This is a genomic window from Oceanobacillus sp. Castelsardo, assembly GCF_001659985.1.
Classification (GTDB): Bacteria; Bacillota; Bacilli; order Bacillales; family Amphibacillaceae; genus Oceanobacillus.
The window spans coordinates 288357-346027 of sequence record NZ_LYCS01000001.1; the positions used below are offsets into that span (position 1 = coordinate 288357).

At 36.0% G+C, this 57671-nt stretch carries 54 protein-coding genes and 1 pseudogene (2 of these 55 cut by a window edge); 9 read left to right on the forward strand and 46 right to left on the reverse strand.

What is annotated here, in order from left to right:
- The 11 genes from A9178_RS01465 to A9178_RS01520 form a co-directional block, all read right to left on the reverse strand.
- Window positions 1–2490: the 5' portion of a P-loop NTPase gene (locus tag A9178_RS01465; RefSeq protein ID WP_068672141.1), read on the reverse strand. 1467 nt of this gene lie to the left of the window's left edge; only the first 2490 of its 3957 coding nucleotides appear in the window; it begins with the start codon at window positions 2488–2490; the stop codon falls past the left edge of the window.
- A gap of 664 nt (window positions 2491–3154) precedes the next feature.
- On the reverse strand, window positions 3155–4648 hold the full coding sequence (gene rlmD, locus A9178_RS01475) for a 23S rRNA (uracil(1939)-C(5))-methyltransferase RlmD (RefSeq protein ID WP_068672143.1): 1494 nt from the start codon (window positions 4646–4648) through the stop codon (window positions 3155–3157).
- A 680-nt stretch (window positions 4649–5328) separates the two neighbouring features.
- Window positions 5329–7590, reverse strand: a complete 2262-nt coding sequence (locus A9178_RS01480; RefSeq protein ID WP_068672144.1) for an ATP-dependent DNA helicase — start codon at window positions 7588–7590, stop codon at window positions 5329–5331.
- Between the two features lie 684 nt (window positions 7591–8274).
- Complete coding sequence (locus A9178_RS01485; RefSeq protein ID WP_068672145.1) at window positions 8275–9057, reverse strand: ABC transporter permease subunit; 783 nt, start codon at window positions 9055–9057, stop codon at window positions 8275–8277.
- Window positions 9054–9947, reverse strand: coding sequence for an ABC transporter ATP-binding protein (locus A9178_RS01490; RefSeq protein WP_068672146.1), 894 nt, complete (start codon window positions 9945–9947; stop codon window positions 9054–9056). Before A9178_RS01490 ends, A9178_RS01485 begins: the two co-directional genes overlap by 4 nt.
- 12 nt (window positions 9948–9959) lie before the next feature.
- Entirely contained in the window at window positions 9960–10160 is a 201-nt protein-coding gene (locus A9178_RS01495; RefSeq protein WP_068672147.1) for a PLD nuclease N-terminal domain-containing protein, read from the reverse strand.
- A 2-nt stretch (window positions 10161–10162) separates the two neighbouring features.
- Window positions 10163–10378 carry a transcriptional regulator gene (locus A9178_RS01500; RefSeq protein ID WP_068672148.1) on the reverse strand — a complete coding sequence of 72 codons (216 nt, stop codon included), beginning with the start codon at window positions 10376–10378 and terminating at the stop codon, window positions 10163–10165.
- Window positions 10375–10698: a YxlC family protein gene (locus tag A9178_RS01505; RefSeq protein WP_068672149.1), complete on the reverse strand. Its 324-nt coding sequence runs from the start codon at window positions 10696–10698 to the stop codon at window positions 10375–10377. The genes A9178_RS01500 and A9178_RS01505 overlap by 4 nt, the downstream gene beginning before the upstream one ends.
- Window positions 10698–11228 (reverse strand): RNA polymerase sigma factor SigY, encoded by a 531-nt coding sequence (gene sigY / locus A9178_RS01510; protein ID WP_068672150.1) that lies wholly within the window; start codon window positions 11226–11228, stop codon window positions 10698–10700. The genes A9178_RS01505 and sigY overlap by 1 nt, the downstream gene beginning before the upstream one ends.
- Window positions 11229–11763: 535 nt before the next feature.
- A complete protein-coding gene (locus A9178_RS01515) occupies window positions 11764–13020 on the reverse strand; it encodes a CynX/NimT family MFS transporter (protein WP_068672151.1) in 1257 nt (418 codons plus the stop codon).
- 35 nt (window positions 13021–13055) lie between these two features.
- Entirely contained in the window at window positions 13056–13727 is a 672-nt protein-coding gene (locus A9178_RS01520) for a FadR/GntR family transcriptional regulator (protein ID WP_068672152.1), read from the reverse strand.
- Between the two features lie 250 nt (window positions 13728–13977).
- On the opposite strand from A9178_RS01520, the gene A9178_RS01525 reads away from it, so the two are divergent.
- Window positions 13978–14172 carry a hypothetical protein gene (locus A9178_RS01525; RefSeq protein ID WP_068672153.1) on the forward strand — a complete coding sequence of 65 codons (195 nt, stop codon included), beginning with the start codon at window positions 13978–13980 and terminating at the stop codon, window positions 14170–14172.
- A gap of 221 nt (window positions 14173–14393) precedes the next feature.
- On the forward strand, window positions 14394–15095 hold the full coding sequence (locus tag A9178_RS01530) for a DUF2161 domain-containing phosphodiesterase (protein ID WP_231889787.1): 702 nt from the start codon (window positions 14394–14396) through the stop codon (window positions 15093–15095).
- A 131-nt stretch (window positions 15096–15226) separates the two neighbouring features.
- Here A9178_RS01530 and A9178_RS19095 read toward each other — a convergent pair whose 3' ends face one another.
- The 9 genes from A9178_RS19095 to A9178_RS01570 all read right to left on the reverse strand — a co-directional run bounded on the left by A9178_RS19095 (window position 15227) and on the right by A9178_RS01570 (window position 25210).
- Window positions 15227–15367: a hypothetical protein gene (locus A9178_RS19095; protein WP_197482134.1), complete on the reverse strand. Its 141-nt coding sequence runs from the start codon at window positions 15365–15367 to the stop codon at window positions 15227–15229.
- A 375-nt stretch (window positions 15368–15742) separates the two neighbouring features.
- The gene (locus A9178_RS01535; RefSeq protein ID WP_068672155.1) at window positions 15743–16099 is read right to left on the reverse strand and encodes a hypothetical protein; all 357 of its coding nucleotides are present in this window, start codon (window positions 16097–16099) and stop codon (window positions 15743–15745) included.
- A gap of 333 nt (window positions 16100–16432) precedes the next feature.
- Window positions 16433–17914, reverse strand: coding sequence for a tripartite tricarboxylate transporter permease (locus tag A9178_RS01540; protein ID WP_082918050.1), 1482 nt, complete (start codon window positions 17912–17914; stop codon window positions 16433–16435).
- Window positions 17915–17946: 32 nt separating this feature from the next.
- A complete protein-coding gene (locus A9178_RS01545; RefSeq protein WP_068672156.1) occupies window positions 17947–18438 on the reverse strand; it encodes a tripartite tricarboxylate transporter TctB family protein in 492 nt (163 codons plus the stop codon).
- Window positions 18439–18524: 86 nt separating this feature from the next.
- A complete protein-coding gene (locus A9178_RS01550) occupies window positions 18525–19535 on the reverse strand; it encodes a tripartite tricarboxylate transporter substrate binding protein (RefSeq protein ID WP_068672157.1) in 1011 nt (336 codons plus the stop codon).
- Between the two features lie 100 nt (window positions 19536–19635).
- Entirely contained in the window at window positions 19636–21276 is a 1641-nt protein-coding gene (locus A9178_RS01555) for an alkyl sulfatase dimerization domain-containing protein (protein ID WP_068672158.1), read from the reverse strand.
- 162 nt (window positions 21277–21438) lie between these two features.
- Window positions 21439–23016 carry a class I adenylate-forming enzyme family protein gene (locus tag A9178_RS01560; RefSeq protein ID WP_068672159.1) on the reverse strand — a complete coding sequence of 526 codons (1578 nt, stop codon included), beginning with the start codon at window positions 23014–23016 and terminating at the stop codon, window positions 21439–21441.
- 70 nt (window positions 23017–23086) lie between these two features.
- Window positions 23087–24247, reverse strand: coding sequence for an acyl-CoA dehydrogenase family protein (locus A9178_RS01565; protein ID WP_197482135.1), 1161 nt, complete (start codon window positions 24245–24247; stop codon window positions 23087–23089).
- 198 nt (window positions 24248–24445) lie between these two features.
- Window positions 24446–25210 carry a GntR family transcriptional regulator gene (locus A9178_RS01570; RefSeq protein ID WP_197482136.1) on the reverse strand — a complete coding sequence of 255 codons (765 nt, stop codon included), beginning with the start codon at window positions 25208–25210 and terminating at the stop codon, window positions 24446–24448.
- 330 nt (window positions 25211–25540) lie between these two features.
- Here A9178_RS01570 and A9178_RS01575 point away from each other — a divergent pair, with 330 nt between their 5' ends.
- Together A9178_RS01575 and A9178_RS01580 are read left to right on the forward strand one after the other, a co-directional pair.
- Window positions 25541–25780 carry a hypothetical protein gene (locus A9178_RS01575; protein WP_197482137.1) on the forward strand — a complete coding sequence of 80 codons (240 nt, stop codon included), beginning with the start codon at window positions 25541–25543 and terminating at the stop codon, window positions 25778–25780.
- Between the two features lie 39 nt (window positions 25781–25819).
- Window positions 25820–26554 (forward strand): alpha/beta fold hydrolase, encoded by a 735-nt coding sequence (locus A9178_RS01580; RefSeq protein WP_068672162.1) that lies wholly within the window; start codon window positions 25820–25822, stop codon window positions 26552–26554.
- Window positions 26555–26750: 196 nt separating this feature from the next.
- Here A9178_RS01580 and A9178_RS01585 read toward each other — a convergent pair whose 3' ends face one another.
- The 4 genes from A9178_RS01585 to A9178_RS01600 form a co-directional block, all read right to left on the reverse strand.
- Window positions 26751–27125, reverse strand: a complete 375-nt coding sequence (locus tag A9178_RS01585) for a nucleotide excision repair endonuclease (protein ID WP_068672163.1) — start codon at window positions 27123–27125, stop codon at window positions 26751–26753.
- Window positions 27126–27199: 74 nt separating this feature from the next.
- Complete coding sequence (locus A9178_RS01590; protein ID WP_068672164.1) at window positions 27200–27805, reverse strand: branched-chain amino acid aminotransferase; 606 nt, start codon at window positions 27803–27805, stop codon at window positions 27200–27202.
- A 92-nt stretch (window positions 27806–27897) separates the two neighbouring features.
- The gene (locus A9178_RS01595; protein ID WP_068672165.1) at window positions 27898–29199 is read right to left on the reverse strand and encodes a DEAD/DEAH box helicase; all 1302 of its coding nucleotides are present in this window, start codon (window positions 29197–29199) and stop codon (window positions 27898–27900) included.
- Between the two features lie 321 nt (window positions 29200–29520).
- Window positions 29521–29706 (reverse strand): excisionase family DNA-binding protein, encoded by a 186-nt coding sequence (locus A9178_RS01600; protein ID WP_068672166.1) that lies wholly within the window; start codon window positions 29704–29706, stop codon window positions 29521–29523.
- Between the two features lie 318 nt (window positions 29707–30024).
- Here A9178_RS01600 and A9178_RS19255 point away from each other — a divergent pair, with 318 nt between their 5' ends.
- Complete coding sequence (locus tag A9178_RS19255) at window positions 30025–30132, forward strand: putative holin-like toxin (protein WP_231889776.1); 108 nt, start codon at window positions 30025–30027, stop codon at window positions 30130–30132.
- A 480-nt stretch (window positions 30133–30612) separates the two neighbouring features.
- Here A9178_RS19255 and A9178_RS01605 read toward each other — a convergent pair whose 3' ends face one another.
- The 7 genes from A9178_RS01605 to A9178_RS01635 all read right to left on the reverse strand — a co-directional run bounded on the left by A9178_RS01605 (window position 30613) and on the right by A9178_RS01635 (window position 36152).
- Window positions 30613–31953, reverse strand: a complete 1341-nt coding sequence (locus tag A9178_RS01605) for a cyclic 2,3-diphosphoglycerate synthase (RefSeq protein ID WP_068672167.1) — start codon at window positions 31951–31953, stop codon at window positions 30613–30615.
- Window positions 31954–32244: 291 nt separating this feature from the next.
- Complete coding sequence (locus tag A9178_RS01610) at window positions 32245–33153, reverse strand: RluA family pseudouridine synthase (protein ID WP_068672168.1); 909 nt, start codon at window positions 33151–33153, stop codon at window positions 32245–32247.
- A gap of 426 nt (window positions 33154–33579) precedes the next feature.
- Window positions 33580–34887 (reverse strand): replicative DNA helicase, encoded by a 1308-nt coding sequence (gene dnaB / locus A9178_RS01615; RefSeq protein ID WP_068672169.1) that lies wholly within the window; start codon window positions 34885–34887, stop codon window positions 33580–33582.
- The gene (locus A9178_RS01620) at window positions 34868–35209 is read right to left on the reverse strand and encodes a hypothetical protein (RefSeq protein ID WP_068672170.1); all 342 of its coding nucleotides are present in this window, start codon (window positions 35207–35209) and stop codon (window positions 34868–34870) included. The genes dnaB and A9178_RS01620 overlap by 20 nt, the downstream gene beginning before the upstream one ends.
- Window positions 35206–35625, reverse strand: coding sequence for a DnaD domain-containing protein (locus A9178_RS18500; protein ID WP_231889777.1), 420 nt, complete (start codon window positions 35623–35625; stop codon window positions 35206–35208). Before A9178_RS18500 ends, A9178_RS01620 begins: the two co-directional genes overlap by 4 nt.
- A gap of 7 nt (window positions 35626–35632) precedes the next feature.
- Window positions 35633–35920 carry a hypothetical protein gene (locus A9178_RS19100; protein WP_068672172.1) on the reverse strand — a complete coding sequence of 96 codons (288 nt, stop codon included), beginning with the start codon at window positions 35918–35920 and terminating at the stop codon, window positions 35633–35635.
- Window positions 35921–35981: 61 nt separating this feature from the next.
- Complete coding sequence (locus tag A9178_RS01635) at window positions 35982–36152, reverse strand: helix-turn-helix domain-containing protein (protein ID WP_068672173.1); 171 nt, start codon at window positions 36150–36152, stop codon at window positions 35982–35984.
- Between the two features lie 176 nt (window positions 36153–36328).
- Between A9178_RS01635 and A9178_RS01640 the strand changes: the two genes are divergently transcribed.
- Window positions 36329–36928: a restriction endonuclease gene (locus A9178_RS01640; protein WP_068672174.1), complete on the forward strand. Its 600-nt coding sequence runs from the start codon at window positions 36329–36331 to the stop codon at window positions 36926–36928.
- A 234-nt stretch (window positions 36929–37162) separates the two neighbouring features.
- Here A9178_RS01640 and A9178_RS01645 read toward each other — a convergent pair whose 3' ends face one another.
- Window positions 37163–39004 carry a DUF262 domain-containing protein gene (locus A9178_RS01645; RefSeq protein ID WP_068672175.1) on the reverse strand — a complete coding sequence of 614 codons (1842 nt, stop codon included), beginning with the start codon at window positions 39002–39004 and terminating at the stop codon, window positions 37163–37165.
- Between the two features lie 544 nt (window positions 39005–39548).
- Window positions 39549–40931: a Sau3AI family type II restriction endonuclease gene (locus A9178_RS01650; RefSeq protein WP_068672176.1), complete on the reverse strand. Its 1383-nt coding sequence runs from the start codon at window positions 40929–40931 to the stop codon at window positions 39549–39551.
- Window positions 40932–41179: 248 nt separating this feature from the next.
- Between A9178_RS01650 and dcm the strand changes: the two genes are divergently transcribed.
- Window positions 41180–42439 (forward strand): DNA (cytosine-5-)-methyltransferase, encoded by a 1260-nt coding sequence (gene dcm / locus A9178_RS01655; RefSeq protein ID WP_068672177.1) that lies wholly within the window; start codon window positions 41180–41182, stop codon window positions 42437–42439.
- Window positions 42440–42601: 162 nt separating this feature from the next.
- On the opposite strand, the gene A9178_RS19260 is transcribed toward dcm, so the two are convergent.
- From A9178_RS19260 to A9178_RS01670, 3 genes are read right to left on the reverse strand one after another with little or no spacing between them, the layout of a single operon-like run.
- A complete protein-coding gene (locus tag A9178_RS19260; protein ID WP_231889778.1) occupies window positions 42602–43381 on the reverse strand; it encodes a DUF6339 family protein in 780 nt (259 codons plus the stop codon).
- 6 nt (window positions 43382–43387) lie between these two features.
- Window positions 43388–44233, reverse strand: a complete 846-nt coding sequence (locus A9178_RS01665; RefSeq protein ID WP_068672178.1) for a hypothetical protein — start codon at window positions 44231–44233, stop codon at window positions 43388–43390.
- Complete coding sequence (locus A9178_RS01670; RefSeq protein WP_068672179.1) at window positions 44223–46169, reverse strand: hypothetical protein; 1947 nt, start codon at window positions 46167–46169, stop codon at window positions 44223–44225. Before A9178_RS01670 ends, A9178_RS01665 begins: the two co-directional genes overlap by 11 nt.
- Before the next feature lie 235 nt (window positions 46170–46404).
- On the opposite strand from A9178_RS01670, the gene A9178_RS19105 reads away from it, so the two are divergent.
- A complete protein-coding gene (locus A9178_RS19105; RefSeq protein WP_068672180.1) occupies window positions 46405–46626 on the forward strand; it encodes a hypothetical protein in 222 nt (73 codons plus the stop codon).
- Between the two features lie 670 nt (window positions 46627–47296).
- On the opposite strand, the pseudogene A9178_RS19765 reads toward A9178_RS19105, so the two are convergent.
- From A9178_RS19765 to A9178_RS01710, 8 genes and pseudogenes are all read right to left on the reverse strand, one after another.
- A pseudogene (locus tag A9178_RS19765) lies at window positions 47297–47407 on the reverse strand (DUF6339 family protein); the annotation flags it as partial.
- A gap of 157 nt (window positions 47408–47564) precedes the next feature.
- Window positions 47565–47885, reverse strand: coding sequence for a hypothetical protein (locus A9178_RS01680; protein WP_068672181.1), 321 nt, complete (start codon window positions 47883–47885; stop codon window positions 47565–47567).
- Window positions 47886–48001: 116 nt separating this feature from the next.
- Window positions 48002–48412: a hypothetical protein gene (locus A9178_RS01685; RefSeq protein WP_068672182.1), complete on the reverse strand. Its 411-nt coding sequence runs from the start codon at window positions 48410–48412 to the stop codon at window positions 48002–48004.
- A gap of 88 nt (window positions 48413–48500) precedes the next feature.
- Entirely contained in the window at window positions 48501–48797 is a 297-nt protein-coding gene (locus A9178_RS01690) for a hypothetical protein (protein WP_068672183.1), read from the reverse strand.
- A gap of 121 nt (window positions 48798–48918) precedes the next feature.
- Window positions 48919–49734, reverse strand: a complete 816-nt coding sequence (locus tag A9178_RS01695; protein WP_068672184.1) for a DUF1835 domain-containing protein — start codon at window positions 49732–49734, stop codon at window positions 48919–48921.
- Between the two features lie 253 nt (window positions 49735–49987).
- Window positions 49988–51274, reverse strand: coding sequence for an McrC family protein (locus A9178_RS01700; protein ID WP_068672185.1), 1287 nt, complete (start codon window positions 51272–51274; stop codon window positions 49988–49990).
- Window positions 51274–53535: an McrB family protein gene (locus A9178_RS01705; protein WP_068672186.1), complete on the reverse strand. Its 2262-nt coding sequence runs from the start codon at window positions 53533–53535 to the stop codon at window positions 51274–51276. The genes A9178_RS01700 and A9178_RS01705 overlap by 1 nt, the downstream gene beginning before the upstream one ends.
- Before the next feature lie 852 nt (window positions 53536–54387).
- Window positions 54388–54801 carry a MarR family winged helix-turn-helix transcriptional regulator gene (locus A9178_RS01710; protein ID WP_068672187.1) on the reverse strand — a complete coding sequence of 138 codons (414 nt, stop codon included), beginning with the start codon at window positions 54799–54801 and terminating at the stop codon, window positions 54388–54390.
- Window positions 54802–54898: 97 nt separating this feature from the next.
- On the opposite strand from A9178_RS01710, the gene A9178_RS01715 reads away from it, so the two are divergent.
- Window positions 54899–55945, forward strand: a complete 1047-nt coding sequence (locus A9178_RS01715) for an NADH:flavin oxidoreductase/NADH oxidase (protein WP_068672188.1) — start codon at window positions 54899–54901, stop codon at window positions 55943–55945.
- Window positions 55946–56025: 80 nt separating this feature from the next.
- Here the strand turns inward: A9178_RS01715 and A9178_RS01720 are convergent, their stop codons facing one another.
- Both A9178_RS01720 and A9178_RS01725 read right to left on the reverse strand, forming a co-directional pair.
- Entirely contained in the window at window positions 56026–57243 is a 1218-nt protein-coding gene (locus tag A9178_RS01720) for an MFS transporter (RefSeq protein WP_068672189.1), read from the reverse strand.
- Window positions 57244–57617: 374 nt separating this feature from the next.
- Window positions 57618–57671 carry the end of a tetratricopeptide repeat protein gene (locus A9178_RS01725; protein WP_068672190.1) on the reverse strand. The gene runs 2043 nt beyond the window's last position, so the window shows 54 of its 2097 coding nt (coding positions 2044–2097); its start codon lies off the right edge, out of view — the gene reads right to left on this strand; its stop codon occupies window positions 57618–57620.

Below are 57671 nucleotides of genomic sequence, written 5' to 3' on the forward strand. Positions count from 1 at the left end.
TTTTACACTTTCTATATTTCCGTTATCATAATCAGTTGGCATTAAAATATATTCGACATACAAGCTATTTTTATCATCACTTTCTTTTACCTTAATTGAATTAGTTTTAACAGTTAAAAAGTCCAGTAAATCACTCTTCTTATCTTTTATAAACTCTAAATAACTTTCTTTATGTGATAAATAGTAAGCCAACATTAAATCGGAAAAACTACTTATTGACCATTCATTTCTGTCTCTCCAGGCTTCTTTTATAAAATCTTTATTAACCAATCCAAATGAATCATCTGTAGTAACTAGCCAATAATTTAAAGTTGCAAAATAATCTTGATTGATTTTTTGTTCCTTTTTCAAATTAATAGATAAATAATGAGCATAATAATAATAATCAGATTCCTTAATATTAAATTTAGGTATTTCCTCAGCCAATTTCTTTAGACGTTTAATATGAGTGTCGTTAGGGTGTATTTTAGCTAAGTCAGTTAAAGCTTCTAGTTTCTCATTGAACCCTTTGAAATTTGAATAGGGGTTTATTTCAATTAAAAAAGGAAAAATACCACCCAACGTATTGACCTCATCAAAGTAATATTTATTTGAAGTATAGTAGCGCAATATGGAACCAGAGAATAACCCTATAATAGCGTTTAAATGAAATTCATAACTTCGACCTACTGTTTCAATAACTAGATTTTCATAAAAATGTTCTTTTTCTTCGTAGATATGGGAAGGTATATTAGAATAAAGGGACGCTATATACAGATTATCTACAAGCGATAATAAATCAAAAATAATATTCTGTTTTGATAAATTTGAAATACACTCTAAAATATGTTGGGATCTAATTGGATGAATCCCTGTAAAATACCTATCATTCTCAGCTCTTTTAATGAAGTATTCCTTTTCCATTTCATTAAGGACTTGAGTAATATTAAATTTCCCTCTTAACTGATAGAAACTTATCAGTTTTTCAACTGTAACTGAAACTCCCATTGTATCTGCTAAACATATTTTGGATAAAACATCATATTTAACCCCGCTTTGGTCTTCTGAAGCTATCCTAGCCATTTGGGAGTTAATTCTTTCTGACAACATCTCACCTTGAGTTAATAAATAAACATATTCGATTAATAATCCCGAATCTTTTACTTGTTCCCATGAACTTTCCCAATTTGAAATACTAGAATGTAGCCTTTCGTTTCTTCTTAATGACTGATAAATCTCTTTAGCCTCTTCCTGATTCAAATAAACTTCGATTACCTCTAATTTCCTAATAGCACTTTGATCCCCTGCGTAATGAAACCAATCTTCTTCTCTAGAAGTAATTAATATTTTGTAGTTTGTACCAATTTCCTGCTGTAGAAGCTGTGCTAAATAATTCCATTGACTTAATTCAACGTTCAAGTTATCTAACAATAATAAGGGAATCTCCCCGACCTTAATTCTTGATTTTATAAATTGGATAATATTATTTAACTCTTTTGTGTCATTACACCATGTGAGATGTAATATTGAATAGCAATTTCTTAATTCATACAGAGTTTTCCAAGCTAATGTTGTTTTTCCCTGTCCACTTGCTGCTTTTATTACAGTAATATCATTTTGTGCTATTGATGCTTTGATATTACTCTCCATAACTTCTCTATCAACTGGATAACCACTAATAATATCTGAGGGCGTTGCCTTCTTCCCTTCAAAATATGTATCATCATTTGCTTTTAATACATTTTCAAATTTGACTTCTCTTAACCACTTATAAGCTGGATTTTTATTACCTTTATTAATTGCCTCAGAAACACTTAGGATATATTTATCTAGCTCTTGTTTATTCATTGTTTCTCTTTCCTTCATTTTACTAAAACACAAATAGAAAAGAGAGTGTCCGTATAAAACTTCATTTCCAGAATAAATATCATATCTTTTAATAAGAAGACTTCGAATAAAACTTATTAAATTTTCACTTTTAACCCTCTTAAATCTTAATTGTCTAAAAAAATTATTTATATTAAAATTCTTCCAGTCCCATCTTGGATTATCTACCCTAATTTTATCAATTACTTTCATCCAATACTGTTCAGCATTTTGATCCAAATCCATCTCTGGCTCTTTCTCAATTAAATTTTTAAATTGACCATCCGCTATCTCAAAATCATAAACCAATGTATAGTAACGGGTCGTATCTGATTGATTAACCAAATATATCTCTAAATAATTCTTTAAGATATCTTTCATATAACTTGCATTTTGTCGATCCTGTGAAAACTTAACTTGTATATGGTTTTTGGTTTGAATACCTTTTAAATTGTACATATCAATATCTTCAACGCCTTCAAATCGAATTGTTTCCGCTTCTGAAGTAACTTTATAAAGAAGTATATATGCTGAGTATAAGCATTGATAACTAAACCCTGTTAGTGCTATAGCTCCACCTAGTCTGTTATCTTCTATCTTTTCAATTCTTACTTTTTTATATTCTTCCTGATTATCGATATACACACTAAATCTCCTTTCTTAAAGTCATTACATATTTTTACTTATATCTATAAGTTAGATTTATCACAAATTTAAATATACAATAATTTTGCATATAAACATATTCTTTTCCATGTACATTTTTCCTATAATAAAGGAGTTAATGATCATTTAGTAAGAGTATAACAGTAACTCCCTTATCTCACACTTTTCCATTAAATTTATTTATATCGCTCAAAGACTAGATAAATGGTTAGTGAGACTTAGAATTTAAAACCATTTAGGGTACTATCTCCTAAGCTTTATTTATTAGATAGTTCTGAGATATTTTCAACTACTCCTTTTATATGCAATTACAACTCACCACACTTACAAATGAAAAAATCTTCCACTCTTTTGATATATTGTATCATTTAGATAAAAGATATTGTAAGATTATGAAACTATATAAGTTTAATCAACTTATTAAATCGATCTTTCAAATTTACTACAAAATTAAAACGCCTACCGCAATTATTTTCAATTTGCTTTTGGCGTTCTAATTTCTTATCTCTTATTTTTTGTTTTCCCACACCCAGATTAATTACCACTGAAACGGTAATGTGGTTTTTCAGTACCTTATTTCTAGTTTTTTCACCTTCTCCTATAAACATGAAATGCTTGTAAAAGTGTTTAAAACTAAGGATTTCTATATAGTTTTTCTTTGTAGCAACGCCACACACTCCACATGCACCGTCTGTGGAAACATATCCACTGGCTGAATACCTTTAACCTCATACCCGTACTGGACTAAATATTTCAAATCTCGCACCTGGGTCACCGGATTACAAGACACATAAACGATACGCTTTGGCTTAAGTTTCACCACACTAGACAAGAATGCTTCATCACTTCCGCTTCGTGGTGGATCCATAATGACTACGTCAGCTTTTTCGCCTCGTGTTGCCATCTCAACCATGAATTTCCCAGCATCTCCTTGATAGAAACGAGCATTTTTTACGCCGTTTCGCTTTGAATTGCGGATTGCGTCTTGAACAGCATCCTTATTCAGCTCTACCCCAATGACCTTGCCTGCTTTTTTACTTGCAATCAGACCAATCGTACCGATCCCGCAGTACGCATCAATTACTGTTTCCCTTCCGGTCAACTGAGCCATTTCAATGGCTTTTGCATATAACTTTTCCGTCTGGACTGGGTTGATTTGATAGAAGGATTTCGCGGAAATGTCAAACTTCAGTCCGCATAAAGTGTCTGTTATCGTCCCTTTACCGAACAGCACTTTTTCTTGATCACCTAAAACCATGCTTGTATCCCGATTATTCACGTTCATGAGGATGGTCGTAATCTCTGGGTGAGCTTTCCTTAGAGCTTTTACAAAATTATTCTTACCCTTAAATATAGGGGAAGCTACAACCAGCACCACCATGATTTCACCACTGACCTTGCCGACCTTTATCAGTACATGACGTAGGAAGCCTCGTCCAGTATCTTCATTATATGGCTGCATTTTAAAAGACTTCATCAAATCCTTAATGGTTTGCCAGATCTCATCCGCTTTAGGATCGTGAATAAGACACCGATCCATTGAAATAAGCTGATGACTATTCTGAGCGTAAAGCCCACCAATAATCTGCCGTTCCTTATTCAAACCAAATGTCGTATGACTTTTGTTCCGGTAATCATATGGATGCTCCATCGTTAAAATGGGTTCCGGTTTACCGAATGGTTTCATTAATTTATCTATCGTTACCTGCTTGAAACGTTCTTGTGCCTGCTCGTTCATATGCTGCAGTTGACATCCACCGCAATCATAATAATACGAGCATCTTGGCTTCACTCGGTCTTTAGACGGGGTGATTAATCGCTTCAGTTTCGCATCAACATCTCCTCCATTAATGGAAATGGTTATCTCAGCCGTTTCGCCTGGCATTAAATGTTCTATCTCTAGCTTTTTCCCTTCCCATTGAATAATGCCTCTCCCTTCATTGGTCAGCCCTGTGCAGGTCACCACTACGGTTAGGCTTTTCTTGTTACGTCGATGCTTATTGGTTGAAGCGTGCTTACCTTGGGATTTGTCTCCCTTTCGAGTAGCCATTCCCAAATGCTTTTTTCCGTGTGATTTATTCGATTGATTGCGTTTTTGTTTCGATTTTATATATCCACTGTTCTTTTGTTTATTCATAGGCACTTCCCATCTTTTCTTCTTTGACACCTCATTATATATTACTCAATTAAAATCGTAAAACACATGAATGAAAAAAGCGCCACAACATACTGAATTGGGCTGATTCTTCAAATACTTTAAGTTAGTAGGAATTGACACCAGATTAATAATTAATTATTTTACAAGAAATAATATCAAACAGGAACATTTGTACTATAATCTATTTGTAATAGTTTGGTAACTCAAGGGTGATTGGCTCACTCCCAGGAAAGGGGGTGACTTCTTTGACAGTATTTGAAACATTAATGTTTGCAGTAGCATTCGCAGCATTGATTGTATCAATACTTTCAATAAATCATAAAAAATAACCCATCCTTGAGTTAGCCGCTCAGATGGGTCACATACCACTGTAGCCAGCCCCTTGAAGGGACCGACTATTATACTTGACTACTTGATGTTAGAGCATCGGGTAGTCTTTTTTAATATACGTTTCTACTACCTTAACTATACATAATTTTTGTGAATTTAACAAGTATGGCTTATGTGTCAATTGTTGTTGTTAAGCTGTTAAAACATGTATTATTATGGAGGTTTATAAACCCCTTATTTTAAGCATATTATCAAACTAATTATTTAATCCATTTAGTTTAGCAGTTGCAGCTAATAGTTGTTAAATAACAAAAGATCCACCCCAAGCTTCACATGCCAACCCTATAATGCAACCACTCAGAAGGCAACAGCTCCTGATACTTCCTCTGCAAAAACCGGTCATCAACCAATGCGATCACGCCAGTATCAGAATCCGAACGAATGAGTCGTCCGCCAGCTTGCAGAACTTTATTCATTCCAGGGTAAACATAAGCATAATCAAAGCCATTCTTTCCAACTGATTGGAAATAGTCTTTCATCATATTTCTTTCAAAACCAATCTGCGGCATTCCGACCCCAACAACGATAACACCTTGTAATCGGTCAGCTTTTAAGTCCACACCTTCAGAAAAAATTCCACCAAGTACAGCAAAGCCTATCAACCTTTCAGCACGTTCCGAGTTAAACTCTGCCAGAAACTCTTCCCTTTCTACCTCCGACATTCCCACATCTTGAATAATCGTAGAGAACTTTGGATATTTATCAGTAAATTGCTCATACGCATTTCTCATATATTGATAGGACGGGAAGAAGATTAAGAAATTTCCTTCCTGCTTATCTAACAACTCTTTGAAAAAGTGTATCATCGGTTCCATTGTCTTTTCTCTATCCCGATATCTCGTTGATAACGGTTGAATGATAACCTCTGTGTTTTCTCTCGCAAAAGGAGATGGAATGGAGATAACATAATCATCAGATTGACCACCAAGTAGATCTTTATAGTAATCGGCAGGTTTTAACGTTGCGGAAAAGAACACCCTTGCTTTAAATCCTTTTCCCATTTTTAAAATTTGCTCTGAAGGGTCCAGGCAAAATAACTTCAGCTTCACTTCGCTCTTTTGAACGTCAACATAAGTAACAAATTGGTTATTGTAAATTTCCGCTATTTTCACAAAGGTTTGAGAGGCAAAGTACGTATCTAGCAACAATTCATGATCCATCTTTACTAACTCTACTTCCGCCTCCATGATGAATGTTTCTAGTAATTCTACTAACTCCTTATCTAAGTCTTTCCGTAAATACTCCTCAGACTTCTTCACCTGTAATAAGTGGTCATTGATAGCTTTAGCGGCCGTGCCAAGGGAGGTCTTTTTAAATTCTCTTTTCAGCTGCAAAAAGTTGGATTTATGAATTTCAGCGGAATACATTTCCCTCGCACGATCAACTAAGTTATGCGCCTCATCTACTAGTATGGCAGTTTTCTTTTTCTGTTCTTCCATTAACCGCTTCAACGATACCCTCGGGTCAAAAATATAATTATAATCACAAATGACAGCATCAACTGCATAAGCCAATTCAATCGAAAATTCAAAAGGACAAACCCGATGCTTTCTAGCGTATAGCTCAATTACCCCACGGTTCATCATCTTTTCATTTTCCAAAATATCAATAACCGCACCATTTATTCGGTCATAAAACCCATTTGCAAAAGGACAATCTATACTCGTACACATGGTTTCTTCTTGAAAACAAATTTTATCTTTGGCGGTAATGGTCAGAACCTTCATATCTAAACCATGATCAATCAATAGTCGAAATGCTTCTTCTGCCTCTGTTCTTGTGATCGTTTTTGCAGTCAAATAAAACATCTTCTCTAATTTTCCTTCCCCAATTGCTTTGATAGCAGGAAAAATAGTAGAAATTGTTTTACCAATCCCAGTAGAAGCACTTGCAAATAATGTCTTTTTATCTACAATGGTTTTATATACTGCCCCAGCAAGTTTTCGTTGACCTTCACGATAGGTTTCAAACGGAAATTCCAGTGCTTTACTTGTTTTATTTCTCTCTATTTTGTGTTTTATCTTCACTTTTAAAAAGGTAGCATATTTCCGGGTAACTTCATAGACGAAGGATTCCATTTCTTTATACGTCATAACACGCCGAAATTGCTTTTGTTCAAGCGATTTTGCTTGTACATAGGTAAGCTGAATCGTTACCTTAGATAAATCATGGTCTCCGGCATAAATATACCCATAAAAAATAGCTTGGGCCCAGTGTACTGGATGCGTATTTTCCTGAATCTCATCCAAGTTATTTACAGTGGACTTTATTTCATCAATTGTTATAAAGTCTCCATCTTTAAGCAATCCATCACATCGTCCATCCACCCGAATAACGAACTCTTCAACAGGAATTTCTGCTTCTACAAAAACTTCCTTCTCATCTTGTTCGCGATATCCTCTTTGGATCAATTGATGGATTCTAGTTCCTTCTGTCATCGTTGTTGCAGTACGGAAACCAGACTCAATACTCCCGCTTCGATACACGTATTCAACTAAATTTCTTACTGAGATTCTTACTACGTTTGTCATCATATCACCTAATATTATTCATTAGCATTAGTTTATCAGAGATTGGATTGGTTTGGACAAATGAAAAGGTTCATAAAATAAATTTACTGATGATTCTTCGCCGTAACAGATATCGGTACTTCACCTTGCTATAGGATTAAGAGAAAGAATGAACAGAAGGACCCTCTTCACTTTCCTATTCATGCCTCCTCTACCATAAAATGAATCAAACTCTACAGCTCATAGGGAATTAATCGTTGGTTATGATAGAATTAAATCTAGTATTTCAAACTGAATGTGGGGGATCCTATTTTTAATTCCTTTCTTATTAGAAGGGATATGTTAGCTCAATTATGTAATGTTTTTTGGAAAATTAATAAACCAATAGATAAAATTTATAAAGACTCTTTCTTTCACGATTGTACACAGGGCAAGAAATCAAAAGTATACGAATCTGGTTTAGCGGGTGTAGTTTGGTTGATTTTATTATTTTAATGAAAAAGGGTCCGTCCCATTTTACGAATATTCGTGAAGTGGGATGGACCCTAAAATGTAATATATCTATAATTAGGGAGAAGATGATGATTGAATGAAATTAGAAATACTTCAATTTCCTTTTAAGACTAGCAATCTGGAGTTAGTCCCTTACTTTGAAAACACCCCGGGGTACCTACTCGACATAGGACGCATCTCACCGGCTCCGTCTTAGTTTCCAAAACGAACAAGTTTTTTAAATAAATAAACTGCTAATCCCAAAAAAAGAATAGATAATGTCAACGTACTAACAGACACAAGTAAAGTAGAACTACCCCATTCTCCTTCTATTAAAATTTTCGAGGTCTCTGTGCTCAAGTTACTTGGGCTCCACTCCATATATTTCGGAAACAAGGTAGTTAACAAACTAAGCATCGCTAAAAACAAAATACTCATTCCAGCGATTCCGCCACTATTCCGTAACACTGTTCCAAATAATAGTGTAACCGCAGTAAGTAGAACAATCCAAAGACTATAAACTCCTAAGCTTCCAAGCATCAAGATCCATGGAACATAGTTAAATAGGAAATTTGTATAATACCAAGTGAAGAGATAACCAGCCGCAAATGCTACTAGTAAAATAAATAGCTGTGCTACGTATTTGCTAACTATATACTGGAATACCCTTACAGGTCGCACCACTACAAAAACGATTGCCCCAGTTTGACGCTCCTGAGAAATAACATTCATCAATGCCAACACAAATAACAAGGTACCAATCGTTCCAAATTGAGATAAAGTAGCAATCAATACTTCCTCACCCGATGGTGTCGGTATATCGATGACAGCTCCTTCTGGAAGATTACCAGCCATTTCTAGTATTTGTGGCATATAGTAGCTTGTGATTGGTTGCATCATACCGATTACCATCATGACAATTGGTAACCAGATCCATTTTCCATTTCGCAAACTTTCCTTCATTTCTTTATTAAATAGAATGATAAAATTCCTCATCGCTCCATCACCTTCATAAATGCGTCTTCCAGTGAATCCTGTAGTAATTCAAAATGAGCAAGTGTTCGTTTGTTTTCTATAAGTGTCTGAACTAGTTGATTAGAATTCGCTAAACTTTTCAACCGAACCTTAACTGTAAAGGAATCTACATATTCTATTTCTTCCATGAAATCTAGCTGATCTAGTGCCCCATTTATAGGTTCTTTCGTTTGAAGCTTAATCGCAAGTGAGTTATATTCCTTTTTTAACCCTTCTAATGTTCCACTCCATTTTAATCTTCCGTCTTTCAACATAAGGATGTCCTCACATACTTGTTCTGCATCATGTAAAATATGTGTGGAAAACAGAATAGTCATGTTGCTTTTCAATTGGTCAAGCAATTGAAGGACATCTCTTCTACCAGTAGGATCAAGAGCAGAAACCGGTTCATCTAATATAAGCAATTCTGGTTCATGCAATAAGGCTTGAGCAAGGCCGAGTCTCTGCTTCATTCCTCCAGAAAACCCACCAATCTTCTTATTTCTAACATCTTCTAGTCGAACAAAAGCCAATGTTTCTTTTAGTCGAATTGCCAACTGTTTTTTCGGAACATGTGACAATTCCCCTGCAAATTGAAGGAACTCCTGGGCTGTCATCCAATTGAAAAAAGTTGGATGTTGCGGTAAAAAGCCAATTTGTGAACGATTATCTATTTGTTTATTTCCTACAAATTCAATCGTACCAGATGTCGGCTTGAGTAAACCTGCAAGCATTTGTAATGTCGTTGTTTTTCCCGCACCATTCGGACCAAGTAAGGCAATACAGCGCCCCTTTCCAATCGAAAAAGAAATCGGATGGACAGCTGTATGTTTTTTAAATTGTTTGGATACATATTGAACGGTAACTAGCAATTTCTTCCCTCCTTATACATTTTTGCGACCGAATATGAAGTAAGCCACTGGACCGATCATACTGACAAATACGATGATCGGTATCCACATCCATTTCGGTCCGTTTGTTTCGTCTTGTTTCGCCCAATTTACAAGCGCAAATATCATTAAAATAAGTTGCAACCCAATCAATGGTGCGATAAGAGCCCAATTTAATTCAGTAAAAGTTTGCATGTTTATCTCCTTTCTTCCTTACGTTTTTGTTTTCGCTTATGAGGTACAATGACAAATAATAGATAAAATACAGTTGGCGTTGGAAACTGGATCAATCCCAAAATCCCCCAAAACCAAGCAAAGCTATTTCTCTTTTTCGCATCAATAAAAAGGAACGTACTTTGAACGAGTAAGATCACAACAATCAGTACAATCACGTACCATTCTAATTCATTCATAGGTGAGCTTCCCTCTCTTTTTTCTTCCTGTTTATTAGGACAAAGTAAACAATTGGTCCAATAACTATCGCACTTATTTCAATTACAAGAAAAAGAATCGGAGCTTGAACTAAGCTGATGATAATAAAACTTATAATGAATACAGCTGTTACGAAAAATAGGATCAATTCTTTTAAAAATGCTTTTTTCCGTTTTTCTTGATAGATCTTCAATTGTTCTTTCATTTCTAACCTAGTTAACACGTGATTCTCCGCTAATTCATCTAATTGTTTCCAATCAAGTTTTAGCTTTTCCAATTGAGACTGCTCTTCTTTCTTCATCAACTCTCTCCTTTCTTAAGTCTAGCTATTCCATGATGAACCCTTGATTTAACCGTTCCTGTTGCAATTCCCATGATTTGACCCACTTCTTCATAGGAATAGCCATAATAATAATGTAAAAGAATCGGGACTCTCCACTTATCTTCTAATTGGTTAAAATCCGTAAAAGCATCGCTCCATTCCATCCCTTTTGTTTCTGCCTGCCAAGTTAGCTTGCGGGACAGTGTCCGCTTCATTTCCTTGAGCCAATTCTTTTCCCGTTTTAACTTCCGTAAGTAATCTAAATAAGCTTTCGTTGATATGGAGATCATCCAAGTCGAAAATTTTCCTTTTCCTTTAAAAGAAGCTAAATGGGTATAGCACTTTAACATCGTATCTTGTGCCAGGTCTGCACTAACTTCTTCATCCAGTGTAAGTTTCAATAAATATTTATATAAAAACGAATAGTGGCGCTCAAAAAGTTGAGTGAACGCCCCATCATCTCCTGCTCGTGCTCTTTCAATTAAGCGCCCATCTTCCTCCTGCTCCATACGATGCTCCTTTCTAACTGAATCAATTATTAGACGTTTGAAACTACGAAATCGTTCATTTTATTTTCTATTTTTCCCTTTTCTTGAATTATCCTCAAAAAATCGATATGTATCATTTTTAACATTATCTTATAATTTGACTAAATCAAATGAACCGTATTAATTAAAACTACATTTCTAGCTTCTTTCAATGCCTGTTCTACTAATCGTCTATGCTGGTTCGTTTTAAAAAACTTTCATCAACTCATAAAAAATACCCCATCCTTGAGTTAGCCACTCAGATGGGTTACATACCGCTGATGTTTAATTTTTTAATTTATATTCATATTATGTACTAAAAACTTTTATCCAAGCCCCGTATTGTAAGCATATTATCAAACTAATTATTTAATCCATTTAGTTTAGCAGTTACGGCTAGTTGTTAAATCCTATCAACCTTTCAGCACGTTAAAAACAGGGTCAGCCCTCACTCCGCTAAAGTGTTAGCGAAATGAGGAACTGACCCTGCAATCAATCCAGTTCCTTTTATATAATCTTAGCCTACATGTGCCGAGGAAGCTTTTGATGATTGTGTATCTGCAATCACTCTATTTTCCCCAGCTTGGATTCCAGCAATTAAAATGATTACCGAAACAACAAGGAGCGTAATCAGTGGAACCTGCCAACCGCTCGTTATATCGTGGAACGCACCGAACATGGTGGGCCCGATTGCTGCTAATAGATAGCCGAACGATTGTGCCATACCAGACATTTCCGCTGCCTGTTTTCCATCACTTGTACGAAGACTGAAAAACATCATCGACAAACTAAAAGCACTTCCGCCAGCAATGCCGATCAGAATAACAGATATGGCTAGAATAAAATGGTTACTAGTCAGTAATAATCCAGCAATTCCTACGATAAATAAAATAGCTGCAAGTGCTGATAGGACCTTCTGATTACTCATTTTTTCTGCAATAACAGGGATGATAAAGGTTATTGGAATAAGGGCAAACTGCATCAGAAATAGCATCCAGCCAGCACCACCTGTACTATATCCGTTGGCTTGCAATATTTCCGGTAACCATGTAATTAGTGTATAGAAAATTAATGATTGTAACCCCATAAACAGTGTAATACTCCATGCCAAAGGTGACTTCCAAATTGAATTCGCCTTTTTCGATGGGGTTTCCGTTGCTAGTAATGATTCACGCTGTTTTTGTTTTCCTAGTTGTGGAATCCAGACCAACAGTGCAATGAAAGAGAATATCCCCCAAAAAGCAAGCGACCCTTTCCATCCGATCCTTCCAATCGATGAAATAGGTACACTTAAACCGGAAGCCAAAGCACCAAACAAGTTCATAAAAACGGCATAGACTCCAGTCATGATCCCAATTTTTAAAGGGAAATTCATTTTAATAAATCCAGGTAATAAGACATTACCAAAAGCAATCGCTATTCCAATAATCATTGTTCCGACAAATAGAGAGACGGAACCAAATGAAGACCGTACGACCATCCCACAGAATAAAAGAATTAAAGAAATGAAAATAGTCCACTCCATTCCAATCCGATTTGCTATTTTCGGAGCGAATGGGGAAAGAAGTGCAAATGCCAGTAAGGGTAAGGTTGTAATTGTTCCAGCTAACCCATTGCTAATGCCTAAATCATCACGAATAAAGGAAATTAATGAACCGACTGATGTTAATGGTGCCCGTAAATTTGCACCGATTAAGATAATCCCAATGAGCAATAGCCAAGTTTTTTTCCGCCCTTGTGTATTTTCTAAGGATGTTGATATGTTTTTACTCAAAGCTTTTCCTCCGTATCTTTTTAAAAAATTAATGCCTACAATCGTTGTTTGAACGCATGAATATATTCATTCACGTACTTTTTAGCCCCTTCGACGTCCTGTTCTCGAATCGCTCGGACTAATTCATGGTGAATTTCTTTGTCATAATCGAATGGGATGTCCATGATCATGATGTCATGAATGGAGGAATATAAAGGGTCTGTCATATACTCATATAAGTCCTGTAGTAGTTGATTATTGGTCGCTTTTACAATCGCTTGGTGGAATGTAATATCCGCTTTGACGAATTCTTCTATGTCATCTTTTTTAGCTGCATCCTGGCATTGTGCCATACACTCCTCTATTTCCTTTACATCCTCATCTGTTCTATGTTTAGCGGCCATCTCGGCTGCCTCACGCTCTAAAGCCAATCGTACTTCGAGCGTCTCGATTAAATTGGATTTTTCGATATGGCGATTAAAGGCGGCTTCCAACGCGCTTGATGAACGAACAACCGTCCCGCTTCCTTGTTTGGTTTCCAACAAACCCGCATGCACTAAAGCGTGAATCGCCTCTCTTAATGTATTACGGCTAACACCAAACTCCTCCATTAGCTCCATTTCTGGTGGTAGTTTTTCACCAATGGGCCACTGCCCGCCTTCAATTAAATGTTCGATTTGGGAAACAACTTGATCCACTAAGGATACTCGATTTGTTTTTTTCAGCATTTCACACACTCCAAATTTGTAGGATGATTGGGATATTGGATATGTTATCATAGCTGAAATTTATTGTAAATAGATTGGTTGGTTTCAGTAGGAAGTACGAAAAATTGGTGGAGTCTATCCTGTTCTGAAATAGTTTCAAACCATGGGCACGATGATAAAGTAACTATACACTATAAGGATAGAACGGATGAAATACGTGTAAAAGACCTATATGATATGGAATGATTTAAATGGGGATGGGTGACTTTTTATGAAAAAACATAATAAAACAGGTAGATTGTTATATTACACCGGAACATATATTAGCGCATTTGGCATTGCATTTGAGTTAGTTGAAGATACACCAGATCCCCTTTCCATAATAGCAATGCCTTTAATTATAATTGGGGTAGTTTTATTAATTGTTTCAAATTTTTTTAGGAAAGATAATAAAGATAGAGATTAAACCTTGAACGAAGGTATTTTCACGTAATAACATTCAGGGAACGTTCTTCCAAAAACAGGTGCCATTCTTGTACAAGGGAACAATGGCTGATTTTTTCAGCTAAAATTAGATATAAAAATAAGCACACCTTTTCAAGACACATTAGACATAACCGTAAATCGTTGAATATGATAGAATTGAATCTAGTATTTCAAAACTGGACGGTGCTATTTTTGGGAAAAGTGAAAATGCAAGAGATTGATTTGTATGAACCAATTAACAAGTATTTTAAGCGTAAAGGATACGAAGTGTACGGAGAGGTTAAGGACTGTGATATGGCAGTCATTAAAGACGACCTACTCATTCTTGTGGAATTAAAACTAAACTTAAGCGTAGACCTACTCATTCAAGCAACGAAACGACAACGGGTGTCTGAGAATGTATATGTGGCCATACCGAAACCAAAAAAGTACAACCCTCGTTCCAAAAAATGGCGAGACACGTGCCACCTCATACAGAGATTAGAGTTAGGGTTAATTCTCGTTTCATTTACAGAAAAGCAAAAACGAGTGGAAATTATGATAGAGCCAACCCCTTTTCACCGTCCGATTAGCATGGGGAAAGCCAAATACCTCAGACAAGCAATCATGAAAGAAATAAATGGTCGAAGTGCGGACTATAATATTGGTGGTTCTAGCAGAAAACAGATTATGACTGCTTACCGGGAAAACTGCATCCAAATCGCTAGTTACCTAGAAGAACACGGGGAACTATCCCCTAAGCAGTTATCGCAAATGGGAACAGGCAAGAAAACACAATCGATATTAAGTAAAAACTATTATGGTTGGTTTATTCGGGTGAAACGAGGAATTTATGTACTAAGTGAAAAGGGAAAAAAGGAATTAAAGCAATACCCTAAGCTGGTGGAGTATTACCGTAAATAAAAGCGCTCCATCCCCATGCTTCCCTTACTCCACCTAAAAACCCCCACTTGTATTCATACATTACAAGTAGGGGTTTATTTGACTTCGACTTCTGATTCTACTGGAAGTTCCGTTTTCAACACGTCCTTTTCTTAATTTGCCAACTTACTATACGCTTTGATTTGTTCTTCTGTTAATTGCCCTATAAACTGATAAAAGCTAACTGACTTCATGCCATATCTTTCACAAATTGACAAGTAACCACGGTATGCTACAACACACATATTTTCCATTATTTTCCCCTCCTATTTGTTATATAACAGAAATAACTTTATGGTGATAATATATAACAGTTTTGCAATTTTGTCAATAACCAGTTTAGAAAAAAGGAAAATAATTACTACAGAAAAAGAAGCCTAAACTGTTTAAATAAATTTTTCGTTTAATCATATTCGTTTATCAGAAAATGATAGACAAGACTCTGTTATAAAACACAAGGACGGTTCTAATACTTCCAACAGAAATGGAAGCATTAGAACCGTTCCCCCTTGCTCCAAACAGCACGGCTGACCATCTATTTATGCTCAGAACGACACCCTTCTACTTATTAGGCTATGGCCTCTAGTTCCTTGAAGAAAGAATTTTTACCTAAATACAATAAAACAACATCAACTTGAGTGAATGAAAAATGGCATGTAGAGTAAAATTCCTAGTAGAATCATCGTAATAAGCAGCACAATACTTTTCCAGCGTTTTCGCCTCCAGAACAAAAGGGAAACGATGATGCTTTGTACAAATATCATTGTTGCCCCAATGATGACCATCCAAAGAGAGCTGATAAAGCTTCCTAACATATTGATGAGGATCCCAACAGGCATTAAAGCGATCACAATGATAGCAACCGGACTTCCTTTAATTCGTTCCAAAATCTTTGTGCGTTCAGATTCAGAAAATAGGTCGTATTCAATAAGCGCAAACCACCCAGTAAGAATAACGATTGTACCTAGTATCGAGATTGAACCCATATGAAAACCTCCTTTATGGTCATTTTAACCAATTCCCTATGTGATTGAAACATCATGGAGAACTAGGGGCTATTATAAAATGAATCAGATCAACTATTCTCATTCCTGATTTGGTTAACCGTCTATTATAATCTGGGTAAAAGCCCCCCCTTATCTTGATAAAGTGTTAGTAAAACGGTATCTTTGATAGAAATGATGGGCATTCCCAATTAAGAAGAGTTAGTGGGGGTTTGAAGACATATAGATATTTATACAATAATGAAAATGGCCTGTCCCCTACCATGCTAAAGTGTAGTATGGCTTAGGACAGACCCCATAACACGAATCCTTATGTTAGCGCTTTAATTTCAACTTTCTCAGAATTGGCATTAATAAAATCATAATTGATATGATGATGAAAAATAGTGATATTGGTCTAGTGAAAAATACCGATAAATCACCTGTAGACGTTAATAGTGCTTCACGTAGATTTTGCTCAAGCATAGATCCTAAAATAAAAGCAAAAAAGAACGGGGCCAATGGAAAGTTCGCTTTTCTCATAAAATAACCTAAAATACCAAACACAATCATAATTCCAATATCAAAAAGACGGTGGTTTATCATGTATACACCAATGAAACAAAAGGCCGCAATGATTGGAACTAAAAATGGTTCAGCTTTTTGAATAAGTATGGCAAAAGCAGGAACAAAAGCTGTATTCAGAATTAACAACAAAATATTAGCAATGAAAAAACCGGCAAATGATGCCCATACTACATCGGATGAGTTTTCGAACAATAATGGTCCGGGCTGCAATCCTACCATCATCAGCCCACCCAACAAGACAGCTGTTGCTGCTGATCCGGGAATCCCTAGTGCAAAAGTCGGAATCAGCGCACCACCTACGGATGCATTGTTTGCAGCTTCTGGTCCACTTAATCCTTGAGGGACACCTGTACCAAATTTTTCAGGGGTTTTGGATAACTTCTTTTCTGTACTATAAGACATGAACGTTGCTAAAAGTGCACCAGTCCCGGGTAATACACCTATAACAAACCCAATAATAGACCCCCTAATCATCGCCCCGAAGTTACTAAGAACCTCACTTACTTTAGGGAATAACGAAGAAAATGTTAGCTTTTCACCCTTTTTGTTTGAAATCTTTTCTTCCAGTCTAATAAGTGTTTCAGAAATTCCAAAAAGCCCGATACCAACGACCGCTATATTAATACCGTCCCATAGTTCTACTATTCCAAACGTTAAACGTTGCGTACCAGTTATAGGATCTGTAGCAATTGCAGAAATTAACAAACCTAATAAAGTAGCAATGATTGGCTTTAATGGCCTTTTTTGAGTTAAGCCGCAAGCTGCAATTAATGTAAATAAAATTAGTGAGAAGTATTCTGTAGGACCAAATATTAGTGCAAGTTCGGCTAATATGCTCGTCAAAAAGACCATACCTAAAAATCCCACAAGTCCACCAATAAATGAACTAATCGCACTTAAAGTAAGTGCGTAACCTGCTTTACCTTTTCTTGCTAATGGATGTCCATCAAAGGTAGTAACAATGGCACCACCATCACCTGGAACATTAATTAAAATGGAACTAATTCGTCCCCCATACATCGTTCCCAAATAGATACTCATTAATAAAATTAAAGCACTTAATTGATCCATTTGAAAGGTTAACGGAAGAAGAAGTGCAATCCCAGTAATAGGGCCGAGTCCCGGTAAAGCTCCAATCAGTGTACCCATGGTTACTCCGGCTACGCACCATATCATCGCATTTGGACTTGACATAACTGTCATAAAACCATCTAGTAGTTCCGATAACAATACCCTCACCTCCTATACGTCGCGACTAAAGTTTATTCGAACATTCCTTTAGGCAATATAAGACCTAACCATAACTCAAAAATAGCATACATTATAAATAAAATTGTAACAGTGAAAATAAGCGATTTAACCCATGGGAATCTTTGTACAACTGTTAGCATCACAAACATAAAAACACCAATAATCGGCAGCATACCGATCACATCTGTTAGTGCAATACATGCAATTAGCGAAATGATTAGTATACATTGCTTGATTACGATATCTTTACGAAAGACTTCTTGACCTCCACTCATTTGATTTACTATGCTTTTCGGGACTCCTTCTTCTTGTTTTTCGGATTTCTTTCTTATCAATGCTATGAAATAATAGCAAACCAAAATTAATAAGATCGCTGAAATAATACGAGGGAAAAAACCTGCTCCTATTAACCCGCTTGTTGTATATAACGGCAATTTGAAAGAAATAAAAAGTAAAAAGCCGGAAACCAAAAGTAAAAAAGAAACAAAATAACGTTCCAGCAACGTAATATACCTCCCTCCAAGGAGTCGCTTTTAGAGGGAGTGCTTGACACACAAAGTACCTACCACTCCCTTTTTTCAATTAAAATTTATTTTTGAAGGCTTTTAAGATATGCTTCATATTTTGAACCCTCTTCTATGATTAACTCTGTATATTCATTTGTGCCTTTAAAGTAGGGGGCTAATCCACGCTTCTTCAGAAATTCCATCCATGCATCTGTTTCCGTCATCTTCTTCAACTTATCTTCCCAATAGCTAACTACAGCATCAGAGACATTTGCACCGGTCCAAATTCCAACGAATCTAGTGTATTCGTAGTCTGTTCCTGATTCTTTCAACGTAGGAACATCGGGTAAAACTTCAGACCTCTCATCTGAGAGTACTGCTAACGCTCTAATTTCCCCAGTCTTAATATAATCTTTTATTACGGCGGGTACCGCAAACGTTGCGTCGACTTGCCCACCTAATACAGCCGTTAGTCCCTCAGCAGCTCCGCCTTTTGGAACATAATTTAGTTTTTCAATTCCAACTTCTTTTCTAAGCTCCTCCCATCGGAATACCTCACCACCTTCAATTGGACCAAGCGTAGCAACCGTCATATCATGATCTGTTTTAAACGCTTCAAACAGATCATCAATGGTTTTATATGGTGAATCTGCTTTTACGATAATAAATATTTCACTAGTTCCTAATGAAGCAATTGGTTTAAATTCAGTAAACTTAATACCAGATTCTGGTATCCAACCAGCACCATACTCAGGCATGACCTGTAGTAAATAGGGGTCATCTTTCTTCTTTGCAGCTTCTTTTGCGGCAACAACACCACCAGCACCTGGTTTATTTTCAACAACAAATGGCTGTTCCATTAACCCTTCACTATTCAAAATTTCGCCTGTTGTTCTCATAATTAAATCCTGTCCCCCACCCGGTGCAAAGCCGACAAGGGCGTCAATTGGCTTATTTGGATAATCCTTTGGAAGTTCCTCATTTCCATCTTTAGATTTTCCTGCATTCGATGCTGTACTTGATGAATTACACGCTCCTAAAAATAAAGCCAGCACCATTACTAGTAGGCCTACATAAAATGATTTTAACCTCATTTTTTCACCTCATTATTTAATTACACCTTGTTATTTTATAGCCCTTCATTTTCAGTTAAAACAATCTTGACCACCGATATCTATCAACAAAAATCTATGATTATTGGAAGAGATTTACAAATCTATTAAATAGATTATAATCCCCTTGCAATTGGATATTCCCTTCATTTAAAGCCTGTTGAACATCACTTATTCCTATAATCATTTCTTTCCACACTTTTTCCGTTGTTCCAATCTCAAGTTCAGACGATTGCGGTTCCCCCTCCCGCACTTCGGCTACACCTCTACGGACATGAACCTGGTATGTGACGTTTGAATCAATCATCTTTACACATACATGAATAGTTTCATTTTTGCTTTTAATCGGATCAAGTAAAATCGCCATTTGCGAGAAGAATTGTTCTATTGGCATGGAATTAGCATAGGCAAATTGAACCTCTTTTGAACGAGGATGATAGTTAATATCCCCTTTAATCTCTAGTGACTGTGACAAATAATAGGAGCGGTTATTTGAGTTTTGGGAGGCTAATCCAAGTTGGAATAATGCTTCGGATTTTACAGATAAGATGTCACTGTCCCCTGGTGAAACTGCCAGTAACAGATCAGAAAGTTCAGCCGCCCACTGATATTCCTCCTCATCTAATGCATTTCTAGCTTCCAGCAACATTCTTTCATAGCCACCTGCTAACCCTATTATTTTCTTAGCTCTAACTTTGTAATTAAGTGGGACTAAATTTGTGGCATTTCCATCAAACCAGCCTAGGTATCCGTCATAGATGGCTCTGTTTGACTGTGACACGTCCCCATATAGTTCACGTAATTCCTTATAAGCCGCGAGATGAGATGGTAGGGTGATTTCTTCGACCATTTCATCTGGTGTCTTACCCTGGTTCATTCCCCGAACAACGGAATCATGAATATATTGAATGGCATCACGGTACATCGTAAGTAGCTCATTAATTCGCTCGGAACCATAAACAGGCTCAGTATGGCTTGGGACTAAATATTCCGCTTGAAGATCCCTCATCTTATCCAATGATTCAATCCATTGATATACAGGGCGTGGTGTTGTTCCACGAATAGTGTATAAATTAGGGAAACATGGATAATAATTATCAGCACTAAGCAGAACCTTTTTTTCAGGTAACCATACAAAAATTTGGTCATCTGTTTCTCCTGGTGCTGAAACCAACATTAACTTCAGGTCTCCAATAGTCAATTCCAAGGAATCGTTAAATTCCTCGGTAGGCAATATTATCTGAGGTTTACTTCGGTCCACCTGAAGATATGGCCCTAACCCGCTGGAAGGAATATATTTACGTGGAACCCTAACACCAAACTGTCTCGCTCCCCTTCTTGTCAGAATTGGGTCCAGCTGGTTAAATTGCTGATTAAAAAACTCTTTTGTCTTTGCATGCGCGTATACCTTCGTCCCTTTGTCCATAAAAACAGAAGCTCCACGTATATGGTCTGTATGTCCGTGTGTGTAAATTATTGCGGCTGTCGGTTGAGGTGAAATTCTATTGAACTCGGTCCTTATCTCTTTCGCTGCTTCTATACTTTCTGTCGTATCAACGATAATATTTCCCTCATTTGTAACTAATAGAATAGAATTTGCCAGGCCATAGCCGATAGCTGAGTATATCCCATCGTGGACTTTTTCTACGCGTTTTGTAAAACGCTCCGCATGTTCTGCTAAATAGCCCGATTTATTGTTCGTTTTCATTTTGTTCATTTTCATCACACCGTCCCTCCCAATCGGATTTAAAATCTAAAAATCTAGTAACCCTGTATCTTTATTCAGTAGTACGGTTTATATATGTTAAACAACCCCAAGTGTAAGCGTCTGCATTCTAATTAGTTTTCCCATAAGAAAATTCATTGGGACCTCCGCCATTTAAATTTAGTGTACTTCCCTTTCCGCTCCCTCCCAAAATGGCTTTTTCAACTTTTTCTTATCAATCTTACCGACTGTTGTAAGCGGTAAGGATGTTTCAAAGTAGATTTCTTTCGGAATCATGTAAGCGGATGTCCGTTCTTTACAGAATTGAATAAGTTCTTCTTTGGAACAAGTATCCCCCTCACGAAGAACAACAAATACACAAACTGCTTCTCCCCAATCAGAATGAGGGATACCAATACATGCACTCATGGATACAGCAGGGTGCTGGTTAATCACTCTTTCTACCTCAACGGAATATACATTTTGCCCCCCTGAAATAATCATATCTTTCTTTCTTTCAACAATATGAAGAAATCCATATTCATCTAGTTCACCAACATCACCGGTATAAAACCATCCATTACGAAAAGCTTCTTTTGTGAGGTCTTCCCTCTTATAGTATCCATTGGAAACGTAGGGTGCTTTAACAACAATCTCCCCGCGTCTAACGGATTTATTACTGTTACCATCATTATCAACAAGACGAATTTGAGTCATTAAACAGGGTTTACCACAACTTCTTAACACATCAGGTTTGTGGTTAAAGGCCCATAAATGATCGCTTTTAGTTAGCCGAGTAATTAGGATGCTACATTCTGTCATCCCATACTGCTGTCGTAAAATTGGACCAAATATTTCAAAAGCCTCTTTCAAACGTTCGGTAGATATAGGAGATGAGCCGTAATTTATATTACGTAAGGAGCTTACATCGTAGTTTGTTTTTTTAGCTTCATCAATTAATCGGTAAATAATGGTTGGGACCACAAAAGTACTTGTAATACCAAAGTCTTGAACCGTTTGTAAAAACTTTGCTGGATTAAAAGACCTAGACAGATAGACATGACAACCCGCTAATAGGGAACGATTCAGAAGCACACCAGCAGAATGTACAACAGGTGTACAGAATAACACTTTATCCCGATCATCATATGGGTATTCCATACAAGCTGCCTCCATCTCAGCCACTCCACTTTTCTGGGTATGCATAACCCCCTTAGGTGTACCTGTTGTTCCCCCGGTATATGCTATTCTTGACAAATCATCCGGTCTGGCGGTAGGGAATTCAATCGGAGCATCCGGTGTATGATTCCAATCAAATATACGAAATTCAGCTGGATAATCCGTAGTAATGAGCCCTGGAAGTCCGATAACTATTTTCCCTTCGTTTTCATTGAGATAATGAAGCACAGGCTCTATATGTTTCTCAGTGGCCATAACAACTATTTCTGGTTCTGCATTGTTTAGAATAAAATCCACTTCACGAACACCTAGCTTATTATTTAATGGAATTAAAGTGGCACCACATCGACCCACTGCACGCCCGAATAAAACGCTTTCAATACTATTCGGGATTAAAACAGCAATATTGGTACCAACGTTTGCACCAGCCTCATACAGATAACCAGCTATTCGATCCACCTTGTTTCGTAATTCCTTATAGGTAATAGTTTCATTTGTTTCAAGACAAGTAATCGCAGGCTGATGATCAAATCTGTTAATCCCATTGAACATTAATTGTTGGCTTGTTAAACTGTCCATTAAGAAATTCCCTCCTAAAAGCATTAATATTACAGATTAGCTTTTTTTAATTGTTCTCGCTTCAAATGGTTTATCCCTTTAGTAATTCCTTAGCAATCGTATTTCTTTGAATCTCCGATGTTCCAGTTAAAATTCTGAACATCCTTACGCTTCTATACAATCTTTCTACTGGGTGTCCTTGCATTAATCCCTTCCCACCAAAGATCTGCATTGCTTTGTCTGCAACGCGATTGGATGTTTCCGAAGCAAATACCTTGACCATGGAAGCCTCCGCTTTTACATCTTCACCCTTATCAATTTTATCAATGACATTGTATAGCATACATCGCGCAGCATAAATTTCAGTGGCCATATCCGCCAGCATATGTTGAATTGCCTGAAACTGCCCAATCGGACGACCAAATTGGGATCTTCCTTTTGCATAGTCAATCGATAAATCTAAAAGTCTTTGGGACACACCAATGTACGTAGCACCCCAAGAGGCACGATTTTCATTTATTCTACCGATTCCCAATTGGAGCCCTTTTCCCGGATTACCTACAATATTTGAGCTTGGTACACAACATTCATTAAAAAGGATTTCTGCAGTACTGTGTTCACCAGAAATTGGCACTTGGATTTTCCCCAATTCAAATCCTGGTTTTTCTTCTGTTTGTTTATCCACGATAAATGCAGTCATCCGCTCCTCATTATTTTCACAAACTATTTCTTTAGCAATTACTATTGCCCAATCAGCATACGGAGAGGCGCTAATAAAATGTTTCTTGCCCCTGAGAATGTAATGATCTCCATCTTTTATTGCGGTTGTCTTAATCGCACGGGCATCCGACCCTGCACCTGGTTCCGTTAAAGCAAAGCAACATCCGGCCTCTCCATGAATTACCGGCATAGCGTATTTCTTTACTTGTTCCTCTGTAAACACTTCTAACATTTTCCCGATTCTTAAAGGTCCACCTAGCTCCCCTAACACATGCCCCCATAGGACAGCACCAGACCTTGTCAATTCCTCCTTTAGAATGCAGAGCCCCTTCAGGTTGAGATTCTGTCCTCCATATTTTTTCGGCATATTAATCCCATAGAAACCTAATTCCTTCGCCCTTTTCCTCACCCATTTTATATGCTTCATAGGAATACGTTTTTCAGGGTCAATACCATGTCTTTCCTCATATGATAACAGCTCATCATAAATAAAATGAATTAATTCATCTTTTATTTTATCGATATCTGCCATTTTCTTCATCCGGCCTCCTTATGGAAAAAATGTTCCCATTTTAAAACAACTTCATAATACGTCATATGACGTATTATCAATAATTATTATATAACTTTAATCACTTGTCAATACATTACCAATATTTTTTAGATTATAATAGTTCTGAATATTATACAAAGACCAAGGCTCTTATCCCTGGATGTGTATGAAATAAAGTTATTTTGCGGAACTTCCATCTGACTTATTTTTTATCGTAAATTGATAGGAATCAGAGGATAGGTACATAAGCGACACAATATATGGCTTAGATTTTTCTATAAAGGTTCGAGACAATGTTAAAAGTGGGTATCCTGGCGGGATATTTAAAAGATCTGCTATATGCTTAGGTGTTTTCTTCACTTCCAAAGAACATCTAATCTCTTCTATTTGAAATTTCTCCTGAATAAGTTTACTTAAAGGTTGTTCTGCTAACTTGTCAATAATCTCCTGTTGAACCTCATCGACATTCTGTGACAGATATACAATGTGGTACGCTATAGGTAAATCTTTAATATAGAATATGCGCTCGATAGTTCGAAGCTTGGTTTCCGTTGAACTATTCAATATTTCAGCAATATTTTTTGGTGGTATTTGTTCAGAGAATTCCAGGAATCTAACCCGCACATCTATTCCCTGATCTATTAATGTTTCATAAAATCCTTTAAAATTATCAATATTCATCACATCATTCATTACATCCGTTTCTATGGTAGGAGCATTTACGAACATTCCTTTCCCACGTTGTATTGTGATTAACCTATCCTCAGTCAATAGATTTATAGCTTTCCTAATCGTAATTCTGCTGACCTGATATTCTTGCATCAGAAGTGGCTCAGTCGGTAACTGTTCGCCAGTTTCATAGACACGCTCCTGAATTTTTCTTTGTAAGTCGTCAGCAATTTGCCTATACATAGGTACATGACTGTTACGATTTATTTTCATAAAAATACCTCCAAGCTTAATTGGTTGAATATTGGTGAAAAACTTAGGTTGGTAACCTTGCATTCCATAGTATTTAATGGTTATCTGAAGATTCCACCTGTAATATAAGTTTATCATACGATAATTTTTATATTTAAGCTAACCAATTGTAGACGGAAGCACAAATACTAGAATCTTGGATGAAAACTGGAAACTGGGGTCAGTCCACTATTTACACTTCATTTTATATTCAATCAGACTCCACAGCTTATAGGGAAATTATCTTTGACTATGATAGAATGAAATCTAGTATTTCAAAACTCGACGGTGCTATTATTGGAAAAAGTGAAAATGAAAGAGATTGATTTGTATGAACCAATTAACAAGTATTTTAAGCGTAAAGGATATGAAGTGTACGGGGAGGTTAAAGACTGTGATATGGCGGTCATTAAAGACGACCTACTCATACTTGTGGAATTAAACTTAAGCGTAGACCTACTCATTCAAGCAACGAAACAAGAACGGGTGTCTGAGAATGTATACGTGGCCATACCAAAATCCAAAAAGCACAACCCTCGTTCTAAAAACTAAGATGGGATGCTTAACTATGAGATGTTAGGAGAATATGAGATGCAATATGAGATTCATGGGGATAATGACAAAGAAATGATGATCTTTATTCATGGAATCGGAGCGAGTTCTTGGATGTGGTGGCAGCAAATCGATGCCTTTAATGATTATCAAATATGTTTAGTGGATTTACCTGGGCACGGTAAAAATGAAGATATTCCTTGGATTGATTTAGCGACCACGACTCAAATAATTGCAGAAGAAGTAATAGGTGACCAAAGCGCACATATAGTGGGTGTTTCCCTAGGGGGACATGTTGCTTTGGAAATCGCTAAACATTATCCACAAAAAGTCAAAAGTACTTTTATCAGTGGAATTACCGTAAAGCCTATGCCTTTTAAGTTTCTTATGCCCATCCAATCACGCTTAATTCAGCGGTCGCTCAATAACAACGACTATCTCTATCGCTTAGCTAAAAAGAACTATCATTTACCTGAAAATAAAACGAAAGAATTCATTCGAAACTATCAATTATTGACAAGGGAAAATTATGAAGCGATTGGTTATGAAATTATGGATTTTCGTTTAGATGAATCTTATGCTGTAATTAAGCGTCCGATTATGTTTGTGGCAGGTGGTCAAGAATCGAAAGGTATTTTACAGTCGCTAAAGGTTGCTCCTCAAATTATACAAGGAGCTATAACAGCTGAAATTCCTGGTGCCCAACATATTTGGCCCGTTCAAATGCCTAGCGAGTTTAATCACATATTAAATGAATGGGTCAGTAAAAATTAAGTTATGTATACAACTGCTTGCAAATATTGACACAATTGTTGTAAGCAAAATGATTTAAAATTAATTACATATGTTGAAGCCCAAACATTCGGTATTGGTCATTTTTTACCCAAAAACACAAAGAGGAACCGTTAAGTTCCTCTTGTCATTTTTATTAGCTGCTGTGTAAAAAGTGTTGCCATGGTAATTAACTTTTTTATCTATAAAATACTTTATCAACGTTGTATTTCGACTGAAGTTGATTAACAATATAAGTTTCATAAATTTCTCGTTCCATTGGATCTTCTACTAAACAAATATCGATTTTAGTTACTTCGTCTCTGTGGTTTTTAATAGGTGAAACATTATCTTCAAAATGTTTTTTAATTCTTTGACGTAGTTTCCTTGCTTTTCCAACAAAAAGAAGCTCATCATTTTGATTAAAAAATAAGAAAATACCGCCTTTATCTCTTGGTATTAAATGGAAATCAATAAATCCATAAATATCTTTGATTACGGCTTCATTTTCTTTCGGAACTTGTTTCCGTTGTGTAATCGTAATATCTGAATTAGGTATGCTAATGTTTATCATGTTTCATCACGTCCCTTTCGGTATAGAAGTTAATGCTATCATATGTAGGAAAGAAATTCTATTTAACAGTTAATTCACATTCCTTCTTCCACTCTCTCTACTAGTTTAAATAGAAATCGATAACTTAATCGATAAGCTTCCTCTAATGACATCTCTTCTTTAAATCCATTCACATAATTCAAGGCAAAATTCAAGTCAAACAAGCCATCCGTTTGATTAAAAATCAATTCAAATCTTGCTCCATCCCCATGTAATTCTTTACTTAAGTTTTCTTTAAGAGATGTTTCAAACTTTTTCTGTAGCTTCAATCCTACCATGGCGTCATATGTTCCAAATACATCACTCATTTCCAACGTAATCGCATCAACGCCGATTAGTTCCAACCAAGTAGATTCTAAATATAGAAATTCATTCTTGTGTTTTTGAAGGTAGTCAATCGGGTGCTTTAAAAAAACGTATGATTCATTAGAAAGCGTTTCTTCTGTATTTTTATCACATCTTTCAATGGACGCATCTAGGAAACGTGTCGTAGGATCTTTTTCTATTACTGTAATGTCATTTGAAATTAATTCATGTTTCTCCATATACTCTTTTTCCTCTTGATATATTTCAATCGAGGGTGCAGCTTGTTGCTCTTCACTCAATGATGAAAGGTATTGTTTCATTCGTTTATGTAACATAGATATAACCTCCTAAATTTGGTACCTGCCCCTTGTGCGGTAATACTTTTGAGCATTTGAGGATAAGCGCTCCATTTCGTATGTTTCACGCTTTAGCGAGTACGTTTTCTACCTCTTGTTTTCGTACCTGAATTGCCTTTTGGCCGATTCTTATTAGGCCTTCTACTGGAAGAAGGCGTTGCAGCGTTCCTTCCGTCTCTTCTACGACCTTCAGAGCGTTTTGCTTCTTTTAATTGTTCGCGGTTTACTCTTTGATAATCCTCACGATCAGGGATACTGACTCCTTTAATTACTTGTATTTCCAATCTTTGATGAATCCCTTTTTCAATCATACGTAGGAACTCTAAATCCTTAGGAGCCATGAAAGTAAAGGCAACCCCATCGCCACCTGCACGGCCAGTTCGTCCAATCCGGTGAACATAACTTTCCACATCATGTGGAATATCATAGTTGTAAACATGGGTCACCCCTTCGACATCAAGCCCCCTTGCAGCAACGTCTGTTGCAACTAGAAACTGAGTTTTCGCCTCACGAAAACGTTTCATTGCTTTTTGACGTTTCGACTGGGTTAAATCACCGTGCAACTCGTCTGAATTGTACCCGTTGGCAATCAAAGCTTCGTGAAGTTTTCTGGCACGAATTTTTGTTCGACAGAATATGATTGCTAAAAAAGGGCGATGTTCTTCGATTAAATGCAATAACGTTGCTTGTTTTCTACGATCCGTTGTTTCAATCACAACTTGTTTAATTTCTTCAACCGTAACCTTTTTCGCTTTCACTTCAATGAATTCTGGCTCGTTCATATATTTTTTGGCAATAGATTTAACCTCTTTTGGGATGGTCGCAGAGAATAGCATGGTTTGTCTCGTAGAAAGTGTTTCATGAATGATGTCATCTACTTCTGGAAGAAAACCCATCTGTAACACTTGGTCAGCTTCATCTAACACAAGCATCTGAACTGTTGAAAGATCCAGGCTTTCACGGCGAATATGATCTAATAACCGACCTGGAGTTGCAACGACAATATGCCTGGCTCCTTTTAATTTTTTTAATTGACGGTTCACATCTTGACCACCGTACACAGCTAACGTATTGATGCCTTCTACGTTTTCAACCATTCTCTTGATTTCTTTTGAAATTTGCTGAGCCAATTCTCGTGTTGGAGTTAAAATAAGTGCTTGAACATCTGGCTTGTGGACATCAATCTTTTCAATAATGGGAAGAACAAAAGCTAACGTCTTCCCTGTACCTGTTTGTGCCTTTGCAATAACATCCTTCCCCTCAAGCACGGATGGAATCGTCCGTTCTTGGATGGAAGTAGGTGTTACAATTCCTAATGACTTTAATGTATGGTTAATCTCTTTTCGAATACCAAGTTGTAAAAAATCAAGCAAAGCTATCACGTCTCTTTTCTTATAGTAACGCCGTTGTATTTGTTCCAAGGCTTTTTTAACTATAGCATATTGGTTAGTATTTACAGAGTGATTTGGATTATTTATGTTGTATTTCTATGTGCGCTTCTTTTTTGACCTTCTTTTAAAAAATGGTAAAGGATCATCCTTGATACTCATTAAGATAAAATTAATCCCCTTCCTTCCCCAAAGTCCCACACAAACGAGTAAGACAAAGGGGCAGGTACACTGTCTCACTGCAAAAATGATTGGTTCACATTACATACCTACCCTACTATCCTCCCTTGAAAACCGCACATTATTTCAAGAGAATTTCCGATCCAATATTTGTAAGTTGAAGGGGTTAATTCCTGGATTAAGATAATTTAAATCTGCTAGCGTTACGTCTTGATGCGCCATCTTATTCTCACGCACCATGTCATTGATCGTATCGCTGTGTAACCCAAGGTATATTGCAGCTTCTTTTACTGTCATTGTACGACGTTCCATTATGATCCCCCCCTTTCACTCTTACACTCGAAACGAATCGGATGGAGGGAGATAGGTTGGTTGTTTTTTATTTTTTTAATTAAAACAGGCCAGTCCTTCACTTCGCTAATATTTAGTGAAGTGGGACTGACCCTGAAATAGTTTTATAGAAAATATTTCTTGAATACAAAGAGTAACGCATATTCTAACAGCAATATCCAACCGAACATTAGTACTGTTTTTCTGTAATTCGATAACATAATATGGTAAAATATTCTTAACAACTACATAGTATAGCGGGCGGTTGACCACTCCCCTTTAAGAAGGGAGGTGGTAAGGATGACGACATATGAAGCATTAAGCTTAATAGTACAAACAAGTATTTCACTACTAACAGGATTAGCTTTCATTGTTACTATTGTCGTCCTGCTAAATAAAAAGAAATAACCGCCCTCTGACCTAGGTTGCGGTTACTTCTTTAGACAATAAACAACGAATGGTCAACCGTACTTTATACGGTCTGTAGTTGCCGGTACTGAGTAGTGACAGCTACTTAGTACCCTTTCTTATCATAAGTATAATTTTAATTATTTATAATGTCAATTCTATCTTCCTGGTCCTGGGATCAGACCCCAAGACCCGGATATGAGTTAGTTTTTCGATTAGCACATCCATGGCTTCCTCACTTGGATTTTCCATATAAACCTTTACGAAGTCCCGACTTTATCGCATACGATAGGCATCCAGAAATAACGTTTCATAATGCTTGATATTGGTCCACTTCATTATTCCCACTTTTATTACTTGGGATTGCACTCATCCGCAAAGCGAAATCAAAAATGAAAAAAGTGAAATGGACCGGATAGAAGATATAGCGATTCACTATCCTGCTAGTTTCTTGCTGCTTGAATATTACTTATCTGTTTATCACCCAAGCTGATGTTTATGGATAACATCCCTTACGATATCGCTTAAATTAGGGTCGCTAATTTCATTTAACTCATAATTTACACGCGTACATGGTTTATTAATGGAGATGACACGAGATAAATCGATTGGAGTACCGATAATGACTGCATCACAGTCAGCTCTATTAATCGTTTCTTCAAGATCTTTCAATTGCTGTTCGCCGTATCCCATCGCTGGAAGGACGTTTTCAATATGTTGGTATTTGTTAAAAGTTTCGGCTAATGTACCGACTGCATATGGGCGTGGGTCAATGATTGCTGCAGCACCTAAACGTTCCGCAGCAACTGTACCTGCACCAAGCTTCATCTCTCCATGCGTCAACGTTGGGCCATCTTCCACGACTAATACGCGTTTTCCAACAAGACGCTCAGGGTAATCAACAGTAATTGTTGATTCCGCTTTAATAATAGTGCTAGATGGATTTGCAAGTTTTATATTATTTTCTACGATTTGAATTGCTTCCTCTTTCGCACTATCCACTTTGTTGATGATTGCCACATCGCTTGTTCTTAAACAAACCTCGCCAGGATAGTACTTTAGCTCATGCCCTGGGCGATGTGGGTCCAAAACAGTAACAGCTAAATCAGGCTCGAAAAAGGAAAAATCATTATTTCCCCCATCCCATAGTATAACGTCACACCCATCTGGATCATTTTCAGCTGCTGCCAATATATCAGCATAATCAACGCCAGCATATACAATATTTCCACGTGTTACATGTGGTTCATATTCCTCCATTTCCTCGATTGTACAATGATGCTCCTGTAAATCCTCTATTGTCGCGAAACGCTGGACACGTTGTGCATTTAAATTTCCATAGGGCATTGGGTGTCTTACTGCAATAACTTTTAAATTATGTTCTGGAAGGGTTTCGATGATTTTCCGCGATGTTTGACTTTTTCCAGTTCCTGTTCGAACAGCACAAACAGAAATGACAGGCTTCTTACTCTTTAACATGGTGCTATTTGGCCCTAACAATGTGAAATTAGCACCCGCTGCATTCACAATTGCGCCTATCCCCATCACCTCTTCGTAACTAATGTCACTAAACGCAAAAACACATTCATCAACGTATAACTCTTTAATCAAATCTGGTAATTGTTCCTGCGAATAGATGGGAATCCCATTCGGATATAGATCTCCAGCTAATTCACCTGGATATTTACGTCCATCGATATCTGGAATTTGTGCTGCTGTAAAAGCAACAACGTTATATGCATGATTATCCCGATAATAGGTATTAAAGTTATGAAAGTCTCTTCCCGCCGCACCAATTATAATAATATTCTTTCTTTCCATATCACTCTCTCCCAACAACAATTTATTATAAAGATCCCCGACTTTCCCTTATTCGATAGGCATCCAAAAACAACGCTTCATGTTGCTCGATATTGAGATGGTAGGGGAAACTTTAGTATTAGAAAAAAGATCAGTGCCTATTATGGCTAGAGTACTAGTAGGAATTATATGGTTGATAGTAATACGATTTGTAGCTATATAGACCCTTTTTCAACAACAGCTGTTAAATTTGCTCGTCATGCGACCCAAATAGTTAGAGGGAGACAGATAAACTGCTCCCTCCCCATTCGTTTATTTAGACTTACTTAAAAAAGATGCTGGTACATCTGCTTTAAATGACAACAATTCATTTGTTGTTGGGTGTTGAAAGGCTAGGATCTTCGCATGTAAACCAAGTCTGCCAATTGCATCCCGCTCTTTAGAACCATATTTTTTATCACCAACAACCGGATGCCCAAGATCTTGCATATGAACACGAATTTGATTTTTTCTACCAGTTTCAAGATTCAATTCTAATAAAGAAAAATCTACATTGCCCTGAATGAACGTATAGCGTGTTTTTGCAAGTAACCCATCATTAGGTGTTTGACTCGAATACATAAGATGTGTTTTCGTTTCTCTTAGCCAGGACGTGATATAGCCTTCCTTCTCTGAGAACCTTCCTTCAACTAATGCCACGTATGTCCGCTCTTTAACAGTCGTTGCCCAATTATCCTGTAGTTTCCTTTTCACGTGCTCACTCTTTGCAAACAGCATCACACCTGACGTGTCTTTATCTAAGCGATGCACGACAAAAATTCTGTTTTCAGGATCTTCCCTTTTCACATATTTCATTAATTGATGCAATGCAGTTTGTTGTTTTTCTTTTTCCGTCGCAATCGATAATAATCCAGCTTCTTTGTTAATGACAATAATATCCTCGTCTTCATAAAGAATTTGCATTCCAATTAACACATTTTGCTTTACTGCAGCTTTGTTTTTTAAAATGGTGACCGTTTGACCCGGTTTTAATTTATAATTAAACCGTTTTTCGATATGATCATCAATCGTTACTTGACCTCTAGCCAGGATGGACTTTACTGAATTTCTACTTCGATTAGACATTACCTTTAATAAAAAGGATAATAATTCATCGGGTTCTTTCACCTGGACAATTATATTTTTGGCATCTTTTCGATAGTTAGATCTTTTGTTAGACATGCTGCATGCTCCTTAAAATATGAAATTATGATGGATGTATCTTTAAGATTAGTTCGTGTGGGCTGGAAATGCAAATGGGAATAAAAATAGAACCTTAGATTGAATAAAATTAACGCTTATAGTCGTCTCATATGCTCCATTTTCATCCCATGGGGAAAGCTCCCAGAGTCCAGCTTTCTGGAACTTCACTTCGAGTTTGGATATATTTACTAAAGAACTTATTTTATTAAAATTATAAAGGGTTATAATTAAGTTAATCAAACTTATAATCAAGATAAAATAGGAACTTTGAGGTGTGATAGAAACGGATACTATACCAACATGTTACTACCCTCATCTTCCTCAATTGAACGTACATACATAATTCAGCCAAGCAATCTTGAAAAAAATGATTCCATCTATTTTTTTAATAAGCTTTTGGAACTCTTAGTTGATCACTTTAAAACTGGGACCCCAATTTTCCCTCTTTCCTTCCTCCACATCCCCAAACCTCCCATACTCCTTCCAAAACTCCATCTCCACCGTTCCCGTCGGTCCATTTCGATGCTTCGAAATAATAACCTCTGTCAGCGTAGGACTTTCCGCCTTTCGATTATAATAATCCTCCCTGTAAAGAAAAGCGATGACATCTGCATCTTGTTCAATGTTTCCCGATTCCCTTAGATCAGACATAAGTGGGCGCTTATCTTGTCTGGATTCGACACCTCGAGAAAGCTGGGACAGGAGAACAATTGGTACTTTTAATTCCATAGCAAGAAGTTTTAATTCCCTCGTAATCTCACCAATTTCTAAATCTCGCCGTTCTTTTCGAATCGTAGTTGGGGTGATGAGTTGTAGATAATCGATGATGATGAGATGATTTCCATTTGGTTCTTTCTGCACTTGATTCCGAATGGTAGAACGAATTTGCGACAGGGTCCTTCGAGTGTCATAAATAGCTAAATCCCAAGAAGCAATAGAACCAATGGCCCGAAATGCTTTTTCATAATCTTCCTCTGAGAATAATAGATTTCGCCACTTTCTCCCGCCCATCATCCCTTCCGCGGAAATCATCCGTTCCAAAAGTTGTTTAGTTCCCATTTCCAAGCTAATCACAAGCGATGAGCCATTGTTTTTACAATGACCTGCAGCTAGATTTAGGGAAAAAGCTGTTTTTCCGACAGATGGTCTAGCCGCCACAATAATCAAATCTCCTCTCTGTAAACCTCCCGTCATCTGGTCAAAATCCGCTAGAGAAGTCATAAAACCAGTCTGTATCGTTTTCTCGGTCATTTCCCTACTGATTTCCATCAAGTAATCCTTTAAGCCTTTCTCCTGAGGAATGTCCCCTGCTTCCTGGATATCGGTTAATTCTTCTAAAAGCACCTCCATGGCATCCTCACTCGGGTTTTCCATATACACCTTGACGAATTCCCGACTTTTTCTTATTCGATAAGCATCCAAAATCAACGCTTCATGTTGCTTGATATTGGCTAGCGTTGCCACAGATTCTGCCAACCGCGATAAATAGAGCGTACCGCCGACCTGATGAATCGCGTCACGGAGTGCGGTTGTCACCGTCACGATATCAATCGGCTGCTTCTTATCAAAAACTTCCTTCATGGATCGAAAAATACTTCGGTGTCTCACGTCATAAAAGTGATCCTCTTCCAATTCCAGATCGTTAAACAACGTCCCCTCCACTAATATGGCCCCTAGTAAGGTCGAATCTGCCTCATAATTTTCCATTTTCATGATTCACCTTCTGTAACACCAATTTCTCTAGTTGCCTTTGAAACCGCCGCTTCGTTTGTTCCGACACTTCCCCTGCTTCCTCCTGCCATTTCTTCACGTTGACCAAATGTTCATTCGGAAGTTTCGGATAGACCGCAATTTCCGCAATGGTTGGAGGATACGGGTATCTAGTAGCAAAATGTGATAGCTTCATCATCACGCCGTCATAATCCATTTCCATCAGACTGGGAAGAAGAACCTTTGCCTTCTTCCGACTCATCTCTACCTTGGGATACATCGCCGCCAAATGCTCTAGCACATCAATCGCCTCTTCCCGCTTCATCCAAATTCCCCCTCTCTTCTCAGTTCATCAAACAACGATTCCTGCTCATCTGGCTTGTTCCGCGCTTTAAACAAGACCATGTTTGAGGACCTTGGTTGATCAATGTAATTTCGGACGTCCTCAACGTTTTCCAAACCCACATTTTTCCACTGTTTCAAGATCTTTTCCAAATAGCTAAAAGTCCGCCCACCTTTTTTTACCGCAAATTCAATGGCTTCCATCACAATCCCCTCGTCTAACTCATCACACCAATCATGTAGGGATTTCATCACAGCAACAGGAAGACTACCAAAGTTTTGTTCGTATGTAACAAGCAATTTTTCTGACGCGATTCTTCTTCCTCTTCTTCTTCTCTCTCTTAAATCATCTATTAAGGGCAATGATTCGATCGTCGATTGGGCAGGGAATTGGTACAAGGATGAGTCAACTGAGTGGACCAATGAGTTCAAAGAATAAACCGGAGCATCCTCGCTTTCCCTTTTCATAACGAATAAATTGCTTTTGTACAAGCGTCGCCCTCACATTAATTAATCCCTGCTTCGATAGACCCGTTAATTTCATCAAAATGGAATTAGGTACACAAAATTTACTCTGACAGCCAGCCTTATTCCATATGGCAAATAAGCTATACCATAATACAATTGCGCTGCTGGACATTTCGTTTAATAATAACCAATCCCGAAAAGCACTCATTTCTTTCAAAATATTCATGTATATTGCTTCCCTCCGTATTTTAATTTTGGAAGGTGCCTTGTACCTAGCACCTTCCCTCTTATTTTCCTTGTTGCTGGATCCACTTCTCAATCACTTCCGGCAAAAATAAAATCTTGCTTCTAATTCGGAAATGTGGAATCTCTTGATCTCGCACTAAATCATAAATGGTATCGGAATGTAAACCTAGAAATGCAGCTACTTCTTTTACGGTCATCGTACGGCGTTCCATGATATTGACCTCCTTTCATATCTATAATCGAAAGGTGTTGGGTTGAGGGGGGAGGGGTTGGGTTATTTTGGGTTTATTTGAAATTTTATAATACATACGTCACACTAAATCTTTCTAATTAATTTAGTATAAAGGTATTCAGATATGTAAAAGATTGGTAATAAGAGGTGACAAATATGGAAATATTGGTATTAATGCTTTTATTAATTATCGGTGGATTAGTATGGTATATAAAGAAACGAAATGAACAAGAAGCAGCCCTAATCGCAAGAAAAATTGAGAGTAGTGTAGAATTAAAAAGAACTATGGCCATGGGATTATGCTATAGATTTAATTTTCCTAAGGTTAAAAATGAAAAACAGGAAAATGTGTTTGAAAAATCAACTAATCTATTTATTAAACAAGTGCCTTTTGAATTTGAAGAATTTGTTGCAGAAATTATGAAGATTAAGTATGGAGGAAGTGTTATTACGACTTCAAAGTCAGGTGATTTTGGGGTTGACTTTGAACAGGATAGGGAAGAGGGACTTTATTTAGGTCAAGCAAAAGCAAAAAAACATGATTTAGATTTTAGTCCAATTGCTTTAGTACACTCAAATATGATTAAACAAGGAGCCCAAGGTGGGTATGTTATAACTACTTCAGATTTTACTCCTTCAGCCAAAAAATATGCGGAAAATCTAAATATCGAACTTATTAACGGGGTAGACCTTGTTACTTATTGGCTTGAATCCATGGACTCAAAAGTTTATGAGTTATCTGAGGAATTTGTGTAAAAATAATAATGCTAATCTTAGGGACTTGCAATAACTACATTAAACAGTAGTTATGACGTCGGCCTCTCACTCTTTTAAAATGTTACGATTTATTATACTGGAAAAAAGTGTCATTCCCTTACCTTGCTAACACTTTAGCGCAGTGGGAGACTGACACTTTTTTATAGAATTTAGGCTCAATCGCTCTTTGCCCTAAACCACATAACGTCATGGGTCAACCAACCATTTACTAATTCACCAAATTATTTTCACAATCTCGAAAAGTAACTTTTGCCTCTCCTCTAATTCATTTGATCCAAACTTATCCATTGGTTCAAATTTCAAATCATATTTTTTTATCATTTGTTTGAAATCTAATTTAGATTTATAACTGTCCTTACGTAACGTTTCATTCCAATATAACGTATTGGAATAGGATTTAAGTTTCTTAGAATAAGACTCATTATTGCTAGAAATATTGTCCTTTCCTTTTAGTAATAATAACCCTCCGAGTCGATTTCGTTCTCTTTCAAACCTCTCTTCGTCATTATCAAATAAAGCCAGGTTATCTGAATTCATTGACAATATGTGTTCAATATGAAATCCATTAACTGTTCCTGTATTCTTAACTAAATCGTATAAAGAGTGTTTCATGTTTAAATTGGTATTATCAGCAATAAAATTCTCAATTCTAGCAAAGAAGTATCTTTTAAATCTTTTGTTTAACTCATTACCGGTTTCTCTAAAAAAACCGTAACTTATCGCCTGATTTGTTTTCACCCCTCGATTTTCAGTTATTAAATGAATCAGCTTTTTATTAAAAATACCTTTGATTTCATCCAAATCATCATTATTGCGAATTTGCCTGCTGATATCGTACATCGCTTCTTGGAAATCGTTACTGTCATAGCCTTTTTGTAATTGAAGTAATGTATATAAACGGTCTACAAGATATGATATTAACTTAATCTTTTCATCTTCCAGTTTGTCGTCTATCTTACAAGCAGACATAATTAACATAAACTGACTGTCCATATCTGTAAGGCCGTTATAATATACATGTATAAAAGATTTATCTTCCTGGTCATAACACGTAAGAAGTTTTAAATACAAATTTGTGTAATACTTAAAATCCTCTTTCAAAAACTTTTTAACAGACTTTGGGTTATGATTCAATTTCAATTGACTGTTTACTTCATCTTGAAAAATGGTTCTATGGTAATTCTTATCATACTTTCTAGCCTCTCCAATTGTATTCGCGAATTTCGCACGTAAATAATAAATGAAAAAATCGTCTATTCCATCATCGTAAAAATAATTTGTACTATTTATCTGGTTATCCCATATATCATTTAACTTCAACTGTTCTAACTCTTCCTTATCAATTTGACCCAACAGTTTTCCTTTTAATATTTCATAGGGTTTAAGTCTTATTCCACGATCATTAATTACCTCGAATACCATAGGAACATCCGTTTGTTCTACATTGAGATTAATAAGAACAAGTCTTTTTAAAAAATAGAATACAAAACGTTCGAATTTATGCTGATTGGTAACATGCTTATTTAAGAAGTTAGAAATTGCTTTATAATTGGATACCATATTTTCTGCTGTAATTCCACTAGAAGTGTCAATATTTTCTAGCAATTCCCCATCAAATAAGTCCTGCATAGCAGATTTATGTTGTTCATGATTCATCCAAAACTCTTTCTTAAATCCAGAGAGTCCAACTATTTTTGAAGAGATCCAATCGCCTAAATCCGAATGAAATTCACTTGCTTGATGTTTTAATTTCATTAATATAAGTGTAAGCGTTGTTAATCGCTGTTGACCATCTACTATGTATAGCCTTCCATCTACATTATTAGTTACATAAGTATTTAAGTAGTACCACGAAAACTTTTCAATTAATCTTTCAATATCTAAATCATTATCTTTCAACTTTTCATACTCAATATCAAACTTATAAAATATATCGTCAAGCAACCTCTTCACGGGTTCCTCATTCCATTTATACTGTCTCTGATAAAAATCAATATAATATGTAGTGTTTGAGAATACTTTATCAATATTTTGTTTATCTGGTGTTACATCCATAATGTATCAGTCCTTTTTCACCTTATTTTAGTTATCGATAGCAAAAAGATTGCATTCATGTCGTCTATATAAAGATTCCAGTTATTTGCCATTCTGTCTAGATATGTAATATCAACACGATACATAAAAAATCTCGAAGTGTTCGCACATCATCTTCCCACAACAGTACTACCCTCTAACACCATTTTCGGTCCTGTAACGTTAACGCATTCCCCTCCATTGCATTCGAATTGTACGTTGGTAATGGCCATTTTGCATTGACCCTTTTCTAATCAATTTGTAGATTTACACCTTATCCATTTATCTAAATTCCACAAGGTTTTCTGTACCAGTTTTATAGTAGATTAATTATGATTCACACTGTATTATAGCATAATAGATAAATTCCCGAACGGCTTTTCGGTTAGTCCCCTGCCATGCTAACACTTTAGCACAGTAGGGGACTGCCCCATTAGCCGTTAGTACTATAAACTCCATTAGTAATTGATTCTTCTAAAGAACCGATGTTGTTTAAACTAAATATATATCCCGCCAAATAGTCCCCTTACTTTCTTACAATCTCCGCCACATACTTCCTATCCAACCAAAAAGCCTGTTTTGTAATCATTCTTCCATCTGGTAGAGATGTTTTATCATTACCATCCCTTGCTTTAGGTCTTATATGACAAAGTCCATTGTGACCAGGTTTAGGTAAATTATTCTTTGTAATAACCCGGTTTTTCTGTTGTATATGCGTCATCTCAATACCACTGTTAATCAATGTTTTAACCTCTAACCAAAAACTCCTTAATCTTCCTTCAATTTCATTAGAAGGTAGATTCCATAATATAACCCCTTTAAAATAGAGCTGTCGATTAGGATTTTGCTTTAATGTCTCCTTATAGTAAAAAACTACAAATAAAATTTTCGTTTTTTCAAAGTAGCTTTTTAACCAACTCTCATCCCAGTCTTCCTCAGACCATTCGTAAAAATCGATATTCTTAAAAGACATATGCTCTTTTGGTATACCTTTTGGTTCTAATCTAATTGTCTTTATTTCTATATTTGCTTTTTCAAACTCTTCAATTTGATTAAGTTTCGTACCACGAATTCCAAGTAAACCACTTATAAATTCCTGTAGAAAACTTTTTGACTGATAATTAACATCTAAGCCGGTAATTTCCCCTATTTCATCTAATGTCATCTCTCTATAAGGAGCAAACCGTTGTTCTAGAAGCTCAAACAAAGAATTCTTTTTAAGCTCTTCAGGCGTTGTAAATCTAACAAGATCCTCTTGACTAATTAATTTACGAACTAAAGTAGTCATATAACTTTGTTTAAGAGAAAAGGCTCGCTGCATAGCTGGTTCATCACTATAAGGTTGTGTACGTAGTGAATTTTTATTTGCTCCCTTTGTACATGCAGCTAAATAGTTAGTGTCCGCTTCAGATAACTCATGAGCTAATCCAGACCTAACTTTTTGAACAATCATTTCCCAATCTTGTTTAATTATTTCTAGATCTTCTTCAGAATAAGTATGTAAGTGTGCCTTAATGATTTTATAATCTGCTCTTTTTATCTTAGGAATCCATTCGTAAAATAGGATAAGAAGTTTCTCATTCTTTTTCCAAAAACTTGATGTATGAAATTCGGAAAGCACTTCCTGATGATAGTTAATAATATTTAAAACCAGTCTTTCTTTTGCGGAAAGACTTCCATTTTTATTTTCCTTAATAGGAGTGACCTTTAATTCTATTCCTAATTCAGCAAAGTCGGCTTCTCTGTTTGAATTAACTTCATACCCAAAAAAGCTCTCTTCAATAATTTGGCCAAGCCCACCTTTTGCTCTTTCATTTTGAATTCTTCCACTTTTATCAATCTCACCGAAAGTGCTACCTTCTGCTTGTTTCGATTTATATAACAGTTCTTCTGGCGTTTCGTATATCATATAAGTAACCCCTTTCCTATTATTATTCTAACAAAAAACACATTGTCTAAAAAGATTATGATTTCGGACCTTTTGAAGGTATATTACCCCAATTCGAATAAAGAATTAATGCTATAGAAAAAAATCCCCTTTTTTGATAGAATAGTATTCTTAGATTAATTTGAAATACATCTATTTTTTAAGTTTGATCTTGTCTTTTTTTATCAAATTAGGTTATAATATAAAAAAGGCGAAAGGATGTTCGTATAATGTCTACAAATAATTCAATAAATGTCATAGAGTTGTTCGCCGGTGTCGGAGGATTTAGATTGGGTTTGGAACGTGCTAATAAAGAGCTATTTAATGTAGTTTGGGCCAATCAATGGGAACCCGGTAAAAAAGCCCAAGATGCGTTTGATTGCTATACTCGTAACTTTCATAGTGGTGAGCATATAAATAAAGATATCGCCACAGTTACAAATGAAGAATTTCAACAAATTCCAGCGGATTTGATAGTTGGGGGATTCCCATGTCAAGACTATTCGGTTGCTAGATCGCTTTCTGGAGAGAAGGGAATTCAAGGAAAGAAAGGTGTTCTCTTCTGGGAAATTGAACGAGCAATTGAAAATACGCAACCTAAATATGTGTTGCTAGAAAATGTCGATAGATTGCTCAAATCTCCTTCCAAACAAAGAGGACGGGATTTTGCGGTTATGCTTGGTACGTTTAGAAATTTAGGTTATACAGTAGAGTGGCGAGTCATTAATGCTGCAGAATATGGCTTTGCTCAAAGGCGGAGACGTGTTTTTATCTTTGCTTACAAAAACGGAATCTCCTTCTCAGTAAATCAACAACAGTTACAACTTAAAGAAATAGTTTTCCAAAAAGGTTTTTTTGCTAAACCATTTCCGGTTAAAAACATTCCATATAAAAATAGAGAAGCTTCTAACGAAATTTCAGATGACAGGGTAGAAATATCAGATAACTTCTCCTTCAATTTCTATAATGCAGGTATAATGAGAGATGGATATATATACACTGCTCATGTTGAGCCAATTGAAATAGAACCCACTCCATTAGCAGAAATCCTAATTAATGAGAATGAAGTGGATGAAAAATTTTATCTTTCAAAAGAAGATGAAAAGAAATTTGAGTATTTAAGAGGAGCCAAAAAAATCCCTCGTATCTCAGCGGACGGACATGCGTATACTTTCTCGGAAGGCGGGATGTCCCCAACTGACGATTTAAATAAACCAGGTAGAACTATGCTAACTAGTGAAGGTACCAAAAATAGGAGTTCACATATTGTAGAGGTCAATGGAAGAAAGAGGTTCTTAACCCCAATTGAATGTGAAAGATTAAATGGTTTTAACGATAACTGGACTCTAGGTATGTCTGATAGAATGAGATACTTCTGTATGGGCAATGCGCTCGTAGTCGGATTAATCAAGATTATGGGTAATAGAATAGAAGAAATTGAAAATATAAAATCTTATTCAGAAGAAGTACAAATTGAATTATCATTGTAAGCTGATACCATAGTATCAGCTTTTTTAATGTAAATAAAAAAGGAACTCAGAACATAAATCCAAGTTCCTACACAAGTTTATATAGAAAACCCAGAATTCTACCTATTCTCCATAGGTGATATAATTATTTGGGAACCTATCCACTTTATTAAAGCCTACTAATTAAACCTTCAACTTCTTTCCCTCTTCCATCACCACTTCCACCCCATAATACTTCCTCAAATAACTATCCACCATCTCTTCCACTTCCTCTATTGAAAGCATATCCAAAATCATAGCACCACCAACGACATTTAAATACTTATTCGCCTGCACAAAATGATCACGTTTGATGGATATTCCGCTGTTCTGCCATCTTTTCAAAGTTCTCAAGATACCTTTTGTAATATTCGGATTGGAAGTCAAATTACTTGCAAAAAATACGACACTTCTTGCTGAGAAATCCTTTTCACAGAAGAAGTCTGTTAACCAATATGGATTTTCTCTGTTCGATTCATCATAAGTCATGTAACCTACCCACCATAGACGGGCTATGATATGCACAAATAATGACCGTTTTTTACCGTTTTTAAAAAACACCGCAGTATTAATCCGTTTGTCATTCTTATTCTGTAATTCTTTCTTCAATCTGTAGTAGGTAAAATCTCTAAACTGCAAATGCGCAAGACCGGACCACAATCTTTCTTGGGTTGCTTGTGAAACATTTAAATCTTTCAGGGCATTATAAATAAGCTTCACGTTTTCTCTATCACTAATCGCATAGTCCTCATTGTAATTAAGCTCAGGCATATCGAACTCTATTTTTGACTCTATTACTCTACCGGATTCCTTGAAGTAATCATCAAACCACTGATTGTCCTTGTTATAATAGTTTTCTTTATATGCATTATAATTTGTCCGTAAATCCATTAATGTTTCATCGGATACAAATTCTAGTTTCATCGAATTTTAATCCTCCATCTTGTTGATTTTTTCAATTTCTTCAAAAGTCGTTCTCAACGGCTTTCTTAAAACCATTTGTGCTGCCTTAAGAGCCGATAAAGAGTCGCTTCCAACATCTTCTATACGGTAATTATTCTCATCAAATATATTCTTCAGAACCTGATACCAGGTATATTCCTCTATATCTTCCTGGCCGTCCTTGATTTTGGTAAAAACATATACCAAACTTGGCAGGATAACATTAGATAGAATGGTATTCTTTAGGTTCGATTTTGCATTTAACGCATATTGATTATATTCATACTCTGGCAATGAAATCGTAATAATATCTGATGCGATATCAACTTCCATAAATTCATTTTTAAGAGATTTAGTTACCTTTGCAATAGAAGGTAAATTCAGCATTTCCATGTTATCTTCAAACATTGTTGTTTCAATAGCATCTCCTATGGCAAGTATATTCCCTTTTTCAAACGTAATAGGTATATCTTGATACCATTCACTTAGACTATCATTGGTATAATTTTCCATTCTTTTATTAGCAATGATAAAGGAATGCAATTCAATTTTTCCACGTAGTTCTTCAACAGGAATAGATACTTCCAAGTTCTTCGTAAACGAACGATACACTTTTCTGAAACTAGCCTGAGCACATTCTACATGGATTACATAAATACATGCTTCCTCTTCTATTAGTCTTTGAATCTCTTCATTATCTAAATGAAATTGGGCATGAATTTTTATTTCACCAAATGAGTGATGGACATCGAAATTCACGTGAAAACTTGAATTAATATAATCCTCGTTATTCATATATAGAACAGGGTACGGATAAGATGTATTAATTCTCATAGAGTTCCACCTCCAATACACAATAGTCCGGGTAGTCAATATCAACATCAAGCATAAACCGCTTGTTCTTTTTCAATGAATTTAAATAGACCATATTGGATGTGTGTTTTTCAACAGTCACATTAGCATCATTTGTGATTGCTTGTTTTATTGGTAAATCATAATTACTTTGCTCTCCCATTACACGAAACACCAATCGAGCCCTTGAAAGTGTTTTTTGTGCTGAAATGATAAAGCGATATTTACCGTTGGCCTTATCGATACACACATATTTTTGGTTCATTTCAATCGGATATTTACTCGGTTTTCTTTGCCGTTTTTTATCTTTTTCTCCGTCTTCATTTGGATTTAGTTCATTATCTCCACCAGGATTACCGGTTCCGCCACCTGCATTTCCACCATCAGTCGTAGTTTCACCATTACTCCCACCTTCGTTACCAGAAGGAGTAATGCCGTATTCACCAGCTAATTGCTCCTCAACATCTTCTATCTCCATCCCCTTATTACGTCTAGAGGTTGTTTTTGATTCCTGTTTCTTTTCCTTTTTGATAATTTGTTTAATAGAAGAATTTAATGATTCCGTTTTATTCGTAGATTGACCAGAGTCTAAGTTTGCATTTGGTAAAAAATCGCTTAATCCTACTGCATCCATTTCGTCTGTAATCTGTTCTTGAAACTTTTCTTTTACAGTATCACGAATAAATTTCCGTAATTCAGTATAAATTTCCTTTGCTAATTTTGGATCCTTTTCATAACGACTTTCTGACCATTCGTTATGCGCGGGGTTTTCCATTTGTTTAAAAATATTGTTCATGTTGGCTCCTGTAATCATCAAAATTCCGGTAAATGAAATACTCCCGCTAATATTCTTTTGCTCAAATATACGCATTCCAGTTTTTCTGGTCATCAGTACTCTTCTATTCAAGTCTTCTCCATTCATTAGAAGTAGTTCCGCTTCTCCTTCTTCAAATTGGATTCCCTGTTTATATTTTTTGGCTGGATAAGGAATGACAATTGTTTTACTTGAGGTTAATAGCTGAAAATAATTCTTTAATTCTTGGTTTTCTTTCGTATCCTCTAATTCACCAATTAATTGTCCTATATTGTGATCATTTATTTCCATATCATTAACTTTCACTACTAATTTCTTCTGGAAAACCGTAATGAAAAAGTTATATAGGATAGATTTTATAATTTCATTTTCCCAATCCTGCTCCTTAGGATGAAAGGCTGAAACATAAATGTCCGTTCCCGTTTCCTTTCTATGGAACGTGTCATCTAATAATAATTGTCCAGGTATCGCAGTTGAATTCTCATTATCTGTAAAATAACCATTGCCTAGTGTAATATGGTCATGATCTTTTCTAAATGACATAATATTAGCCACGCCAATATGAGATGTATAATTGGTTATATCATACGAGGAGTAAAATAAAGTTCTTAGGTTTGAATTTAAAAAGGGAGCTGATTTTCCAATTCCAAAGCTCCCACCAGAACTATCCTCTTTATTGGAAGAACCAGCTTCTTTTATCAATGAAGACCAAGGTGATCCAAGCTTTCCATCCTTAGCACCTTCCAGTCCCTTAGTATTAAAGTCACTAATACGTAAAAATCTCATTTCACTCTGGTTCAAAATCATTAGGGCTTCCTCAATGAAATCCTCACTCTTCTTATTATGGCCTCGCCATGTTCGTTCACATAATTCGAAGACGTTTAATAGCTCATCTTTATTTGGAAATTTATTCGTATCCACTTGAAAACTTTTAAATTCAACCACAACCGGTTTCGATTTATCCTTTACCGCATCTAACGAATTTTGACATATTTCTCTTGTTAATGAATCAAGTGCGTTTCCTCTAAAGGTTTCCAATCCGGCATTGTTAATGGAATTAATCAATCCACCAGTTGCAGCTGGAAAATTCCAGTATGTTGTCATTTGTATCCCCCTGTTGAAAATGTAAATAACATTTAATCTTATGTATGATGTAAAGAATATTTACTAGTATAATAGTACCATAATAAATCCTAGTTGAGTTTCCAAAAAGCAGGATAAAAATTCCACATAAAGATAACAATGATTATTATAGAAAAGAATATAATCAAGAAAAAAATAGAAAAGTTATTACATAAAATGGAACCTAAAAACAATATCTTTTAGAAAGGAAAATACAATGAATGCTTTAAATAATATTACCTTGCCAAATTATATGGATGAAAAGACAGGTTTACTTTATGTACGAGCTCACGATAGTGAAAAAATCCGCCAGAGTTGGAAGATTGATAAGAGTAGAATTCTTATTTTTGAAAGGATATGGAGCAATATATCGAAGCAATCAGGAATATCGGGTGGATTAATGCTACGGAATATATTGTTAGGCAGAGTGAGGGAATGATTAAATTTGGTTTTCCGTTTAGGCAAGAAGTTTATTAAAATAACACTTATTTAAATAACGCATTAGGTATTAAGGTTCAATAAAAAAGATAGTTAAATTATAACAGTTTTTTTATAAACAAGAGAATATTCCTAGCCATTACTGATCTTTTTAACAACCACTACAAAAATCATCCAATTTTCATCTTTAATTGGTGGATTTTAAACACTAAATTGATTATTTTTCTGTTCACTTTTTTACAGTTTGGCCCTCAACTTGAACCACAATTTGGACCAAAGTACGGACTGATAAAAGAACCACAAAATGAACCGCTGCACGAACCACAATGTGGCCCCATTATATAAACTAAACGAAACGAAACAAAATATATATATTATTGTTGATAGGGATTGTTTTTTAAAAATTTTTGTTTACGCAGAACGGCATTTAAACCATTTCCAAAATTAACACGCTAAATGTTTATCCTTTGAAAATATGTTTCGCCTCGAAATCCGGGCGGGAAAAGTATATTTAAAGAGTTAAAATTTTCATAGCAATTAAACTATTACTCTTTACAATTCAAAAATAAGGTGATATGCTAGAGCCACCATAAAGTATTTGCTGTCCCTCTCCCATTATCCAACCATCTTGTACATCCGCTTTTGTTTAAACCATAGCTCCTTTTTGGCATTCACCCAATTTTTTCACTGAAGAAGTCTGTTAACCAATATGGATTTTCTCTGTTCAATTCATCAAAGGTCATGTAACCTACCCACCATAGACGGGGTATGACATGCACAAATAACGACTGTTTTTCTCCGTTTTTAAAAAGACTCCATTGTTAATCCGTTTGTCATTTTTATCCTGTAATTCTTTTTTCAACCTGTAATATGTATAATCTTTAAACTGCAAATGCGCCCACAATCTTTCTTGAGTCGCTTGTGAAACGTCTAAATCTTTCAGATCGATATAAAGTGACCCGGTTGCCATTGATTGATTTTCCAAATAGCATCTTCCTGGACCAATTTGTATTTTGATTCTTCTGTACTGCATGGATTGTTTGTTCTTAATTGGAACAAGCGGAATACTAAAAGAAAAAACAATAATACAAACCCGAAAATAATACCATCTTGCACAACCATTCTATATGAATCATCAGTTTCTTCGACTTGTTGGTTAATGCTGTCCGCCACTTCACTTAAACCACTACCAATAAATCCTCCCGCAAGTAAAATGCAAATTCCCACGAAAATTAGTATACTGTTTTTCTTCTTTTCCAATTTCATTCTCCCTTTGACCTAAAATTATTTTTTATTCTTTACGCGACTAACCTGTATCTTTACACGAGAAGAATTTTTCCACTTAAATCATCGCACCAGATCGTTAAAAATTTAAATTAGTATTTCGAAAATGTTGTGACACTACGATTTGATACCACTGTACGTGTTTCAAGTTCATTCAACCAATTCTTTTTGTTCAATTGGTATTCTCCATACTCATCCTTATATGTAAGCTGCAAAAGATTAATCGTTCTTGCTTCTTTAGGGACATTGATTGACTCTGGTAATACCTTTTTTCCATCCCAGTATTCATAAACTTCAACTGCATCACCATACTCCATAAATTCATCTAAAAATGAAATAAAGTGCCGTTTTTCATATCCTAAAATTTCATAAACATATGGCAAGGTTAAAGGTAACTTCATACAAAGAAGGTAATCCTCACCTGATACAATATCAATATTGTATGTTTCCAATTCCAAATCTTCCATAGGTCTCATAGTCGAAATTAATAGATGACTTGACATCAAAATCCATCCTTTTACATTATAAAATCTATTTTAGCTCCACTTACGCTCAACTTCCTGTAGTTAGATATATTTGTATTAAAGCTAACTAATTAGCCCAGTCAAAACTTCTTATGATAAATCCTTGTTTCTTGGCATATTCGTTAATCGCTTTAAGTAGTTTACTTTTAGAGGCGGAAAATGAATGATGAATTTCTCTCTTTTTATCTATTACATATTCTTCAAAAATAATAAAGTTTAATAAGTCCATCTTTTTAACGACAAATTGATTACATTCATATTCTCCACATCTAATATTACTTGAATATATAAAGTGAATAACTCCATCATAATATTCTTGATCAGTAATCTCAGTTTCCAAGAATTCTGTCAATATTTCTTGCATTGAAACACATCCTTTAATCAAATTCCATCACTTATATATACTAAATTGGCTCAGTTTAGCATAAATCATGATTCAACACTTCTTCCCGTTAGCACAAGATCCACTGTTCTTGGCGACTTCCCTACACAACTTTTATTTTATACATACGCATAGATTGAAGATTACCTTCATAAGCCAAATGATTAGAATGAATGAGTGCACGTATTCTATATTCAATCCAAGAGTCGGATAACGGTTCCTCCGAATTACCTACTACCTCACCAATAACTCTCATTGGATTAATAAACTCATGATTACTCATTTCATGATGCAGCCGTATCGCACATTCCAATATAAATGGGTCGTCCCTTGTTTCTACATCATCAACTATTTCTTCATTCTGCCAAGAGCGAACCATACTTTTACTATTTAACAACCTTTCCCCATCTCGTACATAATCGCTTTTCATATTCTCTGATAGTGGATAAGTCGAATGCTCTTGAAAATGGGCAAGCTGCTCCGCATTACACTCCCCCGTTTGGCGAATATTCATTTTGACATCTTTTTGCTTTGTATAATCATTCATGGCATGAAATGTATTTACATAACTTAACCCAACTTCCTTATCCTTTAACAAATAACAGCTAATTCTAAGTCCTATTTGCTCTGTTGCATTTTCACAAGTCCAAATCGTTACTTGCTCACCATCCCCTATTTCCAACAACTTTTGTAATGACTGATGATAAGTTGTTTGATCATCTTCCAAATAGCCCCACACTGTGTGAAATGAAGACTTCAACCAAGAAAAATAATGATGGATACCGTTTTCTTTATGAATGTTTGTAATTGGCCCAATCGAAAAATCAATTGGAAATCCAATAACTTGATGCTCTTTTTTCTTACTTAGAGTGTGTTTTAAACTACCTGTTGCAGCAGCTCCAAATATAAGATGAATCACGACACCGCCCCCTCCTTATCTAGCAATCACACCCTATCCCTATAGTTCCGTAGAAAATACATATAAAGTGAAACTCAATCAGTGGGGGTTTTCTTGCATCCCCCACTGATTGTTAGTTGAACTTATCAGGGCGCCACTGGCTGTTGTCCCCCACTTAGATTTCTTGGTTAACTCGAATTCTTGAAGTGAGGGTCTTACAGCCAGTTAAGAAGTGATAAATGGAAATTGTCCCATACTTGATGAACAAAAGCTTTTAAATAATACCTTCGATGTAAAGTACCAACACCTCTTCCAAATCCTCCAAAGTTCTATCCACATCATCCAACCGTATCATTTTCATCTCTATATATTTTTCAGGAACCGTATCTGGTACTAACCATTTTGGTAATAGACCTTGCTCGTTCAAAGCCGGATAAAGAATAATACAGCGTTGAGCAGTTTTATATGCTGTAATATAAGCATACATTTGGTAAATATCTCCTTGATTATAATTCAAGCGGGAATTAGCAAAAATACTTTTCCACTTCGTATCCAAGATTACCATAGGTATTTGCTCATTTTGCTCCATTCTCGATACGACGAAATCGGGTTTCAATGAAATATTCTCTCTACCGGAAAATACATTAACCAATAATTTTTTCTGTTGATGTTGCAAATCAACCTTATAGAATGTAGGTGCTAATAATATTTTTAAACATTCACCGACATAAGCCTCGTATAGATCATTCATTTTAAATAAGTAAGAAAAAGCGATTTGTTTACTAACTCCCGAACTCATGATGGTTGATTGGATAATTGCGATTGCCAGCTGTGATATACCTTCATAATGTTGGTTTTGCCTATTGATCTCAATCGAGTTTAAAAAGGATTGCTCTACCCCATAGAGATCATCTACTTCATCCAGCATTTCAAAAATCATCCACATCTGCGTTTGAAGTGATCCTTGTTTTACAAATGGTTTGATAATTTTTAAAGCTGCTTTTAATACTTGATTTAAAGGAACATTCGTAGAAAGCTCGTCAAATTCACAATAAGCATTCACGGATTGGTAGACATTTTTTTTAACATGCTGAGAAACTAGTAGTCTTCCTTTTAAATGTTTGAGATTATGTGTTTTTTGTTCGTAACTACGATACAATCCTCGTCTCAGTGTTTTATACATTTCCGTTACAAATAAATATGCCAATAAGTGAGATAAATCAACCTTTTCAAATTCACTAGTGGTACGGTTATTTAGCTGAACGGGTAATTGTTTGGTCACACGTAACATATTTAAAAGAGACCTTCGATTGAATGAGTTACTTTCCAAATTTACATCTAGCTTAGGTAGTATTTCAATTCGAACGGTTTTCAATTGAATGATACCAACGAGATTGATAAAGCGAAGCCGATGAATTCCAATTTCTACTATATTCTCTCCTTTATATTTCTCATCCAGGAATTGAAGAAGATGTTCCCATTCTACATTTGTGAGCCCACTAGAATGATTATCATCCAGATGCAGCCAATCGAATGCTTCTCTGATTGTAATATTTTTCATTATTCATAAATCCCTTTAATATCTTCAACGGTAATATTTTCTTTGACTCGATATTTTGGTGGGAAGTCAAAGCTAGTATAGTCGGTTGCACGCTTAAATAAAGCGGAAACATCCACTTTTTCCTGATAAATAATATAGGAATCCTGTTCACCCCTACCAATTCCACCGAGTACTAAGCCAATCTTCTCCCAATCATCGTAAAAATAATCTTGTAAAAGCGGGATTATCTTATTTTGCATCGTCATAATTAATTCATCCAAAGACCCAACATTCATGAAATAGGCATGTCCAATCATATGATCCCTACTATATAATGCCTCAATTCGTTGATTTATACGATGAAGGAGCGTTGGTAAATCAATATCTTCTACCTGTGTTAGTAAAGATGGCTGTGGAACAATTTCTTCAAATCCAAACCTTCTTCTTAATGCAGTATCCATTAATGCAATAGAACGATCGGCTGTATTCATCGTACCAATGATATAGAGATTCGGCGGAAGGACGAACGTATCCCCAGAATATGGGAGTTTCACACGTGTTTCATTTTCTCTCGTTAACCGTTTATCTTCCTCTAATAACGTAATTAACTCACCGAATACTTTTGAAATATTAGCCCGATTAATTTCATCAATAATCATGACAAATCGATTGGCTGATCGGAAATTAAATGCATCTTTTTGCTTAAGGGCCTCCATTACTTTTTCTTTTCTAGTCTCGTAATCTTCCATTTGGTTATTGGATGATGGCAGCCCAGCATAAAGGGCATCGATTACAATTTGTTTAAAGACTCCATCTTTTGGTACAAATGCAGTTCCATCCGAACGTAACCCCTCAATAAAATCTTCATAAGAAAAAGATTGATGAAAAGTAATAAAGCGAATTTGACCATTTTGTTGGTACGCTTTGTATTTTTCTTGAAAATCCAAACTTTCCTCTTCTAGTTCTTCTGAAGTTCGATTATAGAGTATCTCCAGTGACCTTGTAGAAACTTGATAGGTTTTCCCCGTACCAGGAGGTCCAAACAGGATCGTATTTAGATTAAATGTTAGTTCTTCATTATCCAAGTCAGGTTTCATCTCTTCCATCATCGACTTAGTCTCCGTATTTCCTCTTTTCATCATATTAGAATTCGGAAACACTAGGTGTAGATCTCGCTGTGGTAGCTTAGCTGTTTTCGTTTCGTGCACAGGTTTCAACTGGTCAAGCATCAATCGAGGATTTAACTTGGTTAGCTGAGTTAGCTTCAGCCAAATAACTTCACCTTTAGATGAAGCCGTACTTAAATCTACAATCTCTGAATGTGTTGGAACCTTGTCCTCATGTAAGTAGATTTGCTCAACGGATGTCATCCATTCCATTTCTTTTTTAGCTTGATCACAAATATATAGATTCACATCATGAAGGTGCTTTATCGTCTTCAAATTTATGGATTCTGTATATATCCTTCCAATCACATACGCATTTTCATTCAATTGTTCCTCTAAATGGATAATAGATTCACCTGATTGAAAGGATAAGAGTGAACAATCTAGATTTAAAGATTCACTTCTTATCCCAAATTGATAAATAAGCTTATCCAACTTTTTATATTCTTTCTGCTTTAAAGGCGGGTCTAATTTATCTACATCAGCAACAATTAATCTTAAAATCACCGAGTTGTAAACATAGTAGATTAAATCGTTATCATTATTTCTCTTTGGAAAACTTTGATATGTATGTAGTAAATCCAAATAGTCATCATCTGACCTTTTTCCGAACATAAGTCTGTTTAGGCTTCTTTCAAACTTATAAGCAACAATATAATCATCTGGGTTTTGGATATTCTTCACAATTGAATAAAGATGGACAAAATGACCACGAAGATTTTGCGGCATTTTAAATTGATCACGAATTATTCGGTAATCCGTTTCCACTTTTATCTGATTAAATAAGGAAACAAGATCCAACTTATCCGCGGTAAAGTTATTAATCATATTATTTGTTTTTACCAACGTGTCTATTGAACTCCTAAAATTATCTAGGTCTTCTACATCTTCCTCTGTAAAGTCTTTACTAGAACTACGAATCTTTCTTATGACTCTTCTAAAGGATTCTTTCTTTTCATCCCCCAAATTAGTAGCGTTATCCACCCGATCTTCAAAACTTAGATGCCAACTGGCAGTTAGTTGATATTGATCTTCGTATATTTCTTTATGATTTTCAAGAACTTCTTCCAATGTAATTCCTTTATATTTGTCAATAATCTTCTGGATTCTTTCCATAGGTAAGATAAATTCTCCTTTTAAGGTAATAGTTTTCTTTAAAAAGGGTCAGTTTTAGTTCCCCACTCTGCTAACATTTTAGCACAATGAGGAACTGACCCTTATATAAAGTATCAAGAAATTCTTAATGAGATACGTTCTTCCGGATTAATCGTTTCCTCCGCTACTTGATTGGCATATTCAATTGCGATAATTGTCTTTACCACACTGGCGAGAGGACGTTTTCAGTACTTTGTCGACTAATCATAACTTCCCCATCAACGGTTAAATAGATGGAAGTTAAATCTGAGTTTTCGTCGATATATTTCTGTACATAACAGGTATAAATTCCCCTTTATAGTTGACTTAAGTATTGGAGTAAAAAGTTCTTCAAAATGACAGAATGAACAAGCGTACCAGTTTATAAATAAGACCTTTTCCTACTAATCATTTACTTTTCAAGACTTAGCCTATTAGGTTTATGATAATAGAGATGATAAAATAGGTTATAAATCCTAATAAAAATATGATTATATTCCCTTTGTTAAAGAACTTTTTCAACTTCATTACTCCCTTTCCTATAACTTCATCCTGCTGAACATTATTTAACTCACCTACTTATTTGCAAATGCACATAAAAAACCTTCTAACTAACTGCACTCATAAAACGTTTACATCTATTTCTACGGAAAAACGGATAAAAAGTTTCACGAATTAAAACCCCCCCACTCTATTATCGTTTCAATTTTAATAAACCGCCAGTCAACTCAAGCTGTGCTAATCACTCACTCCGTCCCTATATGCAAGAAGGACGCTTCCTCTTATGTAGGAAAACGCCCTTAACTTGAAAAAAAGTCGTTCGTATTTGTCGTCTTATTCAACAAGCATCTTTATATTTTGTATATCTTTCTCACTCAGTTGCGACTGTAAGCAATCATTAATCAGCCTTTGCATCTCATGAATGAGTTGTTCTCCTTTTTTCATGAGAATGATATCAACGGATCGCTTATCATTGACATCCGGTTTACGTTCAACTAACGCGCCAGCTCGATAATGTTCCAGTCTTGTAACTAAGCGCGATAAAGCACTATGACTAAGCCCCACTTTTGGAACTAAATCCGATAACTTCATCTGCGTTTGTTCTGCTTGTGCCAAATAATACATCAAGTAAAATTCTTTTATTCCTAATTGGAATTGATTTTGGAGTATATAATCCATTGCTTTCAGTAGGCGTTCATGATATTTTGTCAAATTAATCCAGACATTAAATAACTCATTGTTATTCATGACAATAATCCTTTCCAATTCAATTTATTGACGTTATTATAACATAAGTTATATTATATGCATGTGCATACAAATGATAAGAGAGGAGTTTTTTATGATGAGTCTTTTATTCAGCCCATATACCATTAAAAATCTAAGGTTGAAAAATCGTATTGTTATGTCACCGATGTGTCAGTATTCAGTCACTAAAGAAGATGGTATCCCAAACGATTGGCACTTTGTTCACTATGTTTCAAGGGCAATCGGAGGAACCGGTTTAATTATTATGGAAATGACTAGTGTTACCCCTGAGGGCCGTATTACAAACGGCGACCTTGGTCTTTGGTCAGATGAACAAATACCACATTATCAACGACTTGTTACTGAAATAAAAAAATATGATACTAAGGTTGGTATTCAAATTGCTCATGCAGGAAGAAAAGCAGAAGATGCCGAGCAACCTGTAGGAGCTTCCGTTATACCTGTAGAAGTATTACCAGAGGAAACCATGAATGGTGAACTTACTCCGCCAAGAGCATTAACAAACCAAGAAGTGAAAGAAACAGTTCAGCAATTTAAACAAGCTGCTGAGCGAGCAATCAAAGCTGGTTTTGATACGATTGAATTGCACGGTGCTCATGGTTATCTGTTGCATCAGTTTATGTCACCAAGTATTAACAATCGTACGGATGAGTATGGAGAAGACCTAGCACTTTTTGGGGAAGAAGTGATAAAGGCGGTCAAAAGTGTCATGCCTCAAGATATGCCATTAACTATGAGACTTTCTGCCATTGAATATATAGATGGGGGTTATGATTTACCACACTCTATTGCTATGGCCAAACGTTTTAAAGAAGCTGGAGTAGATGTTTTTCATGTTTCAAGTGGTGGAGAAGGCCCTCCCGGAAAACGTAAACCACTGAATACACCGGGGTATCAAGTTCCATTTGCACGCGAGTTTAAAAAACAATTCGATCTTCCAGTTATCGCTGTTGGAAAATTGAGCAGTCCAGAGCTAGCAGAAGCAACAATTGCAAATGGAGATGCAGAACTTGTGGCGATTGCAAGGGGCATGCTTCATGATCCTTATTGGGCTTTACACGCAGAGAAGAAATTAACCCATAAAGTGAGTCCACCCTTTCAATATTCAAGAGGAATAAGATAATAAATTAAGAAGGTTCCTTATTAGGAACCTTCTTAACCTGACTCGTTCTATTTCTATACCTGCTTCCTTTTTAGTCCTTACTACGCAACTTCCGCAACATTGCTCTTTTCTTTTGCTTTGCCTTTTCCAAGACTCAACATGACAACAAAGGACACACAATATAAGATTGCTAGATAAATCATCGCCATAGCCATATTATAGTTTTCTAGCAAGAAACCAACGAGTATTGGTGAAAATCCGCCAACCGCTCTACCGGAGTTAAATATGGTATTTGTCGCTGTACTGCGAATTTGTACGGGATAAAAACTACTAATTAATGCTCCGTACCCTGCGAACATACCATTGGAAAAGAATCCTACAATGGCGCCGCCGATTAATACCCAGGCACTTCCTGTCGCATACGAGTATAAAAACACAGCACATGCGGACGCGATTAAGAATATGCCGTAAGCACGTTTCACACCAAACTTATCCATGAAAATCCCAAATGTTAGCATCCCGATAATCATTCCAACAGCTGTACTAATTGTCCAAAGCGCTGAATTAGATACTGATAAGCCTTGTGATTCCTGAAGCATCGATGGTAGCCAAATCATTAGCCCGTTGTACCCTGCGATTTGCACGGTTGCCATAATCGCTAATGAAATCGTTGTTAATGCTATACGAGGTGATGCAAATAGTTGAGCAATTTTCCCTTTTTCTTTGTTATTTCCTACCGTATTATCTTTTTGCACTTTTAACCATTCCGGTGATTCGTCTAAATTTTTACGAATTATAAAAGCAAATATGACCGGAATTGCTCCAACGAAGAACAATGCTCTCCATCCTAAAGTCGGTAGAATGATAGCACTTAAGAGCGCTGCTAAAATCACGCCATACTGCGCTCCAACACTTACATATGAAGAAGCTCTTCCCTGCTTATGCTTCGGCCACGCTTCTGCAACCAGCGCCATACCGATACCGTATTCCCCACCGGCACCAAGGCCAGCAATAAACCGATACATATATACTTCTTCTATGCTTGTCGCAAACCCTGTTAAAACTGTTCCAATTGCAAACAAGAAAATCGTATACGTAAAAATTCGAACCCTGCCAAATTTATCCGCCATGATTCCAAATATAATTCCACCTAGCAACATCCCAATATTCGTTATCGAAGAAATAAATCCACCTGTTGCAAAATCGATGTTAAAGTCTGCGACGATCATCGACATCGCAAAGGAAATAAACATAATATCCATGCCTTCTAATGTTAAACCAGTTACAGATGCTACCACTGTTTTTTTACGATAATCCATTGTTTTCCCTCCAGTTTATGTTCATTCTTCTCTTTTAGCTTGAGGGAACAGATCTCATCTACATAAAATGAATCCATTCTCTTTTCAAGTCTCACAGTACCTGATTTAAAAGAGCTTTTTTATTAGAAAACTTGGCATCCGCAAGCCTTTCGGTGGATGCCTTAGTTGCACTTATGCGGACAGGAAAGATTTTTATCCTTTCCCTACCGCTAAAAAATAAAATGCCCTTTCTGTCGAGAGACAAAAAGGGCATAGAAATAGAATCATCTTCTATATAAAATATCCGTGTCCTTTTTGGCCTCTCGGACCAGTTTAAAGGTTCCTTAATTTATATAATATCGTATCACGCTTATTTAAGTATTTCAATATAATTTTTAACTAATCCTATTCATTAACTCATATTGACGAAGTTTTAACTCGAACAAGGT

Bases quoted from the DNA above. Each gene is read 5' to 3' on its own strand.
- A9178_RS19095 (WP_197482134.1), bottom strand. From the start codon at position 15,367: ATGGAAAATATGTGTGTTGTAGCATACCGTGGTTACTTGTCAATTTGT.
- A9178_RS19105 (WP_068672180.1), top strand. From the start codon at position 46,405: ATGAATGCTTTAAATAATATTACCTTGCCAAATTATATGGATGAAAAG.
- A9178_RS01620 (WP_068672170.1), bottom strand. From the start codon at position 35,209: ATGAAGCGGGAAGAGGCGATTGATGTGCTAGAGCATTTGGCGGCGATG.
- A9178_RS01600 (WP_068672166.1), bottom strand. From the start codon at position 29,706: ATGGAACGTCGTACAATGACAGTAAAAGAAGCTGCAATATACCTTGGG.
- A9178_RS01480 (WP_068672144.1), bottom strand. From the start codon at position 7,590: ATGACAAACGTAGTAAGAATCTCAGTAAGAAATTTAGTTGAATACGTG.
- A9178_RS01565 (WP_197482135.1), bottom strand. From the start codon at position 24,247: ATGGCAGATATCGATAAAATAAAAGATGAATTAATTCATTTTATTTAT.
- A9178_RS01645 (WP_068672175.1), bottom strand. From the start codon at position 39,004: ATGGATGTAACACCAGATAAACAAAATATTGATAAAGTATTCTCAAAC.
- A9178_RS01640 (WP_068672174.1), top strand. From the start codon at position 36,329: ATGGAAATATTGGTATTAATGCTTTTATTAATTATCGGTGGATTAGTA.
- A9178_RS01685 (WP_068672182.1), bottom strand. From the start codon at position 48,412: ATGTCAAGTCATCTATTAATTTCGACTATGAGACCTATGGAAGATTTG.
- A9178_RS01605 (WP_068672167.1), bottom strand. From the start codon at position 31,953: ATGGAAAGAAAGAATATTATTATAATTGGTGCGGCGGGAAGAGACTTT.
- A9178_RS01535 (WP_068672155.1), bottom strand. From the start codon at position 16,099: ATGGGTTCAATCTCGATACTAGGTACAATCGTTATTCTTACTGGGTGG.
- A9178_RS01700 (WP_068672185.1), bottom strand. From the start codon at position 51,274: ATGAAAAATATTACAATCAGAGAAGCATTCGATTGGCTGCATCTGGAT.
- A9178_RS19255 (WP_231889776.1), top strand. From the start codon at position 30,025: ATGACGACATATGAAGCATTAAGCTTAATAGTACAAACAAGTATTTCA.
- A9178_RS01610 (WP_068672168.1), bottom strand. From the start codon at position 33,153: ATGTCTAACAAAAGATCTAACTATCGAAAAGATGCCAAAAATATAATT.
- A9178_RS01495 (WP_068672147.1), bottom strand. From the start codon at position 10,160: ATGCAAACTTTTACTGAATTAAATTGGGCTCTTATCGCACCATTGATT.
- A9178_RS01580 (WP_068672162.1), top strand. From the start codon at position 25,820: ATGCAATATGAGATTCATGGGGATAATGACAAAGAAATGATGATCTTT.
- A9178_RS01555 (WP_068672158.1), bottom strand. From the start codon at position 21,276: ATGAAAATGAACAAAATGAAAACGAACAATAAATCGGGCTATTTAGCA.
- A9178_RS01570 (WP_197482136.1), bottom strand. From the start codon at position 25,210: ATGAAAATAAATCGTAACAGTCATGTACCTATGTATAGGCAAATTGCT.
- A9178_RS01665 (WP_068672178.1), bottom strand. From the start codon at position 44,233: ATGAGAATTAATACATCTTATCCGTACCCTGTTCTATATATGAATAAC.
- dcm (WP_068672177.1), top strand. From the start codon at position 41,180: ATGTCTACAAATAATTCAATAAATGTCATAGAGTTGTTCGCCGGTGTC.
- A9178_RS01670 (WP_068672179.1), bottom strand. From the start codon at position 46,169: ATGACAACATACTGGAATTTTCCAGCTGCAACTGGTGGATTGATTAAT.
- A9178_RS01590 (WP_068672164.1), bottom strand. From the start codon at position 27,805: ATGTTACATAAACGAATGAAACAATACCTTTCATCATTGAGTGAAGAG.
- A9178_RS01550 (WP_068672157.1), bottom strand. From the start codon at position 19,535: ATGAGGTTAAAATCATTTTATGTAGGCCTACTAGTAATGGTGCTGGCT.
- A9178_RS01720 (WP_068672189.1), bottom strand. From the start codon at position 57,243: ATGGATTATCGTAAAAAAACAGTGGTAGCATCTGTAACTGGTTTAACA.
- A9178_RS01560 (WP_068672159.1), bottom strand. From the start codon at position 23,016: ATGGACAGTTTAACAAGCCAACAATTAATGTTCAATGGGATTAACAGA.
- A9178_RS01690 (WP_068672183.1), bottom strand. From the start codon at position 48,797: ATGCAAGAAATATTGACAGAATTCTTGGAAACTGAGATTACTGATCAA.
- A9178_RS01650 (WP_068672176.1), bottom strand. From the start codon at position 40,931: ATGATATACGAAACGCCAGAAGAACTGTTATATAAATCGAAACAAGCA.
- A9178_RS01575 (WP_197482137.1), top strand. From the start codon at position 25,541: ATGAAAGAGATTGATTTGTATGAACCAATTAACAAGTATTTTAAGCGT.
- A9178_RS19100 (WP_068672172.1), bottom strand. From the start codon at position 35,920: ATGAATATTTTGAAAGAAATGAGTGCTTTTCGGGATTGGTTATTATTA.
- A9178_RS01585 (WP_068672163.1), bottom strand. From the start codon at position 27,125: ATGATAAACATTAGCATACCTAATTCAGATATTACGATTACACAACGG.
- sigY (WP_068672150.1), bottom strand. From the start codon at position 11,228: ATGGAGCAGGAGGAAGATGGGCGCTTAATTGAAAGAGCACGAGCAGGA.
- A9178_RS01715 (WP_068672188.1), top strand. From the start codon at position 54,899: ATGAGTCTTTTATTCAGCCCATATACCATTAAAAATCTAAGGTTGAAA.
- A9178_RS01485 (WP_068672145.1), bottom strand. From the start codon at position 9,057: ATGAGGAATTTTATCATTCTATTTAATAAAGAAATGAAGGAAAGTTTG.
- rlmD (WP_068672143.1), bottom strand. From the start codon at position 4,648: ATGAATAAACAAAAGAACAGTGGATATATAAAATCGAAACAAAAACGC.
- A9178_RS19260 (WP_231889778.1), bottom strand. From the start codon at position 43,381: ATGAAACTAGAATTTGTATCCGATGAAACATTAATGGATTTACGGACA.
- dnaB (WP_068672169.1), bottom strand. From the start codon at position 34,887: ATGAAAATGGAAAATTATGAGGCAGATTCGACCTTACTAGGGGCCATA.
- A9178_RS01500 (WP_068672148.1), bottom strand. From the start codon at position 10,378: ATGAATGAATTAGAATGGTACGTGATTGTACTGATTGTTGTGATCTTA.
- A9178_RS01705 (WP_068672186.1), bottom strand. From the start codon at position 53,535: ATGGAAAGAATCCAGAAGATTATTGACAAATATAAAGGAATTACATTG.
- A9178_RS01635 (WP_068672173.1), bottom strand. From the start codon at position 36,152: ATGGAACGCCGTACGATGACCGTAAAAGAAGTAGCTGCATTTCTAGGT.
- A9178_RS01525 (WP_068672153.1), top strand. From the start codon at position 13,978: ATGAAAAAACATAATAAAACAGGTAGATTGTTATATTACACCGGAACA.
- A9178_RS01710 (WP_068672187.1), bottom strand. From the start codon at position 54,801: ATGAATAACAATGAGTTATTTAATGTCTGGATTAATTTGACAAAATAT.
- A9178_RS01520 (WP_068672152.1), bottom strand. From the start codon at position 13,727: ATGCTGAAAAAAACAAATCGAGTATCCTTAGTGGATCAAGTTGTTTCC.
- A9178_RS01505 (WP_068672149.1), bottom strand. From the start codon at position 10,698: ATGAAGAAAGAAGAGCAGTCTCAATTGGAAAAGCTAAAACTTGATTGG.